This window comes from Streptomyces sp. NPDC000410, assembly GCF_040300305.1.
Taxonomy (GTDB): Bacteria; Actinomycetota; Actinomycetes; order Streptomycetales; family Streptomycetaceae; genus Streptomyces.
In genome coordinates this window covers 133,059-190,184 of the sequence record NZ_JBEPDM010000004.1, presented here as the reverse complement: position 1 = coordinate 190,184, position 57,126 = coordinate 133,059, and the positions used below count along the sequence as shown (strand labels likewise).

Here is a 57,126-nt window from a genome sequence, read left to right as displayed (position 1 = left end):
TCGGTCTTCGGAACGGGCTTCGACCGGGGAGCGGACGCCCTGCTCGTCCTCTGCGCCGCATCGGTGGTCAACATCTCCGTGGGCAACGCTCAGACAGTGCTCCTCATGGCCGGACGAAGCGCGTGGCACCTGGCCGTCACCGGCGCGGCGTTCACGGCCCAGGTGGTCATCGGCCTTCTTCTGGTGCCGCGTTGGGGAGTGATGGGTGCCGCGATCTCCTGGGCCGTCGCGATCGTCCTCGAGAATCTCGTGGCCGCCGCCCTCGTCCGTGACAGGCTCGGATTCAGGACCGTCGACCGCGGATACCGTCTCGCGGTCGTCCTCGGGCTCTGCCTCACGGCGGTCCTGGTCATTCCCGCACGGGTGTTCATGGGTGACACGGTGTCAGGACTCGCCGCCGGAATCAGCCTGCTGATTTGCGTATTTAGTGTAAGTTCATGGCGGTATCGTCGGACGCTGGGCATCAACGACTTCGTCGGTGTACTCCGAAGCCGCGTCACAGTGCGATCCGCATAGGCATCGAAACCGCGGTCATCCTCTGTGACCGCTCATTCGCCCACATCGCGTCAAAGTCGCGTCATACCCGGGGTGTTCCATGCGCCTGAGAAGAAGACCCATCATGAGGATCGCCGGTACGGCTTTCGCCACGGCCTGCCTCACGACCGCCTCCCTCGTCACCGCGTCCGGCTCCGTGGGGGCGGCGGGGGAGACCCTGCTGACCGCCGATGCCATGTCCACGTGGCAGACGAACGGAATCGTCTGGTCGGTGGAGTACGCACGAGGTGTCGTGTACGTCGGAGGGACGTTCACGCACGTCCGTCCGCCGGGCGCGGCTCCCGGCACGAACGAGAAGCCCCGGAAGAACTTCGCCGCCTTCGACGCCGTCACCGGCGCACTCCTGCCCTGCGCGAAGGCGTTCAGCGGAGGGGAGAACACCGTCCGTGCGCTGACGGCCTCGCGCGACGGATCGGTGCTGTACGTGGGCGGTTCGTTCGGCCGGGTCGATTCCACCGGCGTGGCGAACGCCGTCGCGCTGAACACGGCCGACTGCTCGCTGCGGGGGGACTTCAGGCCCCACGTGTCCGCGACCGTGCGGGCCTTCGACACCACGGACAAGGCCGTCTACCTGGGCGGCGACTTCTCCAGCGTCAACGGCCAGGCCAGGAGCCGCCTCGCGGCACTCAGTCCCAAGGGAGCGCTGCTGCCGTTCCGCGCCGACGCCGACCGGTCGGTCCGGGCCCTCGCGGTGTCCGAGAAGCACGGGAAAATCATCGTCGGCGGCGACTTCTACGTCATGAACGGCCGAGGGGCCCATGGACTGGTGGCCGTCAACCCGTCCACGGGAGCCATCGTCCAGACCTTCGACAAGTGGATCCCGAACGACTCCCAGGTCAAGGACGTCGCCAGCGACGGTACGAACTTCTACGTGGCGGGCGAGGGAGACGTGGGCTCCTTCGACGGCCGGCTCGCCGCGCGTCTCGACAACGGCACGATGCTGTGGAAGGACACGTGCCAGGGCGCCACCCAGGCCGTCGTCCCCTACAAGGGGGTGCTCTACAGCGGATCGCACGCTCACAACTGCGACGAGACTCCCGGAGGATTCCCCCAGTCAGGACGTCAGAACTTCCTGGCCAACTCCATCAAGAACGAGACCATCCTGCACTGGTTCCCCGACACCGACGACGGTCTCGGAGAGGGAGTGGGTCCGCGGGCCATGGTCATGGCCAAGGACATCCTCTGGGCCGTCGGCGAGTTCAAGGCCGTCAACGGCAAGCCGCAGCAGGGGCTCACGCGCTTCCCGGCCGCGCCCGACACCGGGGCGCCGGAGCTTCCCAAGCCCACGGCCTCCAGCACCACAGCAGGCCGGATCAAGCTCGACTGGCGTGCCTCGTGGGACCGGGACGACGCCATTCTCACGTACCAGATCTACCGCGACGGCACGCTCGTCAAGTCGCTCAGCAAGGCCTCCCGCCCCTGGGACCGCCCGCAGATGACGTACACGGATTCCGTGGCCCCGGGCTCCGTTCACAAGTACACGATCAAGGTGTCCGACGGCAGCAATGTCTCAGGGCACTCCGTCCCCGCCACCATGACCGCGGCTCGCTGAAGAAGGAACACCGGTCCGCCATGAGAAAGAGACGCGTCGGATTCGCCCCCGGCGTATACGACCTGTTCCACGTGGGACATCTCAACATCCTTCGGCAGGCGCGCGCCCACTGCGACCACCTCATCGCCGGAGTCACCTCCGACGAACTGGTGGTGCGTATGAAGGGGCGTCCGCCCGTCGTCCCGCTGGCCGAGCGGGCGGACATCGTCAGAAGTGTTCGCTACGTCGACGAGGTCGTCATTCAATCGATGCTCGACAAGGTCGACATATGGAAGAGTGTCGGGTTCGATGTCATCTTCAAGGGAGATGACTGGCAAGGGACGGACCTCTGGAGCGAGCTCGAAGCGAAATTCAAGAAGCTCGGCGTGGAGATCGTCTACTTCCCCTACACGCTCCACACTTCGAGTACGCGGCTGCGCACCGCGCTCGACCTCCTAGGCTCCCGGGCTCCCGACCCGGCCGGTCCAGGAGAGCTCCCGGTACTGCTTCACGAGAAAGGCGGCCATGAAGAGAACATTGGCCACGAGCAGTACGACGTACAGGTCGAGAAAGAAGTCGCGGTTCCCCAGGAATAGGAAACTCACACACAACACGCCGTAGTCGACGGGTAGCAGGAGTAGGGAGCGCAGCGCGGAGGGCGGCTGCTGCGGCTTTCTCTCCCACTCCTGCTTCCGCTGGAGCTGTTCGGCCAGGATCCCGGCGAAGAAGACGACGATGGTCACCAGCTGGAAGGCCATCGGGGCGAGCAGGTAGAGAGGATTCGACAGGTCGAAGAATCGGCCGAACGAGATCAGTACGACCATGTGGACGGTCGCGAGCTTGGCGCAGTCGAGAACGTGGTCCAGCCATTCTCCCAAGGTGCTGCCGGACTGGCGGCTCCGCGCCAGTTGTCCGTCCGCCGAGTCCAGGGCAAAGCCCAAGCTCAGGGCCAGGAACACACCGAACGCCATGGTCGGCCCCGGCGGGACCGTCGCGACGGTGATCAAGGCCGAAAAGGTGAACACTGCACTGAGCGCTGTCACCTGATTGGGGGTCACCCCGATGCGGTACGCCGCGGCGGCGAGCAATCGGCCCGCGGGCCGATTGACGTACCGCGCATAGACCGATACTCCCTTCGCGGACTTCTGCGCCGTCGAGAGCAGCCTGAGTACCTTAGCGAATTCGCTCATGTGTCCTTGTTCTTGGAGCTCTTGCGTGAGAGGAACGAATTATGGCAGATACCGGTGGTTCGACACTCGGATCCAGTCGCAGAAATCTTCTGCGAGGCGGGGCGGCCCTGGCCGGCACGGCAGTGGTCGCGACCAGCACGCCGGCCTACTCGGGGTCGGACTCGGACCCTAAAGGCATGAGGCCCAGGAGGGACATCGGCGACCCGTCCCGGCGCCTGCCCCTGTGGTCGCCGTCCGTCGTGAACGTGGTCACGGATTTCGGGGCCATGGGGGACGGCGAAACCGATGACACCAAGGCATTCGAGCTGGCCTACAGGTACGCGGAATCACGGGTGAAGAACGGGGTCGGCCGCACGGTCATCGACATCCCCGCCGGCACGTTCCTCATCAAGCGCCCGAATGCGCTGCTGAACGGCGCGGCGCCGCCCCGCCCGGCGAACGGTCTGCGTTTCCGGGGGGCCGGAAAACGCATGACCGAGATCGTCTTTCAGCCGGCCACGGGTCCGGGCTCGTACCTGTGCCGCAACATGGATGTCTGGGCGAACGTGAAGTTCGAGCAGATTCAGTTCCGGTCGGCCACGCCGGGTGCGTCGTTCTTCTACTCGTACTCGACCGGACAGGCGCAGGACTACCGGTTCTCGGAGTGCGAGTGGATGGGCGAGTGGGAGTACGGACTCGCCCTCGACGGCACCGACACCAACTCCGAGATGCGCTGGGACGCCTGCAGGGTCGGCGGGTCCTACCGCAGGGCCTTCCTCTACTCCGGCCTGTCCCAGCGCGCGTCGAATCCCCAGCAACAGGACCAGTTCCTCAACTACTGGTTCAACGACATGAAGGTGGAGTACGACTGGGGCAACTTCCTGGAGTTTCCCTACGGAGGCTCGATCAACTGCCGCGGCGGGTCGTACATCATCATCGGCAAGCGTCCCGACCAGAGCCCGGAGTACGGCAGGTCCAGCACCTTCTTCCGGTTCCCTCCCGGGCAGCACCACGACTCGGTCCAGCGCTTCCACGCCTCGGACATCCGCTTCGAGGTGCGCGACCCGGACGTCGTGATCATCGACTGCTCGTGGGGCAGCGGAACGGTCCACTTCAGCGACTGCGACGACACCGCCAACGCGTACAAGGACTTCGCCTCCTCGGTCAGCGCACACCGCTACGCGGTCGGTGCGCGCGGACCCCTGATCCGCTACGACTCCTGCCAGTTGGCGGGCCGTCACGAGTACCGCCCGGCCACGCCGACCGACAAGGTCCCGAAGGTCGTGCGCTACGACATGTGCCTGCTCAGAAGCCACAACTCCGCCGACTTCGTGCTGTCCGAGGACGCTCCCTCCACGCCCTTCGTCACGTTCGTCGACTGCATCGACGAGCCGAGCGAGACACCCGCGGGAGAGCCCACGCCGACACCCGGCGCGACCCCCGCCTCGGTCCCCGGCGGCGCGGCGTCGCCGTTCGCGTAGCCCGGCGCGGATGCACTGTGCGGCGGTACGGGCCGGGGCAGCCGCACCGGCTCCGTGCGGGGCCCGGCGGTGGGCGGCGTGGGCGGGTGACGGACTCAGCGGCGTGCGAGCGAGCCCCGGACGAAGGCGGCCTGCCCGGCGTGCTGGAGACCGTCCGCGATGACGCTCACCAGCCGGACGCCCAGGGTGACCGGAGGGGACCACGAGTCGTCCACCACCCGGCTCAGCGCCGTGCTCCTCAAGCCGCTCACGAAGCCGATCGTCCCGTCGTGGACGGCGTCGAAGTATCCGAGCAACAACTCGGCCGAGTCGATGCGGACGGCCGCGACCTGCTTCCTGGAATGGCCGTAGCCGGTGTCCTCCTCGGCGAACGGAAGTGCGAAGCGGGCCGCCCAGTCCTGCGCGAGCCACACCTGCTCCCGGCCCGCCGCGTCGGCGACATGGTCGTCCTGGATCCGCGTGAGGTGCCACACGAGCCAGGCGATGGAGTTGGCCCCGGGGTCGAGACGGGCGCTCAGGTCGTCTGCCGAGAGCCCCTCGACGGCCTCGTGCACCGCCTCCTGAATGCGGGTGAAGGCGTCGGCGAGCACATCTGCGGCGTTCATGGGGAGAGTGAACCCCGCGCATCCCCGGGGCCGGGGGTCCGACACGGGCCGTTCGGCCCGCCGGGTACGTGGGGGAGTACTACCGGCGGGTCAGCAGGAGGGTCAGGATCTGGAACGGGCGCAGCGACAGCCGCACCGCACCCTCCTCCACCGGAAGCGGGGCGTCCGCGAGCGGGCGCTCCAGCAGATCCGTGGCCACCGCCCCCGCCAGGGGGAAACCGCAGCGCAGCGTCGCCGTCGCCCGGCCGCCCAGTGACTCGTAGAGCCGTACGACGACATCGCCCGAGCCGTCGTCGGCGAGCTTCACCGCCTCCACGAGCACCCCGGAGCCGGAGCCGGCCACCGTCGTCACCACGGGCACCACGTCCGCCCCGCCCGGCCCCACCCGCAAGGGCAGATTCAGCGCGTAGCCCTCCGCGATCGCGTCCTCGATCGTCGCGCCCGGCAGCAGGGCGTACGTGAAGCGGTGCAGGCCCTGGTCGGCCCCCGGGTCGGGGATGCGCGGCGCCCGGACCAGACTGAGCCGTACGGTCGTGGTCGTGCCGCTGCCGTCCTTCCGGGTGCCGCGCGACACATCGTGCCCGTACGTCGAATCGTTGATCAGCGCCACGCCGTAGCCCGGCTCCCCGACGTGCACCCACCGATGCCCGTACACCTCGAAACGGGCCGCCTCCCAGCTGGTGTTCGTATGCGTCGGCCGGTGGACATGGCCGAACTGGATCTCCGCCGTCGACCTGTCGGCGTGCACGTCGAAGGGGAACGCGGCCTTGAGGATCTTCTCCGACTCGTGCCAGTCGATCTCGGTCGCGATGTCGATCCGGCGGCTCCCGGCCCGGACGGTCACGGTCTGCGCGATCCGCGAACCCCGGCCGAAACTCCGCTCCACGCGCAGTGCGCCGAGCAGCGGATCGCTCTCCGTGACCGTGATCGTCACGTCCTCCAGCAGATCGGTCCAGCGGCCCAGGTAGTGCTTGTCGATGTCCCAGGCGTCCCAGTGGTTCGGCAGATCGGTGTGCAGCCGCAGCAGATTGCCGCGCCCGCCGGGAGCGAGCACCTCACGGCCGGCGGCCAGGTCCCGCACCGACGCGAAGGTGCCGTCGGCCGCCAGCTCGACCCGTACGAGACCGTTGTCGAGGACCCGCCCGCCGCTGACCGTCACCGGCCGATGTGCCCTCGGCGTGTCGGTGGTGACGGGCGCGCAGCCGGACGCGGGCACCTCCACGAAGAGGGCGGCCGACCCGTCCGAGAGCCGGGGCAGGTCCGGGTCCAGGATGCCGGCCAGCGTGGCGGGGACGCGTACGACCTCGGCCCGGTCGAGCGGTCCGGCGTTGTACGCCCACGCCTTCGCCGGACCGGCCCCGCCCACCGCCTCCAGCGCCTGTGCGGTCAGCGCCGCCAGCTCCGCGGCCACCCGCGCGTACTCCGCCTCCGCCTCCTGGTGCACCCAGGCGATCGACGAGCCCGGCAGGATGTCGTGGAACTGGTGCAGCAGCACCGTCTTCCACAGCCGGTCCAGCTCCTCGTACGGATACATGTACCCGGGAACGTGCAGCGCGGCCGTCGTCGCCCACAACTCGGCTTCTCGAAGGGCGTGTTCACTGCGCCGGTTGCCCTGCTTGGTGCGCGCCTGCGAGGTGAACGTCGCCCGGTGCAGCTCCAGATACAGCTCGCCCGACCACACCGGAGCGTCCGGATACTCCGCCCGCGCCGCCTCGAAGAAGGCATCCGGATGCTCGATCACGACCTTCGCCGAGCCCTCCAGATCGGCCAGCCGCCGTGCCCGCTCCAGCATCTCCCGCGTCGGCCCGCCCCCGCCGTCCCCGTACCCGAACGGCGCGAGCGATCGCGTACCGCGCCCCTTGTCCTGGTAGTTGCGCACCGCGTGCGCCATCTCCCGTCCGCTGAGCGTGGCGTTGTACGTGTCCACGGGCGGGAAGTGCGTGAACACCCGGGACCCGTCGATGCCCTCCCACCAGAAGGTGTGGTGGGGCATCCTGTTCGTCTGGTTCCACGACAGCTTCTGGGTCAGGAACCACGTCATCCCGGCCAGCTTCGCGAGCTGCGGGAACGCCGCCGTGCAGCCGAAGGAGTCCGGCAGCCACACCCCGTGCGTCTCCACCCCGAGCTCGTCGAGGAAGAACCGCTTGCCGTGCACGAGCTGGCGGGCCAGCGCCTCCCCGCCCGGCAGGTTCCCGTCGGCTTCCACCCACATCCCGCCGACCGGCGCCCACTGGCCGCCGCGCACGGCCTCACGGATACGGGCCCACACCTGCGGGTAGCGGTCACGGACCCACGCGTACTGCTGCGCCTGCGAGCAGGCGAAGACGAACTCGGGGTACTCGGCCGCCAGAGCGGTCGCGTTGGAGAAGGTCCGCGCCGCCTTGCGCCGGGTCTCGCGGATCGGCCACAGCCAGGCGGTGTCGATGTGCGCGTGCCCGACCGCCGAGATGGTGTGCGCACCGGCGTGCGCGGGCCGGGCGAGGGCCCCGGCCAGGAGCGCCCGCACCTGCCGCGCGCTCCCCGGTACGTCGTCCAGGTCCAGCGCGTCCAGCGCCCGGTCCAGGGTGTGCAGGAGCTCGTGGCGACGCGGCTCGTGCTCGCCCAGCTCCAGCATCAGTTCACGCAGCACCTGTACGTCCAGCGACAGGTGCCAGACCTCCTCGTCGAGTACGGCGAGGTCGGCGCGGGCGAAGGTGTACAGGGGCGCGCTGCCCGCCGTGCGCTTGTCGCCGAGCGCGGTGGGAGCGCGGAAGCGGCCGGCCAGGACGTCGGGGTTGGACGCGGCCTCGATCAGGAACTCGACGCGCTCGCCGCCCGCGGCCGGGGAGGCGACCGGCACGTACTGGTTCTGCGGATTGACCGCCTTGACCGGAGTGCCGTCCGGCAGATGCACCAGCGCCTCGGCCTGGTTTCCCGGCCAGCCGCCGACGAAACCCGGATCGAACCAGGCCTCGACCCTGAGGCCCGCCCAGTCCTCCGGTACCTCGCCGCGTACGTGGAACCAGGTCGTGCCCCACGGCGGCCCCCACCGCGTCCCCATCGCGAACGGCTCGTACGCCGCGCCCGCGGCCTCGGCGAACGGGACCGGCTCGCCGGGCGCTTGCCAGGCCGACACGGTCAGGGGCACGGTGGCCGAGTGGATCAGCGGCCGGATGCGCTGGTCCAGGACGCGGTCGACGCGCTGCTCGATCCGGTGGCGTTCGTCATGCATCTCTCAGCACCTACTTCCGGTTGAGATAGGCGAGACCGGGGTGCGCGGCGGTGTAGCCGTCGAGGAGACGGCGGGCGACGGTGACGGAGTCGACGAGGGGGTGCAGCGCGAAGGCCCGGACGGCGGCGGCGCGCGAGCCGCTCTCCGCCGCCAGGACTTCGCGCTCGACGGCCTTGACCGCCGTCACCAGGCCGACGGCGTGATACGGCAGCGGGGCGACGGCGCACGGGTGGGCGCCGTTCGCGTCGACCAGGCAGGGCACCTCGATCACGGCGTCCTCGTCCAGCACCGAAAGCGTGGTGCGGTTGCGGACGTTGAGGATCAGGGTGGCCCGCTCGTCGCGGGCGATCGCCCGCATCAGGGCGAGGGCGACCTGCTCGTAGCCGCCGGACTCCGTGTCGGCCGCGTCGCGCCCGCCCGCGCCGGACGCGTCACGGCTCTGCGCCATGTACGTGGCCTCGCGCTCCGCCCGGGTCCGGTCCCAGCTCTTCAGCGACGGGTCGGCGTAGAAGGCCGCCTGCTGGTCGAGCAGGAACGCGCCACGGGTCCGCTCGGCCCGGCGATAGGCCCGTACGGCCTCCCGGTTGAAGTAGTAGTAGTGCAGGTACTCGTTGGGGATCGCGCCGAGCGAGGTCAGCCACTCGGGGCCGAAGAGCCTGCCCTCCTCGAAGGAGCCCAGGGCCTGCGGGTCGGCGAGCAGCCGGGGCAGCACGTCGCGCCCGCCGACGCGCAGGGCGCGCAGCCAGCCGAGGTGGTTGAGGCCGACGTAGTCGATCCACGCCTCGTCCGGGTCCACGCCGAGGAGGCGCGCGACTCGCCGGCCGAGCCCGACCGGCGAGTCGCAGATGCCGATGACCCGGTCGCCGAGGACCCGGGACATGGCCTCGGTGACCAGACCGGCCGGATTGGTGAAGTTGATGACCCAGGCGTCGGGCGCCAGCTCGGCGATCCGGCGGGCGATGCCGACGGCGACGGGCACCGTCCGCAGCCCGTACGCGATCCCGCCCGCGCCGACCGTCTCCTGCCCCAGCACCCCCTCGTCCAGGGCGACCCGCTCATCGGCCACCCGCCCCTCCAGCCCGCCGACGCGGATCGCCGAGAACACGAAGTCGGCGCCGCGGACCGCCGCGTCGAGGTCGGTGGTGACCGTGACCTCGGGGGCGTCCGGGATCCCGGCGGCCTGCTCGGCGAGCACCCCGGCGACGGCATCGAGCCGGGCGGTGTCCAGGTCGTGGAGGGTGACGTGGGTGACCCGGCCCTCGGCGCGGTCGCCGAGGAGGGCGCCGTGGACCAGCGGGACGCGGAAGCCTCCGCCGCCGAGGATGGTCAGCTTCATGGGTGCCTCCGTGGCCGTGGCCGTCGCCGTCGCCGTCGTCGCCGTTCTCCGGTGGCAACGCTGTCACCTTCGGGGCGATCGCGCGAGGACCACGGTTCGGCCGCGGTGCGGACGGGGCGAGGTCGGGTACGCCTATCCGAGGTCGAAGGCGTTCCGCAGCCCCAGCCGGTAGCGCGTGCGGTCGTGCCGCTTCAGGTGCTCCAGTTCCGGAGCGCGGAAGAGGGGCTTGACCGTGCAGCGCGCGGCCGGTGAGGCGATCCGGTCCAGGAGGGCGTTGACGGCGGCGCGAGCCGAGGCGTTGGCGCCCTCCATCGTCGCCAGGTCGATGTCGACGGCGACGTAGTCCCCGGCCAGATACAGGTTGGGGATCCTCGTCGCCGCCGAAGGCCGGTTGTGGAAGGTGCCCACGGGGTGGATGAGCAGCTCGTCCTCGTTCGTGGGACGCGGCGTGCCCAGTCCGTCCACGCCCGGGTCCAGGAACCAGGAATGCAGGGCGGTGTCCTTGAGGACGGTGCGGCCCGTGTCGTTCAGGGCCGCCTTCAGCTGCGCCCACACCTCGCGGGCGACCTGCTCGCGGGTGCACTGCTTGGCCGTCCTGCCGTAGAGGATGCCGGGCTTGTCCCACTCGGAGATGTCCACGGAGAGACAGTCGACCGCGGCCCCGTCGCCGTAGTCGGCTGGGAAGTCGCGCCGCGGCCAGTGCTCGGCCTGCTGGATGGCGGTCAGGGACCAGGGGGAGTCGACGCAGTTGAGATGGCCGTGCACCAGCGGGGCGCGCTCGGTCAGATAGAACTGGATGCCCGTCATCCAGTCCGTCTCCAGCTTGTCGCACCGCGCCAGCTGCGGATCGGCCGCCCGCAGCGCCGGGCCCCAGGTGCGGCGTGCGTGCTCGACCGGGATCGCGGAGACGTAGTGGTCGGCGGTCACGGACCGCCGTACGCCCTGCGGATCCTCGGCGACGACCTCGGTGACCTGCCCGGATCCGTAGACGAACTCCCGTGCGGTCCAGCCGATCCGGAACTCCACGCCCAGCCGGGTCAGATGGTCCACCCATGGGTCGATCCACGCCTCATTGGTGGGAGCGTTGAGCATACGGTCCGGTGGCCCGTCCGCGCCCCGGCCCAGCGCGTTGAAGACGAAGGCCTCGCCGAGCGTGCCGACCGTGCGGGTGCTGGCCTCCTCCGCCTTCGTCGCGACGATGTTGCGGGTGACACCGACCGCGAGGAGGCGCTGGTAGTCCGGCGACATGAGTTCGGCGCGGACGAAGTCCCACCACGGGGTGCGCTCCCACACCTCGTCGCGCCGCTCGTCGCAGCTGGTCAGGAAGACGAGAACGCGGTTCACGAAGTACGCCGTCTCGTGCACGGGCAGGCGTACGGCCGTCTCCAGCAGGGCCGTGAGCGCACGGCGGATCTCGTCGGCGGTCAGCCGGGCCGGCCGGTGACCGGGCCAGGGGATCGAGAAGCGGATGTCCTCGCGGCCGGTGCGGGCCATGCTCATCTCACTCGGCGCCACGAGGTTGTCCCAGACGCCGTTGGCGTTGCCGGGGAAGGGGATGCGCCGCATCGTGTCCGGGAGATTGTGGTAAATGCCCGGGATGAAGCGGAAGCCGTGCTCGGCCGGTAGGGCTCTGCGGCCACCCTTCCCCGTGCCCGGCACGTCCATGCTGCGGGCCTTGCCGCCGAGCGCTCTCCTCTCGTACACCGTCACCCGTAAGCCGCGCTCGGCGAGTTCATGGGCCGCGGTGAGGCCCGCGACCCCGCCGCCGATGACGGCGACGGACGGTGCCCGGTGCGCGGTCGCCGCCGTGGCCGGGGCGGTGGCCGCGGCCGCCGTCCCGCCTGTGCCGAGGGCGACCGCCGATCCCGCTGCCGTGGCTCCCGCGATGAGGACGCGCCGTGTGGTTCCGGTTCCCGTTCCGTTTCCGGTTGCCGACCGATCCATGCCCAGCTCCCTACTCGGCGGTAACTGTCACATCCGGCGCAGGAGCATACGGACGGCCCGCACACCCCGGAAGGCACGTGCGGGCCCATTCACCGAGCGCGACGCGCCCCGGGACACAATGGGGCCATGCCCCGACGCACCACCCGCCCCAAGCCCCCCACCGTCACCGCCGACGCGGCCTGCCCCTGCGGGCTGTCCGCCACCTACGGCACCTGCTGCGGCAGGTTCCACACGGGATCCGCCACCGCCCCCACGTGCGAGCTCCTGATGCGCTCCCGCTACTGCGCCTTCGTCGTCCGCGACGAGGCGTATCTGCTGCGCACCTGGCACCCCACCACCCGGCCGCGTTCCGTCGACTTCGACCCGGACATGTGCTGGAGCGGGCTGGAGGTCGTGGACACCACGGACGGGAGCATGTTCCACACCACCGGGACCGTCACCTTCGTCGCCCGCTACACGCACGGCTCCGAGCCCGGAGCGCTGCGCGAGCGCAGCCGCTTCGAGCGGTACGACGGAGCCTGGGTGTACGTGGACGGCACGTTCGAGGAGTGAGCGGAAAATCCGTTGCCGCCCGATGCCGCGCGCCCTAGCGTCCGGGCCATGCTGCCCAAGGTCGACACGGATGAAGAGTGGGACGCGATCGTCCCCGACGAGACGGTGATGCGCCCCGGCGCGGAGGACCTCTGCGCCCGCCTCGGGCTCGCCGGAGCCCCGCTGACCCGCTTCACCGAAGGCTCACAGCCGGTCTACGCGGTGGGCGACGAGCACGTGCTCAAGCTCTTCCCCGGGGCCGCCGCCGAGGACGGAATCGCCGAAGGGCGGGTCCTGACCCACCTTCAGGGACTCCTGCCGGTGCCCACCCCGCAGGTGCGCTCCTTCGGCCCGTACGAGAACGGCTGGCAGTACGTCCTCATGTCCCGGCTCCGCGGCGAGGGCCTGGCGCCCGCCTGGGAGCGCATACCTCAGGCCGACCGGGAGCGCATCGTCACCGAGGCCGGCGAGACCCTCGCGGCCCTGCACTCCCTCGACCCCGAGCCGCTCGCGGACGTCCTCGGACCCGGTGACTGGGCCGGGTTCACCGAGCGCCGGCGTGCCGGTGCCGTGGAGCAGCAGCGCGAACGCGGACTGCCGGAGGCCTGGTCGGAGCAGATCCCCGGCTTCCTCGACTCGGTCGCGCTCACTCCCGGCCCGCACCGCTCCCTGCTGCACACCGAGTTCATGCGCCAGCACCTCATGGTCGATCCGGAGGGGTGGCGGCTCACCGGGCTCTTCGACTTCGAGCCCGCGATGATCGGCGACCGGGCGTACGACTTCGTGGGTGCCGGGCTCTTCGTCACGCGCGGCGATCCGAAGCTGCTCGACCGTCTCTTCAGGGCGTACGGCCGCGGCTTCGAGCCGGACGAGCTCCTCGCGTACACCCTTCTGCACGTCTACAGCAATCTCCCCTGGTATTTGCGCGAGCTGCCCGCGCCGCCCGAGCCGACGCTCGAATCGCTCGCGCAGACGTGGTTCGGCACGGCCTGACATCAGGGTCTGCTCCCGAGCGCTACCCCCGGTCAGAGCAAGAACTCACCTGACTGGATCAGGTTTCGCCCTGTCAGCGCGCGTGTCGGGGCGTCGGCGGCTGGGATGAGCGTCGTGTGGGCCAGCCGGTCCGCACGGTGATGCCGTCGGAAGCCCGCAGAGGCCATCGGTGCCGGCGGGGAAGGAAGCCACGACATGAACAGTCAGACCTCGACCGCTGGACGGATCCGTGCGCGACGCTCGCGGGTCCTGCTCGCCTCCATAGCCGGCGTCATGGCCATGACCGGCCAACTGCTGGTGGTGGCCCCGCCCTCTCACGCGGCGAACCCGGAACCCGAGCAGCAGCAGCAGATGAAGCTCTCCGAGCCCCGCCCGGACCATGACGAGGACGAGGACGAGGAGCAGGGCAAGGATCAGGGTAAGGACAAGGGGCAGGGCAAGGACCAGGGCAAGGACCAGGACCAGGGCAAGGATCAGGAGCAGGGCAAGGACCAGGGCCAGGACAAGGAGCAGGGCAAGGAGCAGCCGAAGATCCCTCCGGTCCTGCACGGGCTGCTGCAGTTCACCGCTGACGCGATCTTCACGCCTCCCGAGGGCGTCACCTCGGTGTTCGTCCAGGCCTGGGGCGGCGGTGGCGGCGGTGGCGGCGGTGGCGGTGGCGGTCGCGGGGACGGGGCCGTCGAGGGCGGCGACGGTGGCGGTGGCGGTGGCGGCGGCTTCACCTGGTGCCTGATCCCGGTCAAGCCCGGTCAGCACTACCTGGTGGATGTCGGCCTCAGCGGCATCAAGGGAGAGGGCGGGCCCGTCAACGGGGCCGGAACCGAGGGCCGTGACGGAGGGGCGACCAGCGTGACAGGGCCCGAGAACAGGCTGCTGCTCGCCGCCACAGGTGGAGAACGAGGCGGCCCCGGTCTGGCCGGCGGCGGCGACGGCGCACCCGGCCACGGCGGCAACGGCTCGTGCTCCACGGGCGGGCTGAACCGGTCCGGTGACGACGGTGACGGCAGGATCGGCGGCGGTGTCGCCGACGGCATTGCCGGCCTGCCCCCGGTCACCGCTGTCGGCGGTGACGGTGGTCAGGGCGGCCGCCCGGGCCAACCGGGCGATGACGGCCAGCCCGGCGGCGCCGGATTCGCCGTCGTCTACTGGTAGACGCGGACCGGCAGACCCGAACCGCCCCTCGGCCGGCTGTGCCGGGGGGCGGTCCCGCGCCGGACCGGCCGAGACGGTCAGACGCTCGTCGTCGACCCCGGCCGCACGATCATCAGCACGGTGACCGTGGCCCACAGCAGATTGAACACTCCGGTGTACATGGCGAGCCGCTTGGTGTCCGCGATCTCGGCCGGGCCCTCCAGGACCTCGCTCTGCCGGGGCAGCACCAGTACGGCGAGCACCGCGCCGGCCAGCGCGGTGAGCGCGATGGAGACGATCAGCCAGGCGTCGCCCAGCACCTGGAGGCTGATGGCGGTCGCGAGACCGAAGACGGGGACGACTATGCCGATGCCCGAGTACACCCGGCAGACGCGGTGGAGGTTGCGCAGGACCGCGCGCGCCCGGTCGTCGTCCGGCTCGGCGATGACCTGGCGGGCGGTGGCGGGGAACATGCTGGCGGCCACGGTCACGGGGCCCACGGCGACGATCGCGGCCAGGACGTGGACGATGAGGAGGATCTTGGTCACGGGATGACGCTAACGAGGCACGGGACACGGCCGGCAGTGGCGCCGATGCCACGTTCCAACGGATTCTCGCCAGGGCTCCGGGGCACGTGTTCCCTGCCCCGGACCGGCGCACCCCTCGTTGGCGGGATCCGGGCGAGGGCATACGTTATGGCCATGCACACCGTGGCCGTGCTCGCCCTCGACGGCGTCATCCCCTTCGATCTGTCCACCCCCATCGACGTGTTCGGACGCGCCCGGCTGCCCGACGGCCGGCCCGCCTACCAGGTGAGGGTCTGCGCCATCGAGGACGAGATCGACACGGGCTCCTTCACGCTGCGCGCGCCCTGGGGCCTCGACACGCTGGCCGACGCGGACACCGTCGTCCTGCCGGGCTGCGCCAAGCCCTGGGAGCCGGTGCCGGACGAGGTGATCGATGCCGTGCGGCGGGCGGCCGCGGACGGCACCCGGATCGCCTCGATCTGCGTCGGCTCCTTCATCCTCGCCGCGACCGGGCTGCTCGACGGGCTCCGCGCCACGACCCACTGGCTCGGCGCCGACGGCCTCGCCCGTATGTACCCGAGGATCGAGGTGGATCCGGACGTTCTCTACGTCGACAACGGACAGTTCCTCACCTCGGCGGGCTCGGCCGCCGGTCTTGACCTGTGCCTGCACATGATCCGCCGCGACTACGGCTCGGCGGTCGCCGCCGACGCGGCACGGCTCTCGGTGATGCCGCTCGAACGCGAGGGCGGCCAGGCCCAGTTCATCGTCCACCAGCAGCCCCCGACCCCCAGCGGCGCGACCCTGGAACCCCTGCTGCGCTGGATGGAGGAGAACGCCAGGCGCGAACTGACCCTCGCCGACATCGCCGCCAGGGCCGGTATGAGCCCCCGCACGGTCAACCGCCGCTTCCGCGAGCAGACCGGCACCACCCCGCTCCAGTGGCTGCACCGCGCCCGCATCCGCCAGGCCCAGCACCTCCTCGAAACCACCGCCCACCCGGTCGACCGCATCGCCAGCCAGGTCGGCTTCGGCTCGCCGACGGCCTTCCGCGACCGCTTCAAGCGCCAGGTGGGTACGAGCCCGCACGCGTACCGCCGCGCCTTCCGCGGTGCCTAGTACCGCAACCGCGTGCCGGTACCGCGCCCGGTAGAGCCGCACCTGGTACTGGTCGAGCCCGGACTCGCCCTTCGCGATCTGGAAGCACTCCTCCATCGCCCACCTTGCCCGAGGTCGTCACATGGCGACGGTCTTCACCTCGTCGGGAGACTTCTGCCGGACGCCCGGGCGATACAGCAGGAAGGTCACGACGAGGCCGACGGCACAGAGGCCGGCCGCCCACCAGTACGCGGTGGAGTAGCTGTGCAGCGCCGCCTCGGCGAACACCTCAGGAGTGGGCTGCCTGCTGCTGCGGTAGCCGCTCGCGGCGCTCGCCGCGAGCGTGTTGAGGACGGCAATGCCCAGCGAACCGCCGATCTGCTGCATGGTGTTGACCGCCGCGGAGGCCACGCCGGCGTCGTCCTCGTGGACCCGGTAGGTGGCCAGATCGATCGCGGGCGCGTAGACCAGACCGAGACCGAGGCCCAGGACGAGCAGCGGCGGCAGAATGCCTCCGGTGTAGGTGCTGTCCAGCTCCAAGCGGGTGAACCAGACCATCCCCACGCCCAGCAGCGCCATCCCGAGGGGAATCACGACCTTCGGCCCCACCCGGGGCATCAGCACCCCCACGGCCAGACCGGAGGCGACGACCAGAGAGACAGGGATGGGCAGGAAGGCGAGCCCCGCCTCGACCGGGGTGTACGTGAGCGTCTGCTGCATGTAGTAGGCGAGGAAACAGCGCCACCGCGTACATGCCTCCGGTGGCGACCAGAATGGCGATGTGCGAGGCGCCCCGGTCCCTGTCGAGCAGGATGCGCAGGGGCAGCAGTGGACGGGGCGCCTTCGACTGCCAGTACACGAAGAGGGCGAGCAGGACGAGGCCCCCGGCCGGCAGACCCCAGGTGGCGGGCGAACTCCACCCGTGCGACTCGGCGTTGGAGAACCCGTACACCAGGCCGAAGAGTCCCAGGGTGACCAGCACCGCGCCGGGCACGTCGAGCTTGGCGCGGTGGGTCGCCCGGGGCTGACGTCCGATCAGCAGCAGACCACCCAGGAACGCCGCCGCCGCGAACGCCAGGTTGATGTAGAGGGTCCAGCGCCAGTTGAGGTATTCGGTCAGCACGCCGCCGAGCAGATTGCCGAGCGCGCCGCCCGCGCCCGCGATGGCACCGAAGATCGCAAAGGCGCGGCCCCGCTCCTTGACGTCCGTGAAGATGGTCGTCAGCAAGGAGAGGGCGGCCGGGGCCAGCAGGGCACCCGAGACTCCCTGGAGCGCCCTTGCCAGCACCAAGAGTTCAAAGTTGCCGGCGGCTCCGCCGAGCATCGAAGCGGCAGCGAAACCGATCACGCCCGCGAGGAAGGTCTCCTTGCGGCCGAAAAGATCGGCGATGCGCCCGCCGATCAGCAGCAGACTGCCGAAGGTGAGTGCGTAGGCGGTGACGATCCACTGCCGGTCGTTGTCGGAGAAGCCCAGGTCGGCCTGGGCGGACGGCAGCGCGATGTTCACGATGGTGGCGTCCAGCATGATCATCAACTGAGCCAGAGCGATCACGGTCAGCGCCCACCACCGCCGCGAGGACTGCTGGGGCGGGGGGGCCGGATTCGGGCGGGGTGCCGGTGAGTTCGCCGGTGGATAACGACATGGCGGGCTGCTCCGTTCGGAAAAAGATGACTAACTGGATGGTTATGTTTCTGGAGTCGGCCTGGCGAAGATCCGACAGGCCGTCAACAAGGGTTCGAGCAGGGGTGCGGGAGCGGGCGCGGCAGAGGGCCCGGCATGGAGTCACTCCGTAAGTCGAATCCGGATGCCCACCGCGCGATGTCCGCGCCCCTTCAGGCGGCTCCCCAGCAGGCCGACCCGCGCGACAAGGCCGTACTTGCGCTTCATCAGGTCGAGGTAGTGAACGGTGTCCCGGTCGGCGGGCAACTCGGCGGCACCCGGCACGGCCTCCCCCTTCGGGGTCCCCCTCCAGTCGCACGGAGCGACGGTCACCCGGCCGCTGTTGCGGATGCGCTTGACCTTGCCCGCGTCGGCCGCGCTCCATACGGCCAGACAGTCCTCGTCCCGCATCACCCACACCGGAGTGGGCACCGCGCGCCCGTCCCGGCGGAACGTAGTGAGAAGTACGTACCTGGCCGCCGCCAAACGGTCAACTGAGCTACCAGGGACGGATGTTGAGGCAGATCGCGATACAGTCATCGCGATAGCATAACTGGTTAGTTAAGTAACTGCCGCCGCGAACCGACGCGGAGTCAATCCTGTCCACGAGGAGCGATACGTGCTGACCTTCGCCTGGGCCGTGCTCGCCGGGTTCGCCCTGGGTACCCCGGCCATCCCCTTCGGCCTCTCGATCTCCCTCACCCCGCCCGTCGCACTCCTCGCGGTGCTCCTGGGCGCGGCCGGATGCCTGCTGTCCGCCGTCTTCGCGGTCGAGCAGATACGTACGCGATGGCTGGCCCGGCGCTCGAAACGACGGCCTGTCACCCCTGGACCGCCGCCCGGGAAACGCGGGAACCGGCTCGCCGGCCCCACCGGCCGACGGGCGCGGCGCGTGGTGAACCGGTACGGCGTGATCGGCTTCGGCATCATCGGACCGGCGCTCTTCGGTACGTGGGGATCGGCCATGCTGGGCACGGCGCTGGGCCTGCCCCGGTGGCGGCTGATCGGCTGGCTCATGGCAGGTGTCACACTGTGGTGCACCGTCATGCTGCTTGCCTCCGAGGCGCTGATCGACGCCTTCGGGCTGAGGTGACGGTACGCTCCAATCGCCGGCGAAGTTACTGGTGAAGCCGCTGGCGGAGTGCCGTCCACGTGCTTACGAAGTGCTCGCCGGCCAATGAGGTAACCATTTAGTCAGGCGCTGTTAGCATGACCCCCATGTCCCGAGCCGAGGCCACGAAGGCGCGCATTCTCCAGGCCGCGACCGAGGAGTTCGCGGCGCACGGGATCGCGGGAGCCCGCGTGGACCGCATCGCCGCGGCGGCCTCGGCCAACAAGAACCTCATCTACGTCTATTTCTGCAACAAGGACGGGCTCTTCGACGCCGTCTTCGACGCACATGTCGGACGAGGCCTCGACATGGTGCCCTTCACGCCTGACGACCTGCCGGACTACGCCGGGCGGCTGTTCGACTTCTACCAGAAGCACCCCGAGGTGCTCCGCCTGGCGACTTGGCACCGGCTGGAACGCGGCACCGACGTGGAACGGGACCCTGCCGTCGCCGAGCCCACCCGCAACGAGAAGCTCGCCTCGCTGGAAGCGGTCCAGCGGGAGCGGAGCGGTGCACCGGGCTTCGCCCCGGCCACGCTTCTCACCCTCGTCCTGGCCATCGCCTCGGCCTGGAGTCCGACGAACGCCGCGAGCATGCCGGCGTCAGCTGTCCTGGCATCGAGCCCGGCGGAATGCCGGAGCGCGATCGTGGAGGCCGTGCGGCGCATGCTGTGACGGACGGCGTGCGTCCCGTCGCGCCGGTCGCCAAGATCAGCAGGTCTCTTCTCCCTTCCTGTGCCGGGTCGTCAGCCGGCCAGGATGGTGACGCCGGTCATCTGGGCGCCGGTCTCGGTGCGGGGACGGTGGCGGCTGCCGGGAGCGAAGACGACGTAGGTGCCGGGACCGTGCCGCTCCTCGCCTTCGATGACTTCACCGCGCACCACGTAGTACCGCTCCTCGGTCTCGTGGACATCGACCGCCGGGCGGCGTTCGGTACCACTCCAGGTGCCTACCGCAGGGCCTTCGCCCACCCCCGGGCCGGCTGACGCCGACGTCGTCGATGTCCCGGAACGAGGCGCGGGCGTGCGTCGTGCGCTTCAGTGCACGGGGTGGTGGCGCACCACCAGGCCCGGGTTGTAGGCGGCCAGCACCTTGTTCGCCCTGGCCAGCGTGGCGAGGGCGTGCTCACGGTCCGCCCGGTCCTCGGGGCAGAAGGGTGCGCGGAAGCGCCGCGCCTCGCGCGCGGCGCACTCGGCGTCGAATTCCGCCTGCAGGATGCCGATCGGCATGCACGCCCCGATCAGGGCGGCGACGCGATCGGGGATCGGGACGGGTACAAGGTTCGACGCGGTCACGTGAAGTCCTCTGCAGATGCTGTGCCGGGGTCACCGGGCGACGAGTGTGCTCGTCTTCTATACGTACCGGATGGGGGTCCTGGTTCGTCGCCGGGTTCGTCTCTGTACGGCAACCGTTCACGTACGCCCGTTGATTCCGCGGCGATCCCGCGCGCCGCCGCCCTCAGCCGTGCCCCGACAGCACCTGCGACAGGTCGTACCGCACCGGCTCCTCCAGCTGGCCGTACGTGCAGCTCACGGGTGTGCGGTCCGGCCGCCAGCGCCGGAACTGCGCGGTGTGCCGGAAGCGGTCGCCCTCCATGTGGTCGTAGGCGACCTCGGCCACCCGCTCGGGCCGCAGCGCCACCCACGACAGGTCCTTCTTGCCCGACCAGCGGCTCGGCGCGCCGGGCAGCCGGGCGGCCTCGTGCGCGGCATCGTCGGACCAGCGCGCCCACGGGTGGTCCGAGACGTCGGCCATCCGCAGCGGCTCCAGCTCGCCCACCAGCTCCTCGCGCCGCTTCATCGGGAAGGCCGCGCAGACGCCGACGTGCTGGAGGGCGCCCACGGTGTCGTACAGGCCCAGCAGCAGCGAGCCGACGATCGGACCGCTCTTGTGGAAGCGGTAGCCGGCGACGACGACATCGGCCGTCCGCTCGTGCTTGATCTTGTACATGAGCCGGGCGTCGGGCCGGTACGGAAGGTCCAGCGGTTTGGCGATCACCCCGTCGAGGCCCGCGCCCTCGTACCGTTCGAACCACTCCCCGGCGACCTCGGGGTCGGTCGTCGCCGGCGCCAGATGCACCGGTTCGCGGGCCGGGCCCATCGCGTCGGTGAGCAGGGCCCGCCGGGCGGCCAACGGCGTGTCCAGCAGCGCCTCGTCACCGAGCGCGAGCAGGTCGAAGGCGACGAAGCTCGCCGGAGTCCTCTCGGCGAGCATCCGCACCCGTGAGTCGGCCGGATGGATGCGCTCGGTGAGCCGGTCGAAGTCCAGCCGGCCCTCGTACGCGATCACGATCTCGCCGTCGACGACGCACCGCTCGGGGAGGTTGTCCCGCAGGGCGGCGACCAGCTCGGGGAAGTAGCGGGTGAGCGGCTTTCCGGTGCGGCTGCCGATCACCACCTCGTCGCCGTCCCGGTGGACGATGGCCCGGAAGCCGTCCCACTTGGCTTCGTACTGCATCCCGGGCGGGATCTTCGCCACCGACTTGGCGAGCATCGGCTTCACGGGCGGCATCACCGGCAGATCCATGCATCGATTGTCCGGTATGCAGGGAATGTCGGCACGGCCTACGCTGGCGGGCATGGCCGGCGGAGCGGTGGAACTGGAAGTGGGGGAGCGGACCGTACGCGTGTCCAATCCCGACAAGGTGTACTTCCCCGAGCACGGCTACACCAAGCTCGACATGGTCACCTACTACCTCGCCGTCGGCGACGGCATCACCCGCGCCCTGCTCGGCCGCCCCACCACCCTGGAGCGCTACCCCGACGGAGTGACCGGCGAGTCCTTCTTCCAGAAGCGCGCGCCCAAGTACCTCCCGGACTGGATCCCGACCGCCCACATCACCTTCCCCAGCGGCCGGTCCGCCGACGAGATGTGCCCGACGGAACCCGCCGCCGTCCTGTGGGCCGCCAACCTCGGGGCCGTCACCTTCCACCCCTGGCCCGTACGCCGCGACGACACCGACCACCCCGACGAGCTGCGCATCGACCTCGACCCGCAGCCCGGCACGGACTACGCCGACGCCGTCCGCGCCGCCCACGAACTGCGCGCCGTCCTCGACGAGCACGGCCTGCGCGGCTGGCCCAAGACGTCCGGCGGACGCGGACTGCACGTCTTCGTACCGATCGAACCTCGCTGGACCTTCACCCAGGTCAGGCGCGCCGCGATCGCCTGCGGCCGGGAGCTGGAGCGCCGCATGCCGGACCGGGTCACCATCAAGTGGTGGAAGGAGGAGCGCGGCGAGCGGATCTTCGTCGACTACAACCAGACCGCCCGCGACCGCACCATCGCCTCCGCCTACTCCGTACGCCCCCGCCCTCACGCGCCGGTCTCCGCACCGCTGCGCTGGGAGGAAATCGACGACGTCGTCCCGCAGGACTTCGACATCAGGACCATGCCCGCCCGTTACGCCGAGGTCGGCGACGTCCACGCAGACATGGACGACCACCGCTTCAGCCTGGAGAGCCTGCTGGAACTGGCCCGCCGGGACGAGGCCGAGCACGGCCTCGGCGATCTGCCGTACCCGCCGGAGTACCCGAAGATGCCGGGCGAACCGAAACGGGTCCAGCCGAGCCGCGCCAAGAAGGACGTCCCGAAGAAGCGCGCCTCGGAGAAGGGCGCGCCAGGGAAGAGTGCGCAGGACGAGACCGCCTGAGTCCCGGTCAGGGCCGCTCCGGGCCGCGTACGTCCGCGAGGTGGTCGGCGAGGGTGCGGCGCGGAGTCCAGCCCCGCTCCAGCGCACGCGTCACATCGAGGACGACCGTGTGCGCCAGCTGGTCCACCGCGTACCGGCTCAGCACGGGCTCGCCCCGCCCGCGCCGCGCGACGGCCTCGGCGGCCCGTGCCGCGGCCTGCGCGACGCGCAGCGGCAGATGCCGGATCCGCGCCGCGACGCCGTGGGCGGCCAGGACGTCGCGCACGGCGGCGTCACGGGAGTACGGCTCGGGGTCGGCGATGTTGTACGCGCCAGGGGGCCAGCCCGCCGCCGCCATGCAGGCGTCCGCGAGGTTCTCCACGGAGGTCAGGCTGAGCCACACGTCCGGTCCCGGCAGCATGAGCGTGCCGGCCCGCACCCGGGACAGCAGACGGGGCAGCAGCTGCGTGTCACCCGGGCCGTAGACCGCGCGCGGCCGCAGCACCACGGCACCGGCGTCCAGGGCCAGCGTCTCTCCGGCCGCCTTGCTGCGCCCGTACGCGTTGAGGTGCCCGGCGCGCGGATGGTCCTCACGGATCAGATCACGCCCGGGGCGCGGGTCGTAGACACTGGCGCTGCTCATCCAGACCACGGGGCGCGAGCCGGCGGCTTCGAGCAGCCGCGCGGTGCCTTCGACGTTGACCGCGTGCATCAGGGCTTCCGCCGGTGAACCGGGGGACGGATCGCCGACCGCTGCCGCGCAGTGCACGACAAGGTCGGTGCCCGACAGGTCCGGGGCGCTGCGGGCGGCGTCCCAGTAACGGAACTCACCCACCGGGCCCGGCCTCCGGCCCACACACACGACCCGGGCGCCGCTGCTCTCCGCGGCCCGCGCGACATGTCCGCCGCAGAAGCCGGAGGCGCCGGTGACGGCGATGCGCGGTGGTGTGGTCATCGGGCTGTCTCCAGGTGGTCGGGGCCCCGCAGGCTCGGGCGTACGGTCAGCGTCCGCCAGCCGGGCAGGGCCGCCCGGCGGTCCGGCACCGCCCGGACCACCACGGGGCGGTACGGTGCCAGAGCCCGCAGCACGTCGGCCAGCAGGACCCGTGCCAGGCGGGCACCCGGGCAGGTGTGCGGCCCGGCGCCGAACACCAGGTGGGAGAGTTCGGGCGCGGCCGGGCGCCGGGCGTCCGGGGCGTCACGGTGTGCGTCGACGGCGTGGCGGGCCACGATCAGCAGCCGGTCGCCCGGACGCACCGGGCAGCCGCCCACCACGCCGTCCGCCGCCGCGACCCGCGGCAGCAGCGGCGAGGGCGCCGTCACCCGCAGCAACTCGTCGGTCAGCGGCCCGAGCAGCGCGTCGTCCGCGGCCTGACCCCACAGCCCGGCGTCCGCGCACCACGCGACGGCCCGCGGCACCGCCGCGACCGTGGTGTTCACGGCGGCGACCGCCACCATCGCCGACATGGCGTCGTCGGCGCCGAGCAGCTCGCGCAGCCGGGCGGTGGCCCGCGCCACCTCGTCCCGGGCCCCCAGGCGCCGCACTCCCGGCAGTTCGTCGCGGATCGAGGCGGCGGCGGCATCGGCTGCCGCGTCGGCCACGGCGACCGGGGACGCGGCCGATCCGAGCAGCGCGCAGACGACCGCGCCCGACAGCTCCCGGGCGAGTGCGACGAGGTCCACCTCGCCGCCCCTGGCCAGTGGTTCGAGTCGTCGTTCGAGCAACGGCCGCCATTCGGCGCGGAGTTGCTCCACGCCCTCGGCGCCGAGACTCTTCGCCAGGCCCCGCCGCCCTGTCCGGTGCCCGGTGCCGTCCTGGTCGAACAGGACACCGCCTTCCGGCGCACCCGTCGCGGCCAGTGCGGAGCGGGCCGCACCTCCCGTGGTTCCTTCGGCCGTCCGGTCGAGCGGCAGCCGGGTGAGGGCCTCGCGGTACGCGTCGGCGTCATGGACCAGCACGGTGCGCCCGAGTCTCAGCACGGGACGGCGCCGGGCGGCCGCGAGCAGGGCGAACAGGACTGGGTGGCTGCGCACATAGACCTGCCGGTCCCGGCGCCGGGCCCGCGCGAGGCCGCGCACCGCGGCGAGAGGGCCGGTCATGAGAGTGCTCCGAGCCGTGCCGCCGCCAACCGCGCCGTCGCGGCCCGGTCCGGCTTGCGGGAGCGCCCGGACAGCGGGACGTCCGCGAACACCAGCGCGTCGGGCCGCGCCGACCCCATCCGCCGCAGGGGACCGTCGAGCGCGGCACGCATCTGGCCCTCGCCCCGGCCGGGTTCGGTCTGCACCACCGCGACGAGCCGCTCGTCGCCGTCGCCCGCGGGAACACCGACGAGCACGGCGAGCTCCACGCCCGGCACCTGCAACAGGGGTTCGTACAGGCCGGGATAGATGTTCTCGGCACGCCGCAGCACCATGTCCTTGCAGCGGCCCTCCAGGACGATACGGCCCCGCGCGTCCAGATGCGCCCGGTCACCGGTGCGCACCCAGGCGTCGGGATCCTCGCCGAGGTAGCGGTGCCTCGCCGCGGGGCCGGTGAGCAGCAGCTCCCCGTCGCCGTCCGTCTTGGTCCCGACGCCCGGCAGCGGCATGCCGACGAGATCTCCCGCGCCGTCGTAGGCCTCCTTGTCACGCGACTCGACCGCCGCGGCGGGGAAGAGCTCGGTGAGCGCGTACACGCCCCATGCCTCCGCCGCGCCCGCGCGGCGCACGCGGCCCAGCAGTCCGGCGCTCGCGGGCGCGGACCCCGTCCACACCCTGCCCGTGAAGCGGGCGCCCGCCCGCAGTGCGTCCCGCAGCTGGGGCGGCGTCAGATAGGTGTCCTGGGGGCGCAGCCTGCCCAGCTGCCGGGCCAGGGCACGGGGCGAGCGGGCCGGGAGCGCGACCGGGGCGCCCTGTGCCAGTGACGGTACGAGGACGAAGAACGTGCCCCCGACCACGGGTTCGCCGGTGCGTGCGCGGAACAGTGTGGAGACGCTGGCCATACCGGCGGACAGGCTGGAGCGGGTGTGCACCACGGCCTTCGGGCGGGACGTCGTACCGGACGTGAAGACGATCACCGCGTCGCCGTCGCCGTGGTCGGCCGCCGGGATCCTGGTCCGTGCCGCCGCTTCGAGCGCGGGCGCGCAGCCCGGGAGCCTGCGGCCGACCGTCGCGACGGGAGCGATTCCGGCCAGCTCCGGCAGCGCGAGCCGGACCCGCCCGGCCAGCGGCCTCGCCCAGCCCGCGACGGCCTGTGCCGTGGCGTCGGCCAGCACGAGCGAGGGCCGCGCGAGGGCGAGCCGGGCGCGCAGTACGTCGGGGCCCGCGCCCGGATCCAGCACGGCGCCGCGCAGCCCGAGCCGCCACAGGGCGAGCATGACGGCCAGCGCGCGCGGCCCCGGACGTACGGCGACACCGACGGTGTCACCCGCGCGCAGTCCGCGCGCGTACAGCGACGAGGCGTACGCGTCGGCGAGCGCGGCGATGTCGCCCCGGGTCGCCCGGACCCGCGGGCGCCCCGAGAGCGTCGCGCCGAGGACGGCCGGCTTTTCGGGCGCGGAACGCAGCGCGTGGTCGAGAAGGTCGAGCATCGGGGGCCTTTACTCCAGGGGTCGGGGACGGTGTGCCGCGCACGCGGCCTGGGGGTGTGTGGCGGCGCCGGGGGTCGCCCGCCCGCAGCGGCGGCGGACGGGGGCCCGAAGACCCGGCCGACCACCTCGCCCGGGGCCCACACGCCCGCGGGGCGCGGCGCGGGAACAGGGCCCACGCCCGCGGGGCGCGGCGCGGGAAAGGGGCGCGGGAACGGGGGCGGAGCCCGGCGTCAGCGCGGGTCGTCCCCGCGCCCGTCGCTGCCCCGGTCCAGATACCAGCGGGCCGTGCCCCTGATGCCGTAAGCCCGCAGCCGCCGCGTGGAGTTCTCCACGACCATGGCACGCGACCGCACGATCCGGTCCGTGTGACGGCGCACCCGGTTGAGGAACAGCCGGTCCGTCGGCGAGGGGCGGCGCGGCATGCCACCACAGGCCAGGTACAGGTCGGCGGTGATGGCCATGTTGTTCCCGGCGTGCATGCGGTACGGCGCCAGATAGCCGTTCCTGCGGGCGTGGACCGGCCGGAGCCGGCCGAACAGCGCGGCCAGCGACACGAGGACCGTGAAACCGGCCCGGCCGAGCGGACCGTGCTCGTCGCGCCGGGCCACGATGCGACCGCACGCCATACCCGGACCCGGCAGCCCGCCCCGGCCCGTCAGCGCGGCACGCGCGGCCACCGTCCAGCCGGCCCGCGGCAGACAGTCGGCGTCCGTACGCGCCAGCAGCGTCGCACCCCGCTCGATCGCGTACCGGAAACCGGTGTCCACGGCGCAGCCCACGCCCTTCTCGGGCTCGACGAGCACCTCGACGGGGAACGGCGCGCCCGCGGCGAAGTCCCGGGCGATGGCGCCAGTACCGTCCGACGAACCGTTGTCCACCACGAGCAGCGTGAAGTCGCGGTCGCGCTGCGCGGCCAGGGCCCGGAGGGTCCCGGCGAGCCGCGCCTCCTCCTGATGGGCGGGCACGACCACCCACATCGTTCCGTGACCGGTCATGACTTCTCCCAGATCATCGTCATGATGCTGATACCGCCGCCGAGGCCCACGAACAGCACGCGGTCGCCCGGCAGCAGCTCGTCGTACACCCGCTGCAACTGGACGCCGATGCTCGCGCTGGCGACGTTGCCCAGCTCGGGGACCGTGACCACCAGCTTCTCGTCCGGTACGCCGGTCAGTTCGGTGAAGCGCTCCAGATAGGGCACCGTCACCTGGTGCACCAGCACCCTCGCGAAGCCGTCCCAGTCCAGACCCGCACGGTGCAGTGTCCGCTCCACGACCGAGGCGCCCGTCTTCTCGAAGACGCCGCGCAGCTCATGGCCGTCGCCACGGAAGTAGGTGTGCTCGTCGCCGCGGGGATGCCGGGAGCCGCCGCCGGGTATCCCGCCGACCTCCCAGTGCTCGGAACGCGTCTCGGTGTCCACGTCGAGAATCCCGCCGCGCTCCACCTCCTCCAGGACGACCGCCGCGCCCGCGTCGCCGAACGTGTAGCCCGCGAAGCCGTCCTTGAACTCGGCGAAGTCGGCGGGTGCGCGGCGGATCGCGCGGCTCGGGGTCTCGCCGGTGACGACCAGGGCGCGCCGGGCCCGGCCCGCCTGGATCATGGCCCGTGCCAGGTCGATGCCGTTGATGAAGCTGTTGCAGGCGTTGGTCACATCGAGGGCGTGCGCCTTCGTGCCGAGTTCGGCCTGCACCATGTGGGCCGTGGCGGGCTCGACCATGTCGCGCGAGGCGGAGGCGAAGAGCAGCAGGTCGATGTCGTACGGCTCGAGCGACGCGGCGGCCAGCGCCCGGCGCGCGGCGCGCACGGCGAGAGTGGAGGCGTACTCGCCCTCGGCGGCGACGCGGCGCGTGATGATTCCGGTGGCCTGCGTGAGCAGCGTCGGCGGCAGCTCCTTGCCGATCCCGCGCGTCACCTCGCGCTGCAGGCTCCGCGATGTCACCACCGTGTCCGGCAGCGCACTGCCGACGGCGGTGATTCCGACCCGCGTACGCGGATCGCTCATGTGTATGACCATGCGCTGATGATGTCAGGACCGGGATCCACCAGGCCTGAGTACAGGCGCTCATTTCCCCTGGCCACAGGGTGAGTAGGGGCGCGCAGGGCAGCCGAGGACCCGCCGGTGGGGCGGCGAGGCCTCGGCGCGCAGGCCCCGGAGCCTGGGTCGTGTCTTCCTGTAGCTCCTTGATCCGGATGTTGCGGTACGAGATCACATCCGTCGTGCCATGCACCTGGAGGCCGATGTACCCCTGTGCGTAGCGGCGCCCGTCCGTGCTCGGGTCGTCGCCGCGCGGCGGGACGAAGGTCTGGCCGCCGGTGTTGTCGAACTCATTGATCAGGACACCGTTGCGGTGGACCGAGTAGTGCTGGCCGACCACGCGGATCTCGTAGTCGTTCCACGTTCCCTTCGGGGTGACTCCGGCGCCGCCGAGGCCGACGCGGTCGAAGCCGTAGACGGAGCCCGTCTTGTACATGTCGCCGTACTGCCGCTGCGGGAACCACAGCATGCCGAGGCCGCCCCTGGTGGTGCCGATCGTCATCGATCCGTCGGCGTTCAGACCGAACGACCCGCCGCCCACGTGCTGCCATGTACCGAACGACGCCTGCGTACCGTCGAAGAGGTCGCGGTAGCCGGTGGTCTGGCCGGGCCTGCCGATGCCGGACTGCTTGGCGGCGCGGTAGACGGCCTTGTGCTCGCGCTGGTCGATGACGCCGTCCGCGAGCAGCGTGTCGAGCACCTTGTCGACGTGCTTGAGGAAGAGCGCGTGGGAGGACCAGTCCTTCTCGTCCTCGATCAGCTCGTTGATGGTGCAGCGGGAGCGGGTGACCCGGTTAGGGACACCCGTGTCGACCGTGCCGACGACAACGGTCAGCCGCTCGTCGTACTCCGGGCAGTCGGGCGCCGGAACACCACCGCTCTCCGCGACGGTGAAGGACACCTGTTCCGCCCCGGAGGTGTTGCCGGCCTTGTCGGTCGCCCGGTGGTGCACGGTGTGGAAGCCGACCCGGTCGACGATCACGGGGGTGGTGTGCAGAGCCATTCGGACATGGGGATGGCGGGGCTGTTCCTGGTGGCGAAGCCGGACGGGACGATTCCCGGCTACGACCCGCATCATCCGGCCCCGGCGTCGGCTCCGCCCCCCCCGGCTCCGCCCCCCGGCTCCGGCGTCGGCTCCGCCCCCCCCCGGCTCCGCCCCCCGGCTCCGGCTCCGGCTCCGGCCCTGGCCGGTGACCCGCGCCGCCCGCCTGACCGCCTGCATGGCCGCCCGCCGGGCCCGCGACCCGCGGTGGCTCAGGTGAGGGCGAGAAGGCCGACGGCGACGGCGGCGGTGCCCAGGCCGACGAGCAGCAGGCCCACCCCGACGGGCAGCGCGGCGGAGATCAGCGCGGTGTCGGCCTCATGAAGACCGCCCGCCGAACTGCCAGTTGTGCACCTCGATGTCGGCGTACCGTTCCGGGGTCAGGATGGCCCGTGCCGTCTCCGGGTCCGGCGCCCGGACCAGCGCCGCCGTGCCCAGCCAGGTGGCGCCGTCGTCGGACAGCAGCGGCCCGTAGGCGATCAGTTCGTCCCGGTCGGGCGGCACCTCGACGTCGGCGGCCTGCCCCGTGCCGAGGCCGAGCACCAGGTACCGGTTGCCGCCGGTCCCACCGCCGGGGAACTCCCACATGGTGCGCCCCAGCATGTTGCGCCACCGCCGCAGCAGCACGTCCCGGTAGGCGCCGGCCTGGTAGTTCGGCTCGTCGAAGGCGAACGCACGGGCGGCGGCGGAATCGGGCAGGTCGACGATGTGCACGCTCCCGGTGGGTGTGTCGCCGTCGTCGGCGAAGGTCGGGCCCCGGGCGATCAGCTCTTTCGCGTACCGGTCCATGTAGGACCAGTGCTCTTCCAGCAGCTCGTCGCGCAGCGCCAGCGAGTCGGGCCGGTCGCGGTGGTAGCAGAGGAACTCCATGTCCCCAGGATCTCTCCAAGCGGGCGGCCAGGTCGATCGGGTTTCACCGCGATGACTCGGCTCGGTCGGACAGCGTGCCGACTTCTCAAACGGAGGCATCCTCCGTATCATTCATTCCGGCGAACCGGAGGGTGGCTCCGGAATGCTCGATGACTCAACGTCTCTACGGGGAGAGTGTGATGACGGACGACGGACTGCGGGGCGGCCTCGGCAAGGTCGGCATCTGGACCTTCGCCTTCGAGGGCCAACCTGCCGGGCGGGTGAGGGAAGCCGCGGCCGAGATCGAGGAGTTGGGGTACGGGGGACTCTGGTTCGGCGAGGCCTTCGGGCGCGAGTCGTTCGGGCAGGCATGGCTCCTGCTGTCGGCGACGAACCGCCTGGTGGTCGCCTCGGGCATCGCCAACATCGCCTTCCGGGACCCGATCGCCATGGCCACCGCCGAGCGCACACTGAGCGAGGCCTTCCCCGGCCGCTACGTGCTCGGACTCGGCGGCCACCGCGTCGACGACTCCGTCCTCGAGCACGACGGCTACCCGATGCCCGCGCGCGGAAAGGCCCTCGCCACCATGAGCGCCTACCTGGACGCGATGGACAAGGTCCCCGCGCACAGCCCGCTCCCGGACCCCGCCCCTCGCCGGGTGCTCGCGGCGCTCGGCCCGAAGATGCTCGAACTCGCCGCCGCGCGGACGTGGGGAGCGCATCCGTACTTCGTCCCCGTCGAGCACACCGTACGGGCGCGCGAGATCATGGGCCCGGACGCCTTCCTCGCCGTCGAACAGGCCGTGGTGCTGGACGCCGACAGGTCGCGTGCCAGGGATGTGGCCCGCGCGCACGTAGGCATGTACGCGGACGCGGCCTCCCATCAGCAGCTCAACCTGCGCCGGCTCGGCTTCGGTGACGAGGACGTCGTCGGCGGCCCGAGCGACCGCCTGGTGGACGCGATCGTCGCGTACGGCGATGCCGAGGCGATCCGGACCCGCGTCCAGCAGCACCTCGACGCGGGCGCCGACCACGTGTGCCTTCAGGTGCTCGGCTCCGATCCGGGCGCGCTGCCGCTGGCCGAGTGGCGCGAACTGGCCGCGATCGTGCCCGAGTAGCGACCGTCGCTCATGTCCGCCATGTGTCAGGCGTACGCCGGTCGCCTGTTCAGTGTGCGCTGTGCGTGCCGCTGAGCGGCGGTTCCCATCCGCCCTTAGGACGCCCGCCAGACCGTCCAGTCCCCCGTCAAGAAGCTGGACCCGCTCTCCGGCATGGCGGTCATTTTCGTCTCGATGACGAACAGCGCGATGTCTCCGGAGGGGTGCTTGACGCAGATCTCGCTGCCGGCCGCAACGAAGAGCAACGGGAAACTGTGGCTTGGAGCGACGCCGAGGGCGATGCGGCAGTCGTCGAGGGTGGCCCCCGGCTTGCCGGTGTACATGCTGATCAGGCTGGTGTCACTCTCCAGAGAGCAGTCCTGCTTGCAGACGAGGCGGATGTCCCCCTTGCGGTCCTTGCGTTCGACCGGCTCCTTGACGCCCAAGGAGTTCTTCTCGTCCAGCATCTGGAAGGGGTACGCGACGGCTCGAGGCACCTTGGGTGCGGTAGAGGAGGGGCGCCGCGACGCCTCCATTTTCCGGTCGTCGTCCGGTGAAGCGGAGGACGACGCCATCGGACCGAGCGTCGTGGAGTCGGAAACACGGTTGAGGACCCGGTTCGCAGCGACCATGTACGTCCCTATCAGGCCCATCAGGACGAGGGCTCCCGCCGTGATGGCGGTGGCCTTGATGAGCGTGGTGCGTCGCCCCCGGGTCCGCCGCTCGTCCGGCCGGGGCGGCTGCGGCCGCGGGACCAGCTGCCGCGTGTGCACCGGGGTGGGGTCCGGGACCGGAGCCGGAACCGTGATCTCCGGCCCTATGATCTCCCGCCAGACGGCCGGCCCCGCGCCGTCGTCGGCGTCCCGGCCGAGTCGTTGCCGGCACCACTCGACGACCTCCGCCGGGGTGGCCCGCTCCTCCGGGTCGGCGGCCAGGCACCGGGCGATCAGCGGACGGAGCTGGGTGGGAAGACGGGACAGGTCGGGTTCGGAGTGCACGATGCGGTACAGCACGCTGACCGAGGGGCCGTCGCCGTACAGCGGCTCGCCCAGTGCCGCGAAGGCGGCCGTCTGTCCGAGCGCGAAGATGTCTGTCGCCGCCGTGAGTTCGCCCGCGGACGCCTGCTCGGGAGCCATGTACGAGGGCGTGCCGACGGCGGCGCCCGTTGCTGTTTGCCGGGTGACGCCAGAGGCGAGCGAGATGCCGAAGTCGATCACCCGCGGTCCGTCTGCGGCCAGCAGCACGTTCGACGGCTTGAGGTCCCGGTGCACGATTCCCGCACCGTGGATGGCCTGCAGCGCCTCGGCGACGCCCGCCATCAGCCACAGCACCGCCGCCACCGGCAGCGGTCCGCGCCGGGCGACGGCCTCGGCCAGGGACGGCCCGGGCACGTACAGCGTCGCCAGCCAGGGCGGTACACCCTCCGGTTCGGCGTCGATCAGTTCGGCGGTGTACGCGCCCCGGACCCGTTGGGCCGCCTTTATCTCCCGGAGGAACCGGTGCCGGAAGGCCGGGTCGTCAGCCAGCTCCAGCCGTACGACCTTGATCGCCACCGGTCGTCCGCCGGGCGTGTGCGACAGGTAGACCCGGCCCATGCCGCCCGCGCCGAGCCGGGCGGCGAGGCGGTATCCCGCCACCATGGGCGGATCGTCCGCCTGCAGTGGCTGGAACACCCCGATCACGTTGTCGCTCTGCACAGGTCCCCCCTGAATCCCTTGGTCAGCCCATGAGTTGGCCGATGGCAGCAGCGTAAGCGGGAGGGCGTCGGCACCCGCCGTCAGGGTTGGCGATCACGGACGTTCCCCCCTGACCCTGGCCTGCGTGGTCGCCGCGATGTACGCAACGCGGGCGGGATCCCCGTCGACCCCGGCAGCGAGCAGCTCACCGTCCTGGCCAAGGAGGTGTACGGGCCCAGGGTGCCCCGCCGCCGGACCGCCCTCAGGCAGGCGGACGGTCCGGGAGAGCTCCCGGGTCCGTCGCCTCGGTCCGCAGCCGGCGCAGGATGCCCGTCGCCGCCCGGCCGTACGCGGAGGAGTCGTTGTGCAGCACCGAGGCCGCGTTGGCGGCCTCCAGCAGCGCGATGATCTCGAAGGTGAGCTGCGGTACGTCCACATCGGGGACGAGGCCGCGTGCTTCCCTGGCCTCCTCCAGCGTCCGCCGCACAAAGGCCACCCAATCCTGGCGGGCCCGCGCGATCGCGTCATGGACCGGGCCGGTGCGCGCGTCGAACTCCGCCGAGACGCCGTGGAAGAAGCACCCGCCCTCGAACACTCGGTCCGCCGAATAGCGCAGCCAGTTCTCGCACAGCGCCCACACCCGGCCCGGTCCGGGCGCCAGACCGCGCACGGGGGCGACGATGTGCTCGGCGTAGACGGCGATCGCCGCCCTCACCGTGGCGAGCTGGAGCTCCTCCTTGGAGCCGAACAGCGCGAAGACCCCGCTCTTGCTGAGGTTCAGCTCGGTGGCGATCCGTCCGAGGGAGAGCCCTTCGAGTCCCTCCACCGAGGCGATGTTCATCGTGCGGCCGAGCACGAGACGCCGGGTCCGGTTGCCGCGTTCGACGCGTCCGTCGGTCCTTGTGGCGCTGTCCGTCATGGCCGCATCGTACTGAACGCACGGTCGTACGGATATTCGGCGTCAGGCCGCTCGAACCGTGCTCAGCGGCCGTAGTTCTGCCGACACAGGGCGGTGAGCGAGGGATCCGTGACTCCGGCGGAGTCGTCGCACAGGCTGCCCATGTCGTAGTCCGTCCGGGGGCGCGACGGCCGGACACCGACGCGTGGCCGGTCCTTCTTCGGGGGCCGCACCTCGGCCGGGGCCCTGCGCGCCGGAGAGTCGGGCCGTACGGTGCGCCGGGGCGGCTCGTGCGCATCCGGGTCCTTCTCCCTGCCCTTCTCCTTCCGCTTCTCCTTCTCCGTCTCCTTCTCCTCTTTCGGCTTGTCCGGCCCGGTCCGCGCGAGCTCCTGACGCGCCGACGGCTGCCCTGGCCTGACCGGCGAGGGTGACGGGTCCCCCGCGGGCGCGAGACTCGGCGCCGGAGCCGGGGGCTCCGGTGCCCCGGACCCGGACACGGAGACACAGCCGGTCGCGGTGAGCAGGCCGACGAGGGTGAGGGGGATGATCCGCAGGCGCATCCGCCCACCCTGGCGCAGGGTGGGCGGCGCCCGACAGCGTGTCGTGTCGGGACCACCGTCACGAGTGATCACATGGACGAGGGGCGACGGTCATTGGCCGACCGGCGACCGCCGGCCCTGCGTGGGCTGCGTGCGGAGCGGTGGGATCGGTAGCAGACTCGGGAAAGGGGATCCGAAGGCTCCGAGGCACGAAGGGCGACGACGCACCATGCTCACCACCCGTTACGTCACAGGCTCCCCGAACTGGATCGACCTCGGCACCCCCGACTTGGAGGGAGCGCGCGCCTTCTACGGCGGCCTCTTCGGCTGGACGTTCCAGTCTGCGGGCCCGGAGGCCGGCGGATACGGCATGTTCCAGCTGAACGACAAGACCGTGGCGGGTGGAATGGCCGTCCCTCCGGAGCAGGGTGGCTCCGCCTTCACCGTCTACTTCCAGAGCCCGGACGCCGACGCCACCGCGGAGCGCGTGCGGACGGGTGGCGGAACGGTCGAGTTCGATCCCATGGACGTCTTCGACCTCGGCCGCATGGCACTCCTCGCCGACCCGGCGGGCGTCGCCTTCGGCATCTGGCAGCCGGGCACCAACAAGGGCCTCGACGTGGTCGACGAGCCGGGCGCCCTGTGCTGGATGGAGCTCTACACCCCGGACACGGGCTCCGCTCTGGGCTTCTACCGTTCGGTCCTCGGCTGGGAGGAGTACGGCGTCCCCATCCCCGGCGGCGACACCTACACCACGGTCAACCCGGCGGGCACCGGCCCCGACGACATGTTCGGCGGCCTCGTCCCCCTGGAGGCCGACCCGGTCGAGGCGGCGGACGGCCCGTACTGGCTCCCGTACTTCGAAGTCACCGACACGAACGCGACCGTGGCCCGCGCGGAAGAACTCGGCGGCACGGTCCGCCTGGCCCCGATCGACCTGGAGGACGTCGGCCGCATCGCGAAACTCGCCGACCCGTACGGTGCGCGGTTCGCGGTGATCAAGAGCGTGGCGCCGCAGGAGAAGTAGTCGTTGATCGTTCATTGACGCGGTGTTTATCGGCACCGGGAAACGTGTCGCCCATGCCGATCAACACCATGACCGACCATGAACTGTCCTGGCAGGAAACCGCCCTCTGCGCCCAGGCGGGCCCGGAGTTCTTCTTCCCCGCCCCTGGCTCGTCCACGCGCGAGGCGAAGCAGCTCTGCGGGGCTTGCGAGGGGCGGCTGGCGTGTTTGGAGTACGCCCTGGCGAATGATGAGCGGTTCGGGGTGTGGGGAGGACTGTCGGAGAAGGAGCGGGGGAGGCTGAAGCGGGGTCAGAGCCAGCGGGCGAGGTAGCGCCCGTTCTTGGCGAGACCGGCACGGATGGCGACTTCGTCGGGCGGAGAGGGGGGCTCGCCAGCGTGAGGCCGCGTCACGACGACCCGTTGTGGGTAGTGGCCGCCGGCGGGGGAGGCTACGCCGCCGCAGGCGGGATCGCCGGCGAACCAGATGATTTCGGGGTGGGGGTTCTGTTTGCGCTGGAAGTCACAGCTGTACGGAGCGCCGTGTATCGCTACCTCTCGGTCCGGCACGATGGCCAGCACCATGACGAAGTCCCTGCTCAGCGGGACGTACGTGCAGGGATAGGCGCGCCAGGGGTAACACCGGAGGATGCGGCCGATGCGCGGTGCGCCCCATACACCCATGCCCGCGAATGGGACTGTCACCAGCGAGCTGATAACTGCCATGCTCGCCAATGGGATCGCGTCACGGTCGTCCAAGAAGTAGTCGAATGTCGGGACCAATGCCACCGGCGTGCTGATCATCGCGGTGAGCCAGAGAACTCGTCGTCGGATCAGCCTGAGATAGGCCTTGGCAGTCGGTGCGTATTCGTACGCTGTCTCGTGCGTCGGCATGGCTGGGATTTCGAAAGAGCTCACAGCAGGAACTCCAAAAGTCGGCTTGGGCGGGGAGGCGGCTCTGGTGTGGCGTCGGGGTCTACGAAGCTGAGGGACTGCCCGATTCCCAGGAGGATGTCCGTGTATTCGTTCGCCATCGAGACGGCGCACGTCGTCAAGTCGACGACGACCACCCGGGGACCGTGGGGCCGGGCCACTGCCAGTCGAGCCTGGAACACGTCAGGAGCCACCGTCTCTAGGCCGATGGCCACGCGCAGCTGGGCGGGCAGGTAGGGCAGTTTCCGAGCTGCGAACACAGCAGGCCTGCCACAGGCGAGGTCGACGAGGCGCTGGTCCACGAGCGTGCCGAAGCCTCCCGCCGTGAGCTCGATGCCGCACTGTGAGACCGCCAGCGTGGCGTTCGGCGCTCCTGTGCTCAGGTTGGACACCGTGACCAGCGAGATGCACAGCTCGGAATCCACGCCACGGTGGAGCCCGAAGGCGGCATGCATCATGCCCTGCTCGTACAGGTCGTCCAAGAGCCCGAGCATGGCGCGGGTTTGGTGCATTGCCCGCTCTCCTGATGCGACGTCGTCGTGGATGATCGGAAGCTCCTGCTGCAACTGGGTGCCAACATCCCTGAGACGGGTGGGATCGATGTCGTGGTATCCCGGTGGCAGGCGGAACCAGCAGTTGCCGGTGTTTTCCATAACAGGAGTCTCCTAGCGAACCTGGGACCATGCGCGGGCGGCGGCGTACAGATTTGGCACGTCGGAGCCTGCAATGCGTGCGCCGTCCACGGCTGTCGTTGTTGGCTTCACGCCCTCTCTGTCTCCGATCGATGTCAGTCCGATTCCTGATGTCGCGACACCGGTTCCAGTCACGCCTGTTTGGGCCGCTCGTGGCGACACTCGGTCGTTGGACCGACGTACGGCCCAGTCCACGAGGGGTTTGGGGGCATCATCGATGGACTGCATCGCCTCCTTGGTACTTGGCCCGAAGGTCCGCGCACCTTGCCGGAGGCCTGCCGACACACTTCCCTCCGCCGCTCCTGCGGCCCTTGCCGCAGTCATCGCCCCTTGGGCCCCCTTGGCGACGGCGGCCAGTCCCGGGACTGCACCCACGGCATCACCCGCAAGAGTGGTGGTGGCAGCCCAGAACTCACTGTCCAACTTGCCCTTGGTGAGCCCGGCTTTGAGCGCGGATCGGATCTTTGGATCCGAGGCATGAACGGCGAGGGCGGCGAGGCTCAGACCAGCGGCTACGAGCAGGAGGGGTACGGCAGCGGCGCCGGCGAAGATGGCGATCAACCCGGCGGCAGCCGACAGCGTGCTCAGCCCGTCCCCAAGATGCTCATCCACCCACTTCAGAGCCTTGTCCATCACCCCCGGCTCCACCGGAGCCAGCTTGTCCACCGCTTCGTTCAAGCCCTTCGCGATGCGCGACGCCTCCAACCGGTGTGTCTCCTCCAGTTCGAGTGCCAGCTTGCGCACCGACGCCAGCGCCTCGCGTGCCTCCGTCACGGCCTTGGTCGCCGCCGCGAGGTCCGACGCGGGTGTGTTGGGTGCGGTGCGGGTCGTGGACTCGTGGGACTCGGCGCGGGCGAGGGCCGTGGCGTGGAGTGCCGCGCGGGACTCGTAGGCGCGGGCCGTCGACTGGTAGCCGATCAGGTCGTCGTGCCAGGTGCCCAGCTGCGACGCGGCCTTGGTCAGGGAGCGGTGGGCGTTGCGGAGGCAGCGGGGGAGGTCGCCGGTGACGGCGGCGCGGAAGGCGGTCGCGGCCTCGCCCTGCCAGGTGGAGCTTTCGGTCAGGAGGCGGTCGACGAGGCGGTGGGCCGTGCCGAGGGATGCCGCCGATGTGGAGAGCTTCGTCCGCAGGGCGGCGATCTCCGTGGGGTTGCCCGGCGCGGGGTTCCGGCCCAGGTGAGGGAACGCGGTGTCAGCCATCCGCCGCCACCGCCGTGAACGCCGCCGCGATCGCCCGGTCGATCTCGGTGTAGATCAGATGACCGGCTTTCACCCCTTCGTGGATGCCGCTGATCCGCTCGCCCAACTGCCCGGCGCCGTACTTCCAGCGCTCCTGGAAGCCGTCGCACGCCTCGTCCAGCTCGTTCGTGCCGAGCTGATCGGCACGTACGTGCTCCAGCGCGCGTCTCGCCTCGCCGAGAGAGGTGACGGATTCGCCCAGCGCATGGGCGAAACGGCCCAACTGGTCTTTCTGCACTTGAAGATCACGGCTCATGGCGGACCACCTTGGCAGATCATCGCCAAAGCGGAGAAATGCCGTACGCCTTCCGGGTGGTGGAGCGTCAGGACGCTGACGACGTGGCCAGGACGGCGGGAGAGGTCGCCGACTTGAGCAGGAGCCGCGGCCTGCCGACGCCGTCCGCCCGTACCGACCAGAGGTCGGCGCCGAAGTCGCCCGGCAGCGCGTAGACGAGCGTGTGCGCGTCGTACCAGAGGGCCTGGTCGTCGACGCTCGCCCGTTCCGCCAGCGGGGTGTCCGTACCGGTGCGCAGATCCAGGACGTGCAGCCGCCAGGGCGCGTCGGCCGGAAGGCCGGGGACCCGCTTCTTGTACGCGATCCGCGTGCCGTCGGGAGACAGGGACGGGCACTCCGCGTTCTCCCGCAGCGTGCGGACCGTACGGGAACGCAGGTCGCCCTCGACCAGGTAGGTGCGGCCGCCGGTGGCGAGGGTCGCGTAGAAGCGGTTGTCGTCGGCGGCGAAGGTGACGCCCCAGAAGTTGTGGTCGGTGGCCCGGTGGCGGCGGCCGTCCACGAGGACCGTGAGCGCTTCGAGATTGGGTACGAGGGTGCCGGTCGCCGTGTCGTGGATCGCGGTACGGGTGGAGAAGGTGCCGCTCGCGTACGAATCGCCGCTGACGAAGACCGTCCAGGCGACAAGGCGTCCGCTGGGCGAGACCCGCGCCCGGGTCGGCGTACCCGGCACGGGAAACGTCCGCACGGGACGCAGGCGTGCGTCGAGGACCACGGCCTCGTGACCGGGCACCACGCCGCCCTTGCGCCGGAGGCAGATGCCCGTACCGGCGGCGGAGGCGTGGAAGCGCAGACAGTCCTGCCCTGCGGCGGTGCGCGCACCCGCAGGGGCGTCGAGCGGTACCGAGGCGATCCGGTCGCGCTCCGGGCCCCAGGCGAGGTTGCGGAACAGCAGCCGGTCCGGCTGGAGGAGGCTCACCGTGCCGGGACGGGCCTGCGGTTCGCCGGGGCGGGCCCGGGAGCGTTCGTCGGCGCGGTCGGCGGCGCGTACGACCGAGACGACCGCCACCGTGGCCAGCACGGCGGTGGCGAGAAGGAGAATCAGCAGCCGGGTGGTGCCGGTCCTGTCCGCTGTCATGCCCTGCTCCGCATCGTCAGCGCGGCGACCGCCGCGAGGGACACCGTCAGACCCACGGCCGCGCCCGCCACCGCGCCACCCGGGCCCCAGTACGTCCATCCGGCGCCGAAGAGCAGCGCCCCCACGAACCGGGCCACGGCCTGCACCGTCTGGACGAGGGCGAGACCGCTCGCCCTCAGGCCTTCCGGCAGCAGCGGGCCCGCGGCCGCCATCAGCACGCCGTCGGTGGCCGCGTAGAACGCCCCGAGCAGCGCGAGCACCGACAGGGCCGGCAGCCAACCGCCCCCGCCCGGCAGGAGGAGCAGCAGATACGCGGCGAGCAGCGCACCGTGCCCGACGAGGAAGACCCCGAGCCGGCCCATCCGGTCCGCGAGCAGTCCGGCGGGGACCGCGAGCAGCAGGAATCCGGCCGCCGTGCCGACGGGCAGCAGCGGAAAGTACTGCACGGGCAGATCCAGGCGCTGCTGAAGCAGCAGATACACGAATGAATCGCTCACCGTGACCACGCCGAGCAGCGCCGCTGTCAGACATAGCCGGGTCAGACCCCGGTTGCCGACGAGCGCCCGCAGCGCCGCGCGCAGGGCGCCCGGCTCCCGGGGCTTCCTCGCGCCGTCCTGAGGCGACGCCGTGCGGATGTCCCGTACGAACAGACCGAGCAGCAGCACACCGAACGCGGCCACACAGAAGCTGACCATGAACACGGCGTCGTAGCCGTCCCGCGCCGCCCACAGCACCGCGAACGCGGCGACCGGGCCGAGAAGCGCGCCCGCCGTGTCCATCGCCCGGTGCACGCCGAAGGCGCGGCCCTGCTCCTCGGGGGGACTGGAGAGGGAGATCAGCGCGTCGCGCGGGGCGGTGCGCAGCCCCTTGCCCGTGCGGTCGGCGGCCAGGACCGCCCCGATCGCCCAGGGGGTGGTGACGGCGAGCAGTACGAGCTTGCAGCCCGCGGAGAGGGCGTAACCGGTGCCCGCGACGAGTTTGCGGCGGTGGGTACGGTCGGCGACATGGCCTCCGGCCAGCCGGAACAGCGCGGTGGCACCCTGCTGGAGACCGTCGAGGGCGCCGAAGGCGAGCGGGGACATGCCGAGCCCGACGACGAGGTAGAGCGGCAGGACGGCGGTGACCATCTCCGCGGAGACATCCGTGACCAGACTGACCATGCCGAGGGCGACGACGTTCCCGGCGACCGCCCGGCGTACGGTACGGCCCCGGCGTGGCGCCTTCCCCCGTTGGCGGACGCCGGTCGCGGCATCGGCCGCGCGACTGGCCGACAGATACACGGATGTCTCCTTCCGTCAGAGGCCGGAGAGGCCGGACATCAGAACCAGGTTCAGAACCAGTTGAGGGTGAGGGGGAAGGCCGTACTCGCCGAGGCGCCGGCCGAGTCGGTCACGGTGGCGGTGATCTGTACCGTTCCCGCGGCCCATGGCTTTCCGCTGATGCGGCCGGTCGAGGCGTCGATCGTGAGGCCGAAGGGCAGTCCTGACGCGCTGTACTTCAGCGGCGCCTTGCCGCCCGTCGCGGTGAGCTGGATCGTGCAGGACTGGTTGAACTTGCACGTCTGCGCACCGGGGTTGACCAGCTTGAGATCACCTGTGGGCGGCGGGGGCTCCTCGCCGGTCCCGAAGACCTCGGTGATGGGCTGGGCGGTCGCGGCGTTGCCCGCGTGGGTGGTGCCGTACAGGTCCTCGAACGTGCGCAGCAGGTTGTAGTGGTTGTACGCGGTGCTGTACCTGCCCTGCTTGACGCCCGCGCCGTAGAAGACCGTGGCGATCTGGTTGGACCCGAGGAAGTTGTCCTCGTCCCAGGTGAGGACCAGCAGGCTGTTGTGGGTCTTGGCCCACTGGGCGTAGGCGTCGAGGTTGTTCTTCAGCCAGGTGTCACCGGTGCTGACCGAGCACGAGTGCATGTCGTTGCACTGGTTCGGGACGATGAACGACAGATCCGGCAGCGCGGTGAAGTCGTTCTTCGGGAACTGCGCCCAGGTCTTGCCGGTGTTCAGCGGCACGTTCTTGAAGGCGAACCAGGGGTTGTGCTTCTGCGCGTACTGCCCGACCGAGCAGATCGTGGAGCCCTCGCTCGGCAGGTCCTCGTTGTACGTGGCGAACGTCTTGCCCGCCGCGATCAGCTCCTGGCCGAGGTTGGGGGCGCTCATCGACTGCGGGGCGTAGCAGCCGTCGCCGGTGATGCCCTGGGTGGCGCCGGAGAACAGGTTGAAGTAGTTCGGCTGGCTGGGGTGGGTCAGCGCCTTCATCGCGGTGAGGCTGGCACCGCCGTTCGCGAGCTGGTTGACGTACGGGGCGTTGGAGCTGCCGATGATCTCGCCGTACTGCTTGTTCTCGAAGACGACGACGACCACGTGGTCGTAGTTCGGCAGCGCCGCCGCTGCCGTCGAATCGGTGGCGCGGGATTCGACGGCCTGGGAGTTGCCGGTGGTCAGCGCGGTGAGCAGGCAGAGCGTGCCGAGGATTCCGGCGCTTGCCGTCCGCCATGTGCGCCTTGGGTGTGCACGTGCGGCTGCGGGATGCCTGGATCGCATGGGCTTTCTCCTCCGTGTTCTCGGGGTTCTCGTGCGTTCCTGTGGTGTTCCTGTGTGTTCTCCGGGGGCTCTGAGGTCTCGGAGCGCTCGGGCTCACTCCTCGCGCCGGGCCGCTCCGGCCACGGCGATGTTCAGAAAGCGCGGTACGGGCCGGCCCGCGTCGCGGAAGTCGTTCGCCACGGCGGAGCGCACCGCCGTCAGCCGGTCACCGGGCAGCAGCACCAGCAGGCCCCGGCCGCTTCGGTTGCCGGGCGGCCAGACGCTGAGCGCTCCCGCGAGCCGCGCGCACTCCGCGGCACGCAGGAGGTCGCCGTCCCGGTCCGCGGCGCCGCCGCGGGTCGCCAGCAGCACCAGCCGGGCGCCGGATGCGCCGGGGTCGAACGGAATCCGCCGCTCCGCGCGTTCCCGGTGGCCCTCGGTGAGCAGCGCCGTGCCCGGCCGGGCGAACAGCACGGCTCTGCGCAGGGCTTCGTCCCCGTCGGGCGCCGCTTCCCTGGCCAGCTCGGCGAGCCGGCCGCGGGGCGGCAGCGGCCTGCCGGGCCCGCCGTGCACATCGGCGACTGCGAGAGCGACGGCGCAGTCCATGGGCTCGCCGACGGACAGCCCCGCGGCCTCGGTGAGCGTGCCGTGCACATGGAGGTCCGTACCGCCCCGGCCGTGACCCGCGCGGGCCATGGTCCGCAGGAGCGCGTAGGTACGGGCTGCCCATTCCGGGGTTGTCGGGTACGGCCCCGACAGCGGCAGGTCGCAGCTCTGGGCGGGATGGCCCAGGGAACTGAGCCGCACCCGCCCGTCGTCGCGCGGCGCGGCGGCCGCCGCGACCGGCCAGCCGGCGGCGGCGACGAGGGCGGGCGAGCCGAGGTGGAAGGCGTGCGGGGCGCTCCACACCGCGGCGGGCGGACGGTCGTGCGCGGTCTCCAGCGCGTACGCCACCAGGCGGAACAGCGGGTCGGCGGTGGGCCGGTGGGCGATGGCGGTCATGGGGGGCTCACCTCGATTCCATGGGCGTGAAGAGAGGTGTCAGGGCGTGTACAGGAGCGCGTACCGCATCCGAGCCGAGGGTCCGGGGCGCCGTCACAGCAGTTTCTCCAGCCGGTCGGCCGCGGTGGCGGAGCCGCCCGCCGCGCTGAAGGAGGCCTGGATCCGACGGGCCGCACGGCGATGGGCGGAGTCGCCCAGCACGGCCGTGACCGCGCCGAGGAGTTCGTCCGTACGCGCCCTCCCGAAGCGCACCCGGACCCCGGCTCCGGCGGTGACGACCTGCTGGGCGACGATCGGCTGGTCGTCCCGGATCGGGGCGACGACCAGAGGGAGCCCGTGGGCGAGCGCCTCGCACACGGTGTTGTGCCCGCCGTGGCAGACCACCGCGTCGAGGTGCGGCAGCAGCGCGAGCTGCGGAACGGTGTCCTGGAGCAGGACGCGCTCCGGCGGCACCGGGCCGATCAGCTCCGCGGGCGCGGCGAGGATCAGCTGCACGTCCGCGGGCAGCCGTTCCGCCGCGCCCAGGACCGCCGCGTAGAACCGGGCACCGGCCTCGCGGTTGAGCGTGCCCAGCGAGACCAGCACCCGACGCCGGTCCGGGTCGAGCCGGTCCCACGGGAAGTCCGCCGAAGCGGGCCGGGCGCCGAGGGCGGGGCCGACGAACGCGTAATGGCCGGGGAACGTCTCCTCGGCGCCCACGAGAGCGGGGGTGGAGAAGACCAGGACCAGCCGGTCGGAGAAGCGCGGGTCCCAGCCGCCCGGGTCGCCGCAGTCGGCGAGCAGCCCGGCGATCCGCTCCGCCACCCAGTCCCCGACCTTCGGGTAGTCCGCGAACGGCCGAGTGAACTCGGCCGATGTACTCGCCGACGTCACCCAGGGGACGTCGAGCCGCCGCGCGACGACGGCCCCGGCGAGCGCCTGCTGGTCGGCGACCAGAACGTCCGGGCGGAATGCCCGGACCGCCGCCGTCACGCCGGGCAGCATCGCGTGTGCCAGCGGAATCAGGGCCTCCTGCCACAGGAACCGCAGCGCCGCGACCCCTCGCAGATCACGCCAGCGCTCATGGAGCTCGGCGTAGCCCCGTGGGCTGTCACCGGAGGGGAACAGCCGGGAGTGGGTGGGCAGCAGCCGGGTCAGGGCCTCGCCGGGGCCGGTCCAGGCGACCTCATGGCCGCGGGCGGCCAGTTCGGCGGCGACGGCGACGGTCGGATTGACGTGCCCCGCCAGCGGTGGCACGACGAACAGGAATCTCGTACTCCGCATACGGCCAGTCATAGGGCCAGTCATAGGGCCAGGACTCCCGTCTGCGTCGCGGAGCGGGCGGCCGTGGGGGTGGCGGTGGCGGTGGCCGTGGCGAGGTGGTCGAGCACCGCGCCACGCAGCGCGCCACTGCTCTCCTTCAGTACGTCGTGGCCGAGGCCGGGCAGGATCCGCAGATCGCAGCGCGGTGCGTGCTGGGCCAGTTCCCGGGCCCCGGGGACGAGTTCGGAGTGCTCGCCGCAGATGATCAGGACCGGGCAGTGCAGCCCCGCGTAGTCGGCGGTGGTGAACGGCCGGCTCGCCGCGATGTCGTCGATCAGGCTGGTGCGGTTGAGCAGCGCGTCGGCGATGGCGGTCAGTTTCGCGGCCTTGCGCAGCCTGAGCGAGGAGAGCTCCGAGGGAACCGGGCTGTCCTCGAGGCTGAGCGCGGCGACGGAGAGGGTGTCGACCATGTTCTCCACCCAGGGGCCGCTGAGGGGCGGTTCGAGCAGGGCGAGGCTCGCCACGAGGTCGGGCCTCGCCAGCGCGGCGTGCAGGGCGAGGGTGCCGCCGTAGCTGTTGCCGACCAGGTGCACGGGACGCCGCCGGCCGAGGCCGAGACCCCGGAGCAGCGCGACGAGGTCCCGCACGGCGGTGCGGGCGTCGTAGCCGGTGGGCGGGCGTTCGGTGAGGCCGTGCCCGCGCAGGTCGTACAGGACGACCTCGTGTCCCGCGCGGGCGACGGGGACGGCGAGCGGGCAGTAGAAGCTGGACAGGTTGTCGACGACCAGGCCGTGGAGGAAGACCACGGTGGGGCCCGGCTGCGGGGCGGGCAGCCGCTGCACGTGGAAGCGCAGGGAGTTGGCGACGATCTCGGCCATGGCGGGCTCAGGCGGCGGGAGTGGAGGAGGACTGCGCCGCACGGGCGAAGGCGACCCGCGTGATGTGGTCGACGAGGTCGCCGACCGACATGGCCAGGATCGCCTCCATGTCCTTCTCGGCCAGGAAGCCCATCAGGTCGACCTCCGCGCCGTACCGCTCGTGCAGCCGTTCGGCGAGGGCGACGAACTCGATGCTCTCCAGCGCCAGATCCTCGTTGAAGGTCGTCTTCGGGGTGACCTCGTCCGCGAGGAGGAATTCGTCACCGACGATCTCCATGAGCATGCCGGTGATCTCGGCGAGGATGTCAGATGCCATGGCGGGTCTCCGTGGGTTGCGAGGGGTGTGAGGGTCGCGAGGGGTGCGCGGACGTGTCTGCGGGCGTGTCTGCGGGCGTGTAGGTGTAGGCGACGACATGGGCCCGCGGCGGGGTGTTCGGGCGGGGCGGGGCGAGGACGGTGCTGGTCCGTACGAGGTGACCGCGGCCCTCGGGGGAGGTGACCCGCAGCCCACCGCCGGCGGGGTCGTCGGGGTCCGCGGTCACGGTCCACTGCCGGGGGCGCCCGCCGAGGCCGCCGCCCTCGGCCTTCGCCGCGGCCTCCTTGGCGCACCACAGCGTGGTGAGCGCCCGGGCCGGTCCGCCCGTCCCGTCGCGCGCCGCGAGGGACTCGGCGAGGCGCAGCTCGTCCGCCGTGAGCGCGACTCGGACGAGTGCGTCGGGGTCGTTCGTCACGGTCTCCACGTCGATGCCGACGGGAGCGGTGGGGTGTGCGACGGCGACGGCGACGAGGTCCTTGTGGGCGAGGGAGAGATGGAGACCGGAGGCCGGGCCGCCCGGGACCGGACGGCCGTGCTCGTCGTTGCCGACCGGTACCTCGGCGGGGAAGAGCGGACCGGCGCCCCGGTCCCACAGCGCCTGCCGCAGGGCGTCCTTGGCGGCGATCCGGCCTAGCAGCCACGCGGGGCGGGCACGGGCGGTGAGCCGCTCGTACGCGGCCCGCTCGGCGGCGCCCAGATAGCGGCGCATCACCAACTCCTGCGAGGCGGGGTCGCTCCAGCGCCGCCGGGCCACGCACCATCCGCCGGGCTGCGGTTCACCGATCCCGCACACCTCCGGGGTGAACTTCATCGGCCACACCCGCTCGTCGGCGGCGAAGCGCCGGTACGTCCATCCGTCCAGGCGGGCCCATACGGCGCCGTCCGGGGTACGCAGCTCCACATCGCCCCGGACCGAGGCCTCGCGTACGTCGCGGATGCGGGCCGTCGCGGCCAGCAGTGTGCCGTCGCGCGGGGCGGGACCGTACAGCCGGATCCGTTCGAGGGAGGCGGGGAAGACCAGCCGGTCGACGGGCAGCCGCAGTTGCATCCAGTGACCGAGCAACTGCCCGGCGGCGTCCAGCAGGGCGCCCGGTGCCGGGAGCGCGCGCAGCACCCCGCGGATACCGTCCTCGGCGACGGCCGTGACCTCGTGCACCCCGGCGAACCCGGGGCCGTGGAACATCCACCGGTCCCGGTAGAGCGCCTCGGCGCTGACCGGCGCGGGCCCTTCGGCGGTGAGGCCCGAGGTGTCGGGGCCGGGCGCGGAGGGGTGCCGGCGGGCGAGCGCGACGGTGACGGTCGCGCAGTCCCCGATGGTCACCCGGACGCGTCCCTCACCCGCCGGGCGGGCGGTGACCTCGACATCGACGGGCGGGGCGACGGGCAGCCAGCGCAGGGCGCGCATGTCGTCGAACCCGGTGACCACGTGCCCCGGCCACGCCGCGACGGCGGCCTCGGCGGCCAGCTCCAGCATGGTGGTCATGGGGACGACGGGGAAACGGTCGGCGGGCTCGGGCCAGTGCTCGGGCTGGAGATAGACGCAGTGGTCGCTGACGTACGGCATGGTGTCGAGGGACAGCCGCCGTGTCCGTGTGTACGCCACAGGGCCGGGGGTTTCGCTCCAGGCGTCGGTGACGGCCCGGGCGGCCGCCTCGGTCTCGGCCAGCACGGAGTCCAGGGCGGAGAGCAGAGCGGAGCGGGGCCCCGCCGCGCCACCGGGCCCGGCCGCCGCCGACGGGGGCACCTCGTGCCCAGCCGCGCCGAGCCGGTGCGCTGCCGCGCCGAGCCCGTGTGCCGCCGCGCCGAGCCGTACGAGCGGCGACCCCAGATCGAGCGCCATGACCGTGGCCCGGGTGCCGGCGTCGGTGCCCGCCTGGGGCGTGGTCTCGGTCCTGCCTCCGGCGTCGGCGCTGGTTTCGATTCCGGTTCCGGTTCCGGTTCCGGTTCTGGTTCCGGTTCCGGCCTGGGGCGTGGTCTCGGCCTGGTTCGTGGTCCGTGCGTCGGCCCCGGCCCGCATTCCGGACCCGGCCGCAGTCTCGGTTCCGTTGTCTGGCTTGGTCTTGGCCTCATGCCTGGTCCGGAGCTTGACGTCGTCCCTGGCCTCGGCCTCGGTCCCGGTCCCGGTGTCGGCCGCGACCCCGACCCCGACCCCGACCTCGGTTCCGGTTCCTGTTCCGGTTCCTGCCCAGGGCTCGGGGCCGGGGCTCGGGCGGTGACGTCGCTCGTCGGCCACGGCCCCGTCCCGGGCGGGCCCGGTGCTGCCGGCGGGTTCCGGGTGCGCGTGCCCGTTCAGAGCCGTGGCGGGCGCGGCGGGTCCGGGTGCGGCGCGGCCGAGGCGTGGTGCGGGCCGAGCCAACCGGTCCCAGTGCGGCTCCAAGCCCTCGGCCCACAGCGCCGCCGCCGTACGGCGCAGCGCGTCGAGGCCGGTGTGGGTCGGTGTGGCCGCGGCGACCGCCAGGTGGTCGTCGGCCCGCAGGGTGTCCGTCACGAACCCGGTGAGGCTCCCCGGCCCCGCCGAGACGAAGGCGCGTACGCCGTTCTCGTACAGCCGCAGTGTCAGCGTGCGGAAGTCCACCGGCTCCAGCAGATGGCGAAGCACCAGCCGCCGTAGGCCGTCGGTGTCCGTGGGGTACGGGGAGCCCGTCGTCGCGGACCAGACCGGCAGGGTCGGCTCCTGGAGCGGGAGTCTGTCGAACGCGCCGCGTACCTGGTCCAGGTACGGCTCCCACATGGGCGTGTGGAAGCCGGAGCGGAACGGCAGCTCCTGGGCCAGTACGCCCTCGGCCTTCAGACGGCCGAGCGCGGTCGCCACCTGCTCCGGCTCGCCGCACACCACCGACTGGTGGGGGCAGTTGTCATGGCTGACCACCACCCGGTCCAGCCCGTGCAGCGCACCGGCGGCCTGTCGCGCCCCGCAGCCGACCGCCGCGTACACCAGGTCGGGCACGGTGAGCGAGCCGGGGCGCAGCGAGCCGAGGAAGGCGTCGACGGCCTCCTGCGGGTACATTCCGGCCACCACCATGGCCGCCCACTCGCCGAGGCTGTGCCCGGCCAGCAGGTCGGGCCGGATGCCGATGTCCGGCAGGGCGCGGGCGAAGAACCGCCCGATCGCGATCGCGTCCAGCGCGCGCTCGATCAGCTCGTCGCCGCCGCTGAGCGCGGGCCGGTCCAGCCCGAGGTGGTCGGCGACGTCGTCGACGGACGCGGCGAACTCCGGTTCCAGGCCCGGGAAGAGGAGGGCCAGCCGGCCGCCGGGCTCGGCGGCATGGGCCCCCAGCAGCGGGCGCGGCGTGAACCATACGTCCCCACGCCCCCGCCAGGCCCGGCCACGGGCGACGACCTTCGCCGCCAGCGTCAGGCGCTCGGGTGTCGGCCCGACGACGGCCAGCCGGCACGGGCCGTCGACCCGCGTCGTGTCCGAGTCCTGGAGCCGACGGGCCAGCTCCTCAGGGCTGTCGGCGGCGAGCAGCAGTACGTCGCCGGATGCCGGAGCGCGGCCCGGCGCCCCTGGCCCGGGGCGTGCGCCGGCCGTGAAGGCGCCCCGCACCGCGTCGCCCCGTGCGGGCTGCGGCAGCGGCGGCAGCGGTACGAAGCGCCTCACCGGTGGTGCCGCCCTGCGCGCCGCCCGCGTCGCCCCTGGCGCCTCCTCCAGGATCGCGTGGGCGTTGATCCCGCCGAATCCGAACGCGTTCACCCCCGCCCGCCGGGGGCCCCGCTCCCAGGGCTCGGCGGCCGTCACCGGGCGCATACGGGTGCGGGGGAAGTCCGCGTGGGGGTCGTCGAGATGGAGCGTGGGCGGGAGCACTCCGGCGTGCACCGCGAGGGCGGCCTTGATCAGGCCTGCCATGCCGGAGGCCTGCATGGTGTGGCCGAGCATCGACTTCACCGAGCCGAGGGCGATCGGCTCGGACGTGGCCGACGGCGGCCCGAACACCCGGGCCAGCGTGGCGAGTTCGGCCGTGTCGCCGACGGGCGTGCCCGTGCCGTGGGCCTCCAGCAGGCCCAGCGCGTCCGGGGCCGTCGGGTCGAGGCCCGCGTCGCGCCAGGCGCGTTCGAGGGCCTGGACCTGGCCGTCGACGAGCGGGCTCATCAGGCTGGCGGCCCGGCCGTCGCCGCCGACGCCCACCCCCCGAACGACGGCGTACACACGGTCGCCGTCGCGCTCGGCGTCGCAGAGCCGCTTCAGCAGGACGACGCCCGTTCCCTCGGACAGCAGGGTGCCGTCCGCGCGCCGGTCGAAGGGTCGGATGCGCTCGCTCGGGCTGAGCGCGCGCAACTGCGTGAACACGCTCCACAGCGTGGCGATGTGACAGTGATGGACGGCACCCGCGACCACCACGTCGCAGCGGCCGGCCGCCAGCAGCCCGGCCGCCTGGTCGACGGCGAGGAGCGAGGACGCGCAGGCGGCGTCGAGGGTGTAGGCGGGGCCACGGAAGTCCAGCCGGTTGGCGGTCCGCGCGGCGGTGAAGCTCGGCACCAGCCCGATGGACGCCTCGGGCTGTTCGGGGCCCAGGGCGGCCTGGAACGCCTCGCGCACCGCCGTGATCCGGGCCTCGCCGAGCTCGGGGGCGATTTCCCTGAGGGTGGCTGTCAGCTGATGGGCCGTACGGACCCGCTGGTCGAGGCGGGCGGTCGCCACACCCATGAACCCGCCGCGCCCGAGGACCACCCCGATCCGGGAGCGGTCGGACGGCAGCCGGCCCTCGCCGCCCGCGTCCGCGACGGCCTCCGCGGTCGCGTGGAGGGCGAGCAGTTGGTCGGGTTCCGCCCCGGTCACGGCGGTGGGCATGATGCCGAAACGCGTCGGGTCGAAGGACGCGAGGTCGTCGACGAAGCCGCCGCGCCGGCAGTAGAAGCGGTCGCTGCGGGCCGGTCCGTTGGCGCCCCGCGGGTCGTAGTAGACCTCGGGGTCCCACCGGTCGGCCGGCACGTCACCGATGGCGTCCGTGCCCGCGAACAGGTTGCGGCGGTACGCGGACAGATCGGCGGCTCCCGGGAACACCGCGCCCATGCCGACGATCGCGGCGTCGGTCGGCCGGGGGCCCTGGCGTAGCTCAGCCACGGCCGTCCCCTTCCCGGCCACCCTGGTTCTCCGGGTCTCCCAGGCCGCCCCGGATTTCCAGGCCTTCTCGGTCGTCCCGGCCTTCTCGGTCGTCCCGGTCGTCCCGGTCGTCCCGGTCTTCCTGGGCCATGAGGACGACCTGGGTGTCCTGCCCGTGCGCCAGTTCGGCGAGGAAGGCCGCGACTCCGTCCTCGGGCCGGATGAGGGGGATGCCACGGCGGGCGTAGGAGCGTTCCAGCTCCGGAGTGACCATCCCGCCCGCCTCCGCCGCCCACGGGCCCCAGTCGATGGAGAGGACCCGGCAGGGCAAGGTCTCCGCCCAGGCGTGGGCGAGGCTGTCGAGGGCGTCGTTGGCGGCGGCGTAGTCGGCCTGGCCCCGGTTGCCGTAGACACCGGCCACACTTCCGAACAGGACCAGGAACGCCGGGTCCGCCACCGCCCGGCCGTGCTCGGCGATCGCGGCCGCCAGGTGCCGCGCCCCGTCCACCTTGGTGGCGAAGACCTGGGCGAACGCATCGGGGTCCTTGTCGCACAGCAGGGCGTCCCGGAGCGTACCGGCGCCGTGCACGATGCCGTCGAGGCGGCCGTGCCGGGCGCGGATGTCCGCCACCACGGCACGTACCGCAGCCTCGTCCGTGACGTCCGCCGCGTGGTAGCGCACCGAGGCGGCCGTATCGTTCAGCGCGCCGAGGGTGGCCCGCACCTCACGGGCGGCCAGGACGCGGGACGCCGCCGCCTCGATGTCGGCGGGAACGCGCAATCCCTGCGCGATGAGCGCGGCGCGCAGCGCGACCCGGTCATGGGCGTGGGCGAGCGCCGGTTCGTCGGCCGGGTCCGGTGGGGGAGTGCGGCCGATGAGCTCGATGTGGCAGCAGGTGGCGCGGGCCAGCGCGAGAGCGGTACGGGCGGTGATGCCGCGGGCTCCGCCGGTGAGGAGTACGACGGAATCGGGGCCGAGGGGGAGCGCGGACGGTGACACCGTGCCGGGAAGCGGGGACGGGGTCGTGCGCAGGACGTTGCGGGTGCCGTTGGTGTAGCCGACGGCGATCGGCTGGTCGCCCGGCTGCTCGTCCAGTTGCCGGTCCAGTTGCCGGTCCGGTTGCTGGTCCGGTTGCTGGTCCGGTACGCACAGCTCGGCGAGCAGATGGGCGGCGATCCGCTCGGGGCTGTCCTTGGGGTCGATGTCCACCGCGCGTACGAGGGTGCCGGGGTACTCGATCGCGGCGGTACGCAGGAAGCCGCGCAGCCCGGCGCCCGGTGTCGGGTCGTGCGCCGCCGTCCCGTGCCCGAACGCGCCGCCCGAACCGGTCGCGACCAGCAGCAGGCGCGCCCCGCCGACGAGGGCCTGCCGCAGCCCTTCGAACGTCTCCGGCAGCACGGGGCGCGGCGCGGGCCGCAGCGCGCTGAGGTCGACAACCCCGTCCACGACCCCGTCCACGGTCCCGCCCACGCCGGTGGCGTCGGGCAGCTGTTCGGAGGCGACGGTACGCACTTCGGCCCCGTACGTCTCCAGGAGCGTGGCCAGTTCGAGGGCGACACCCGCCCCGTCCTCGACGACGGCGAACCGGCGGCCCTTCAGCGCCGCGACGGCGTCCCGGGTACCGGGCGAACCGGTGGGAGCGACGCCGACCACGAGCCGGGTGAGGGGGCGCGGCGCGGCTTCCTCCCCTCCTGGCACCTTCCCGGCCGTGTCGATGTGCGGCCGCGCCGCGAGGGGTGCCGCGTTCGTGGCCGGGGCCGTACCCGGCGGGGCGACAGCGCCGCCGGCGACGACACCGTCGGTGCCCGCGTCGTCATGCGAGACGATCCAGTCCACGATGCCGCGGAGGGTCTTGATGCGGGCGAGCTCCTCCACGGCCGATTCCGCGGGCCCGTCGAGACCCTGTGGCAGGCCGATCCGGTCGGCCAGCGCTCCGATGATCTCCACCCGCTTGATGGAGTCCACCGAGAGGTCCGCCTCCAGGTCGAGGGCGGGGTCGAGCATGTCCCGGGGGTAGCCGGTGCGGGTGTGGACGATCTCCAGGACGGTGTCCATGAGTTCGTCCGCGGTGCGCGGCCGGCCGGCGCCCGGCTGCGCTTCCGCCACGGGGACGGGGGTGGGGACGGGCGCCGCGACCGGCACGGCGGCCGGGAGCGCCTCCATGGGTGCGACGCGCCCGGCCCCCGACGCCTCCGCCCCCAGGTAGCCGAGCAGGACCTCACGCCCGGCCGCGACCAGTTCCCTGGCTCCGCGCAGATACTCCAGCACCGCCTCATCGCGCCGGTCCACGCCCGTCGCGGTCGTGGTGGCTTCCGGCACCCGCACCTGGCGCGCCGGACGCAGCCCGCCGGAGACCGGTTCGCCCGCCGTGGTGCGGACCAGATGACCGTCCACCAGCCAGCCCGGGCGCTGCGGGGCCCGCTGCGGCAGCGGAGCCGTACGCCCCTTGAACAGGGCCTCGGGGTCGACCGGGAGCCCCGCCGCCGCCAGTTCGGCGAGCGCGGACAGCAGCCGGGGCAGACCGGGCTCCCCGGGGACGTCGCAGGCGACAGCCGTGTGCGGCCGTTCGCCGAGGATCTTGCCGACCAGGCCGGTGAGCACCCGTCCGGGCCCGGCCTCGACGAAGGTCCGTACCCCCGCCGCGTACATGGCCTCGATCTGTGCGACGAAGCGCACGGGCTCGGCGACCTGGTGCGCCAGGAGATCCCGTATCGCCGCCGGGTCCTCGGGATACGGCCGCGCCGTGGTCGTCGACCACACGGGGAAGGCGGGCGCCGAGACCGCCGTCCCTGCCAGCGCTCCCGCCAGGGCGTCGGCGGCGCCCGCGACGACCTCGCTGTGGAAGGCGCAGGCGACCGGGATGCGGTCCGCGCTCAGCCCGGCGGCGCGCAGTGCCGCGACGGCGGCGTCGACGGCGGCCGTCGGCCCGGAGACGACGCACTGCCGGGGCGCGTTGTGGTTGGCGATCACGCAACCGGCGTCGGCGGCGATGTCCCGCACCCGCTCGGGCTCCGCCGTCACGGCGGCCATCGCGCCGGGGTCGCCCCCGGCGGTGGCCGCCGCGTCGAGGATCGCCTCGGCCCGGCGGCCGCTGAGGGCCAGCAGGGCATCCGTGTCGTACGCGCCCGCGGCCCACAGGGCGGTCAGTTCGCCGTACGAGTGTCCGGCGGCGCAGTCGGGGCGTACGCCCAGCGACGTGAGCAGCGAGAACGCCGCCGCGCCGGTGAGTCCCAGGGCGGGCTGCGCCACCCGCGTGTCGGTGACGGCGGCCCGCCGCGCCGACCGTTCGGCATCCGTGAAAGCGGCGGGCGGGAACATGGCGGCCACGACCGGTGCCGGAGCATCGTCCAGCAGCCGCCGGAGCGCGGGGAAGGCGATGAAAAAGTCGCCCAGCATCCCCGGCCGCTGGCTGCCCTGCCCGGGAAACAGGAACCCGACCCGTCCGGGATCCGCGTTCTTCTCGCGCACGTACACGCCGTCACCCGCCGTGAAGGCGCGGGCCCGCGCCAGCTTGGCGCCGAGATCGTCCAGATCCTCGGCGACCACCGCGACCTGTACGGTTCCGGGATCGGCTGCCGTCTCGGCGGCCAGGTCGCGCAGCGGCCACGGACGCCCGGCGGAGTCGTTCTGCTCCAGTCGCGCAGCCAGCCGCGCCATCGCCCGCCCGGCCGCCGCGCGGTCGGTGCCCCGGAAGCAGAACAGCTCGGCGGGCCATGCGTCGAGCCCGTGCGCGGGCTCGGGCGCGCCCCCGTAACCGGCGAGGACCGTGTGGTAGTTGGTGCCGCCGAACCCGAAGGCGCTCACACCGGCGATGCGCCGTTCCACCGGAGCCGCCCAGGGGCGGGCCTCGGTGTCGAAGAAGAACGGGCTGGTGTCCGCGTCCCAGTCGGGGTGGGGTCCACCCACGTTGAGCGTCGGAGGCCGCACGCCGGAGTGGACCGCGCGCGCGGCCTTGATGACACCGGCCAGCCCGGCCGCGCACTTGGTGTGCCCCAGCTGCGACTTCACAGAGCCCAGCGAGCACGAGCCGGCCGGCGACGAGCCGGGCGACGAACCCGCTGGTGAGCCCGGCGACGAGCCCAGCAGCGAACCCGCCGACGAGCCCGCTGGCGAGCCCTGCGACGAAGCCGCTGTTGAGCCCTGCGACGAGCCCGAGCCCGTGAACACGTCGGTCAGCACAGCCAGTTCCGTACCGTCACCGACCACCGTCCCCGTGCCGTGTGCCTCGACGAGTCCCACCTCGCCCGGTGCGACCCCCGCCTTCCGGTACGCACGCTCCAGAGCGCGCCGCTGGCCCTCCGGCCGGGGCGCGGTCAGCCCCAGCGAGCGGCCGTCGCTCGACGCGCCGACGGACTTGACCACGGCGTACACCCGGTCGCCGTCCCGTTCCGCGTCCTCCAGGCGCTTGAGCACCAGGCACGCGACGCCCTCGCCCAGGGCGATACCGTCGGCCCGAGCGTCGAAGGGCCGGCAGCGGCCGGTGGGGGAGAGGGCCCGTACGGAGGCGAACATCAGGTAGTCGTTGATTCCGTTGTGGACGTCCGCACCACCGCACAGCACCATGTCGCTGTCCCCGTCGCGCAGTTGGCGGCACGCGAGATCGAGGGCGGCGAGCGAGGAGGCGCACGCGGCGTCGACCGTGCAGTTGGCGCCGCCGAGGTCGAGGCGGTTGGCGACCCGGCCCGCGATGACGTTGGAGAGGACGCCGGGGAACGAGTCCTCGGTCAGGCGCGGAAGCAGCTCGTCCAGTTCAGGTGGAAGCTCACCGAGATACCCGGAGTGCAGCGCCCTGAAGCCGTACGCGCCCGCGAGTTCGGTCCCGGCCTCGGCGCCGAACACCACCGACGTACGCGAACGGTCGAACGCGCGCGCCCGGTCGTAGCCGGCGTCCGCCAGCGCCCGGGAGGCGATTTCCAGGGCGAGCAGCTGCACCGGTTCGATGGCGGGCAGGGAGGCCGGAGGGATGCCGTGCGCGAGCGCGTCGAACGGGACGGCGGGCAGGAAGCCGCCCCAGCGGGAGGGGGTGCGTTCGCCGGAGCGGGCGAGGTCGGCGTCGTAGTAGACGGCCGGATCCCAGCGGTCGGACGGCACCTCGGTCACGGAGTCGGTCGCGGCGACGATGTTCGCCCAGTAGCCGGCGAGGTCGCCCGCGCCGGGGAACGCGCAGGCCATGCCGACGATGGCGATGTCCAGGGCTTCCTCGACGGGTTCGTCGGCGGCCGGGGCGAACTCCCGCGCCCTGCGGTCGACCAGGTCCGAGGCCCCGTCCGTCACCTGCGCGTGCAGCGCGGCGAGGGTGGTGGTGGCGCCGCGGGCGGTCGCGACCTGCCCCAGCATGTAGAGGCCGTCGCGCTTCTGCTCGCCCGGCTCCACCGGTACGGGTCCGCCGGCAGCGTGGCGCAGCCCCTTGCTGGCGATGCGCAGCCGCCCGAGGTTGAGGCGCTCCAGCTCCTCCCACACCTCGCGCGGGCTCGCGCCGCTCTCCTCCAGACGGCGGCGGGTGGCCTCGAACGTCCCGGCGTAGTGCGTGTCCGCGCAGCGCGTGGCATGGCCCGGCGCGGTGCGCAGCAGGACGGTCGCGTCGCAGTCGAGCGCCGCCCGCTGGAAGCCGGGGAGTACGGCACCGGCGGCGACGGCCTCTTCGGTGAACAGGTACGCGGTGCCCATCAGGACCCCGATCCGGGCGCCCCGGTCCGCGAGCGGGGCCGCGGCCACGGCGGCCATCGCGGCGGAGCGCTCGTCGTGGATGCCGCCCGCGAAGAGCACGTCCAGCGCCGGGACGTCGTCGCAGCCGAGCAGCCGCTCGATCTGCTCCTCCCACAGCGGGAACGAGGCACGCGGACCGATGTGGCCGCCGCACTCCAGCCCCTCGAAGACGAAGCGCCGGGCGCCCTCGGTGAGGAAACGTTCCAGCAGTCCTGGTGACGGCACGTGGAGGTACGTCCGGGTCCCGGCCGCCTCCAGCGGGGCGGCCTGCACCGGCTGCCCGCCCGCGATGATCGCGTACGGCGGTCGTACGTCGGCGACCGCGGCGAGCTGCTCGGTGCGGAGCTCGGGCGGGGCGAAGCCGAGCAGCCCCACCCCCCAGGGCCGGTCCCCCAGCCGCTCCGCGGTCTCCGCGAGCAGCCGTCGTACCTCCCCGCCGCCCATGACCGCGAGCGCGAGATACGGCACCCCGCCCGCCTCGGCGACAGCGTCCGCGAACGCCGCCCGGTCGCTGACCCGGGTCATCGGCCCCTGCGCGACCGGCAGATGCGGCTCCTGCGGACGCGGTCGCAGTGGCCGCGCCCGTACCGCCGCCTCCAGATGCCCGGTGACGGCACCGCGCACGCCCTGCACCACTCGCCCGACGGTCCGGTACTGCTCCCCGAGCCGCGCGGCGAACGCCCCGTCCTGCCCGACGGGCAGCAACTGCTCCCCCAACCCCCGCGCCCCCAACGGCAGCACGCCCCGCCCACCCACGCCCGCCCCGGCGCCCGGGGCCTGGCCGGCGCTGCCCGCCGCTCCGCCTGCCGTACGGGCCTGCCGTGCGTCGTCGGGGTGGCCCGCCGCGTGGTTGTCGGCCGCTCCGGCGGTGACCTGGCCGGCGCTGCCCGCCGCTCCGCCTGCCGTACGGGCCTGCCGTGCGTCGTCGGGGTGGCCCGCCGCGTGGTTGTCGGCCGCTCCGGCGGTGAC

Annotated in this window: 45 protein-coding genes and 4 pseudogenes (1 of these 49 cut by a window edge); 15 read left to right on the top strand and 34 right to left on the bottom strand. The window is 72.2% G+C overall.

Annotated elements, in window-relative coordinates; all coding sequences use genetic code 11:
• From ABT342_RS07785 to ABT342_RS07775, 3 genes and pseudogenes are all read left to right on the top strand, one after another.
• Positions 1–516, top strand: the 3' portion of a protein-coding gene (locus ABT342_RS07785; RefSeq protein ID WP_351568562.1) for an oligosaccharide flippase family protein. The gene continues 978 nt to the left of window position 1, outside the view; only the last 516 of its 1,494 coding nucleotides appear in the window; its start codon lies off the left edge, out of view; its stop codon occupies positions 514–516.
• 103 nt (positions 517–619) lie between these two features.
• Positions 620–2,107, top strand: coding sequence for a PQQ-binding-like beta-propeller repeat protein (locus ABT342_RS07780; RefSeq protein ID WP_351568559.1), 1,488 nt, complete (start codon positions 620–622; stop codon positions 2,105–2,107).
• Positions 2,108–2,127: 20 nt separating this feature from the next.
• Positions 2,128–2,553: pseudogene (locus tag ABT342_RS07775) on the top strand (FAD synthase family protein); the annotation flags it as partial.
• On the opposite strand, the gene ABT342_RS07770 reads toward ABT342_RS07775, so the two are convergent.
• Entirely contained in the window at positions 2,542–3,276 is a 735-nt protein-coding gene (locus ABT342_RS07770) for a CDP-alcohol phosphatidyltransferase family protein (protein ID WP_351568556.1), read from the bottom strand. The pseudogene ABT342_RS07775 and the gene ABT342_RS07770 overlap by 12 nt on opposite strands.
• Before the next feature lie 176 nt (positions 3,277–3,452).
• On the opposite strand from ABT342_RS07770, the gene ABT342_RS07765 reads away from it, so the two are divergent.
• Complete coding sequence (locus ABT342_RS07765; RefSeq protein ID WP_351568553.1) at positions 3,453–4,736, top strand: glycosyl hydrolase family 28-related protein; 1,284 nt, start codon at positions 3,453–3,455, stop codon at positions 4,734–4,736.
• A gap of 95 nt (positions 4,737–4,831) precedes the next feature.
• Here the strand turns inward: ABT342_RS07765 and ABT342_RS07760 are convergent, their stop codons facing one another.
• The 4 genes from ABT342_RS07760 to ABT342_RS07745 form a co-directional block, all read right to left on the bottom strand.
• The gene (locus ABT342_RS07760) at positions 4,832–5,341 is read right to left on the bottom strand and encodes a mycothiol transferase (RefSeq protein WP_351568550.1); all 510 of its coding nucleotides are present in this window, start codon (positions 5,339–5,341) and stop codon (positions 4,832–4,834) included.
• Between the two features lie 79 nt (positions 5,342–5,420).
• The gene (locus ABT342_RS07755; protein ID WP_351568547.1) at positions 5,421–8,552 is read right to left on the bottom strand and encodes an alpha-mannosidase; all 3,132 of its coding nucleotides are present in this window, start codon (positions 8,550–8,552) and stop codon (positions 5,421–5,423) included.
• Between the two features lie 10 nt (positions 8,553–8,562).
• Positions 8,563–9,888, bottom strand: a complete 1,326-nt coding sequence (locus tag ABT342_RS07750) for a 6-phospho-beta-glucosidase (RefSeq protein WP_351568544.1) — start codon at positions 9,886–9,888, stop codon at positions 8,563–8,565.
• A 132-nt stretch (positions 9,889–10,020) separates the two neighbouring features.
• Entirely contained in the window at positions 10,021–11,832 is a 1,812-nt protein-coding gene (locus tag ABT342_RS07745) for a hydroxysqualene dehydroxylase (RefSeq protein WP_351568541.1), read from the bottom strand.
• A gap of 126 nt (positions 11,833–11,958) precedes the next feature.
• Between ABT342_RS07745 and ABT342_RS07740 the strand changes: the two genes are divergently transcribed.
• The 3 genes from ABT342_RS07740 (at position 11,959) to ABT342_RS07730 (ending at position 14,508) form a co-directional block, all read left to right on the top strand.
• Complete coding sequence (locus tag ABT342_RS07740; protein WP_351568538.1) at positions 11,959–12,384, top strand: YchJ family protein; 426 nt, start codon at positions 11,959–11,961, stop codon at positions 12,382–12,384.
• A gap of 48 nt (positions 12,385–12,432) precedes the next feature.
• A complete protein-coding gene (locus ABT342_RS07735) occupies positions 12,433–13,356 on the top strand; it encodes a phosphotransferase family protein (protein ID WP_351568535.1) in 924 nt (307 codons plus the stop codon).
• A gap of 195 nt (positions 13,357–13,551) precedes the next feature.
• Complete coding sequence (locus ABT342_RS07730; protein WP_351568533.1) at positions 13,552–14,508, top strand: hypothetical protein; 957 nt, start codon at positions 13,552–13,554, stop codon at positions 14,506–14,508.
• 77 nt (positions 14,509–14,585) lie between these two features.
• Here the strand turns inward: ABT342_RS07730 and ABT342_RS07725 are convergent, their stop codons facing one another.
• On the bottom strand, positions 14,586–15,035 hold the full coding sequence (locus ABT342_RS07725; RefSeq protein ID WP_351568531.1) for a hypothetical protein: 450 nt from the start codon (positions 15,033–15,035) through the stop codon (positions 14,586–14,588).
• Between the two features lie 153 nt (positions 15,036–15,188).
• Here ABT342_RS07725 and ABT342_RS07720 point away from each other — a divergent pair, with 153 nt between their 5' ends.
• Positions 15,189–16,133 carry a GlxA family transcriptional regulator gene (locus tag ABT342_RS07720; RefSeq protein WP_351568529.1) on the top strand — a complete coding sequence of 315 codons (945 nt, stop codon included), beginning with the start codon at positions 15,189–15,191 and terminating at the stop codon, positions 16,131–16,133.
• 117 nt (positions 16,134–16,250) lie between these two features.
• Here ABT342_RS07720 and ABT342_RS07715 read toward each other — a convergent pair.
• Positions 16,251–17,718, bottom strand: a pseudogene (locus tag ABT342_RS07715) (MFS transporter); the annotation flags it as partial.
• A gap of 177 nt (positions 17,719–17,895) precedes the next feature.
• Entirely contained in the window at positions 17,896–18,312 is a 417-nt protein-coding gene (locus ABT342_RS07710; protein ID WP_351568528.1) for a PPOX class F420-dependent oxidoreductase, read from the bottom strand.
• A 79-nt stretch (positions 18,313–18,391) separates the two neighbouring features.
• Here ABT342_RS07710 and ABT342_RS07705 point away from each other — a divergent pair, with 79 nt between their 5' ends.
• On the top strand, positions 18,392–18,865 hold the full coding sequence (locus ABT342_RS07705) for a hypothetical protein (RefSeq protein ID WP_351568525.1): 474 nt from the start codon (positions 18,392–18,394) through the stop codon (positions 18,863–18,865).
• 125 nt (positions 18,866–18,990) lie between these two features.
• On the top strand, positions 18,991–19,557 hold the full coding sequence (locus ABT342_RS07700; protein WP_351568523.1) for a TetR/AcrR family transcriptional regulator: 567 nt from the start codon (positions 18,991–18,993) through the stop codon (positions 19,555–19,557).
• 71 nt (positions 19,558–19,628) lie between these two features.
• Here the strand turns inward: ABT342_RS07700 and ABT342_RS07695 are convergent, their stop codons facing one another.
• From ABT342_RS07695 to ABT342_RS07685, 3 genes are all read right to left on the bottom strand, one after another.
• Positions 19,629–19,766 (bottom strand): hypothetical protein, encoded by a 138-nt coding sequence (locus ABT342_RS07695; protein ID WP_502965481.1) that lies wholly within the window; start codon positions 19,764–19,766, stop codon positions 19,629–19,631.
• Between the two features lie 153 nt (positions 19,767–19,919).
• Complete coding sequence (locus ABT342_RS07690) at positions 19,920–20,177, bottom strand: hypothetical protein (protein WP_351568520.1); 258 nt, start codon at positions 20,175–20,177, stop codon at positions 19,920–19,922.
• Positions 20,178–20,340: 163 nt separating this feature from the next.
• On the bottom strand, positions 20,341–21,408 hold the full coding sequence (locus tag ABT342_RS07685; RefSeq protein WP_351568518.1) for an ATP-dependent DNA ligase: 1,068 nt from the start codon (positions 21,406–21,408) through the stop codon (positions 20,341–20,343).
• A gap of 52 nt (positions 21,409–21,460) precedes the next feature.
• Between ABT342_RS07685 and ligD the strand changes: the two genes are divergently transcribed.
• On the top strand, positions 21,461–22,534 hold the full coding sequence (gene ligD, locus ABT342_RS07680) for a non-homologous end-joining DNA ligase (protein ID WP_351568516.1): 1,074 nt from the start codon (positions 21,461–21,463) through the stop codon (positions 22,532–22,534).
• A 7-nt stretch (positions 22,535–22,541) separates the two neighbouring features.
• On the opposite strand, the gene ABT342_RS07675 is transcribed toward ligD, so the two are convergent.
• The 6 genes and pseudogenes from ABT342_RS07675 to ABT342_RS07650 all read right to left on the bottom strand — a co-directional run.
• Positions 22,542–23,468 (bottom strand): NAD-dependent epimerase/dehydratase family protein, encoded by a 927-nt coding sequence (locus ABT342_RS07675; protein ID WP_351568513.1) that lies wholly within the window; start codon positions 23,466–23,468, stop codon positions 22,542–22,544.
• Positions 23,465–24,613 carry a cytochrome P450 gene (locus ABT342_RS07670; RefSeq protein WP_351568510.1) on the bottom strand — a complete coding sequence of 383 codons (1,149 nt, stop codon included), beginning with the start codon at positions 24,611–24,613 and terminating at the stop codon, positions 23,465–23,467. Before ABT342_RS07670 ends, ABT342_RS07675 begins: the two co-directional genes overlap by 4 nt.
• A complete protein-coding gene (locus ABT342_RS07665; RefSeq protein ID WP_351568507.1) occupies positions 24,610–26,082 on the bottom strand; it encodes a class I adenylate-forming enzyme family protein in 1,473 nt (490 codons plus the stop codon). Before ABT342_RS07665 ends, ABT342_RS07670 begins: the two co-directional genes overlap by 4 nt.
• Positions 26,083–26,312: 230 nt before the next feature.
• Positions 26,313–27,077, bottom strand: a complete 765-nt coding sequence (locus ABT342_RS07660) for a glycosyltransferase (protein WP_351568504.1) — start codon at positions 27,075–27,077, stop codon at positions 26,313–26,315.
• Entirely contained in the window at positions 27,074–28,084 is a 1,011-nt protein-coding gene (locus tag ABT342_RS07655) for a 3-oxoacyl-ACP synthase III family protein (protein ID WP_351568501.1), read from the bottom strand. The genes ABT342_RS07660 and ABT342_RS07655 overlap by 4 nt, the downstream gene beginning before the upstream one ends.
• Before the next feature lie 238 nt (positions 28,085–28,322).
• Positions 28,323–28,553 (bottom strand): annotated as a pseudogene (locus tag ABT342_RS07650) (3-keto-alpha-glucoside-1,2-lyase-like domain-containing protein); the annotation flags it as partial.
• A 555-nt stretch (positions 28,554–29,108) separates the two neighbouring features.
• On the opposite strand from ABT342_RS07650, the pseudogene ABT342_RS07645 reads away from it, so the two are divergent.
• A pseudogene (locus tag ABT342_RS07645) lies at positions 29,109–29,483 on the top strand (hypothetical protein); the annotation flags it as partial.
• On the opposite strand, the gene ABT342_RS07640 reads toward ABT342_RS07645, so the two are convergent.
• Entirely contained in the window at positions 29,478–30,029 is a 552-nt protein-coding gene (locus tag ABT342_RS07640) for a YciI family protein (RefSeq protein WP_351568498.1), read from the bottom strand. The pseudogene ABT342_RS07645 and the gene ABT342_RS07640 sit on opposite strands and share 6 nt — an antisense overlap.
• 179 nt (positions 30,030–30,208) lie before the next feature.
• Here ABT342_RS07640 and ABT342_RS07635 point away from each other — a divergent pair, with 179 nt between their 5' ends.
• A complete protein-coding gene (locus ABT342_RS07635; protein WP_351568495.1) occupies positions 30,209–31,126 on the top strand; it encodes a TIGR03620 family F420-dependent LLM class oxidoreductase in 918 nt (305 codons plus the stop codon).
• A gap of 95 nt (positions 31,127–31,221) precedes the next feature.
• Here the strand turns inward: ABT342_RS07635 and ABT342_RS07630 are convergent, their stop codons facing one another.
• From ABT342_RS07630 to ABT342_RS07620, 3 genes are all read right to left on the bottom strand, one after another.
• Positions 31,222–32,745 (bottom strand): serine/threonine-protein kinase, encoded by a 1,524-nt coding sequence (locus tag ABT342_RS07630; RefSeq protein WP_351568882.1) that lies wholly within the window; start codon positions 32,743–32,745, stop codon positions 31,222–31,224.
• 298 nt (positions 32,746–33,043) lie between these two features.
• Positions 33,044–33,700 (bottom strand): TetR/AcrR family transcriptional regulator, encoded by a 657-nt coding sequence (locus tag ABT342_RS07625; RefSeq protein WP_351568492.1) that lies wholly within the window; start codon positions 33,698–33,700, stop codon positions 33,044–33,046.
• A gap of 62 nt (positions 33,701–33,762) precedes the next feature.
• Positions 33,763–34,239 (bottom strand): hypothetical protein, encoded by a 477-nt coding sequence (locus ABT342_RS07620; protein WP_351568489.1) that lies wholly within the window; start codon positions 34,237–34,239, stop codon positions 33,763–33,765.
• 208 nt (positions 34,240–34,447) lie between these two features.
• Between ABT342_RS07620 and ABT342_RS07615 the strand changes: the two genes are divergently transcribed.
• Both ABT342_RS07615 and ABT342_RS07610 read left to right on the top strand, forming a co-directional pair.
• Positions 34,448–35,245 carry a VOC family protein gene (locus ABT342_RS07615; protein ID WP_351568486.1) on the top strand — a complete coding sequence of 266 codons (798 nt, stop codon included), beginning with the start codon at positions 34,448–34,450 and terminating at the stop codon, positions 35,243–35,245.
• A gap of 53 nt (positions 35,246–35,298) precedes the next feature.
• A complete protein-coding gene (locus ABT342_RS07610) occupies positions 35,299–35,556 on the top strand; it encodes a WhiB family transcriptional regulator (RefSeq protein WP_351568483.1) in 258 nt (85 codons plus the stop codon).
• Here the strand turns inward: ABT342_RS07610 and ABT342_RS07605 are convergent.
• The 13 genes from ABT342_RS07605 to ABT342_RS07540 form a co-directional block, all read right to left on the bottom strand.
• Positions 35,535–36,116, bottom strand: a complete 582-nt coding sequence (locus ABT342_RS07605) for a hypothetical protein (protein WP_351568480.1) — start codon at positions 36,114–36,116, stop codon at positions 35,535–35,537. The two genes, ABT342_RS07610 and ABT342_RS07605, sit on opposite strands and share 22 nt — an antisense overlap.
• Positions 36,117–36,136: 20 nt before the next feature.
• The gene (locus ABT342_RS07600; protein WP_351568477.1) at positions 36,137–36,808 is read right to left on the bottom strand and encodes a hypothetical protein; all 672 of its coding nucleotides are present in this window, start codon (positions 36,806–36,808) and stop codon (positions 36,137–36,139) included.
• Positions 36,809–36,820: 12 nt separating this feature from the next.
• Complete coding sequence (locus ABT342_RS07595; RefSeq protein WP_351568474.1) at positions 36,821–38,044, bottom strand: hypothetical protein; 1,224 nt, start codon at positions 38,042–38,044, stop codon at positions 36,821–36,823.
• Positions 38,037–38,339: a DUF6317 family protein gene (locus tag ABT342_RS07590; RefSeq protein ID WP_351568471.1), complete on the bottom strand. Its 303-nt coding sequence runs from the start codon at positions 38,337–38,339 to the stop codon at positions 38,037–38,039. Before ABT342_RS07590 ends, ABT342_RS07595 begins: the two co-directional genes overlap by 8 nt.
• Before the next feature lie 67 nt (positions 38,340–38,406).
• Positions 38,407–39,453, bottom strand: coding sequence for a TolB-like translocation protein (locus ABT342_RS07585; RefSeq protein WP_351568468.1), 1,047 nt, complete (start codon positions 39,451–39,453; stop codon positions 38,407–38,409).
• Complete coding sequence (locus tag ABT342_RS07580; RefSeq protein WP_351568465.1) at positions 39,450–40,733, bottom strand: MFS transporter; 1,284 nt, start codon at positions 40,731–40,733, stop codon at positions 39,450–39,452. Before ABT342_RS07580 ends, ABT342_RS07585 begins: the two co-directional genes overlap by 4 nt.
• A gap of 50 nt (positions 40,734–40,783) precedes the next feature.
• Positions 40,784–41,992 carry an alkaline phosphatase family protein gene (locus ABT342_RS07570; protein WP_502965480.1) on the bottom strand — a complete coding sequence of 403 codons (1,209 nt, stop codon included), beginning with the start codon at positions 41,990–41,992 and terminating at the stop codon, positions 40,784–40,786.
• Positions 41,993–42,085: 93 nt separating this feature from the next.
• The gene (locus tag ABT342_RS07565; RefSeq protein ID WP_351568462.1) at positions 42,086–42,973 is read right to left on the bottom strand and encodes a galactokinase; all 888 of its coding nucleotides are present in this window, start codon (positions 42,971–42,973) and stop codon (positions 42,086–42,088) included.
• Between the two features lie 93 nt (positions 42,974–43,066).
• Positions 43,067–44,236 (bottom strand): glycosyltransferase, encoded by a 1,170-nt coding sequence (locus tag ABT342_RS07560; protein ID WP_351568459.1) that lies wholly within the window; start codon positions 44,234–44,236, stop codon positions 43,067–43,069.
• Positions 44,237–44,256: 20 nt separating this feature from the next.
• On the bottom strand, positions 44,257–45,093 hold the full coding sequence (locus tag ABT342_RS07555; RefSeq protein ID WP_351568456.1) for an alpha/beta fold hydrolase: 837 nt from the start codon (positions 45,091–45,093) through the stop codon (positions 44,257–44,259).
• 7 nt (positions 45,094–45,100) lie between these two features.
• Positions 45,101–45,409, bottom strand: a complete 309-nt coding sequence (locus ABT342_RS07550) for an acyl carrier protein (RefSeq protein ID WP_351568453.1) — start codon at positions 45,407–45,409, stop codon at positions 45,101–45,103.
• Entirely contained in the window at positions 45,399–50,471 is a 5,073-nt protein-coding gene (locus tag ABT342_RS07545; protein WP_351568450.1) for a type I polyketide synthase, read from the bottom strand. The genes ABT342_RS07550 and ABT342_RS07545 overlap by 11 nt, the downstream gene beginning before the upstream one ends.
• On the bottom strand, positions 50,464–57,126 hold a 6,663-nt coding region (locus ABT342_RS07540), incomplete at its 5' end, for an SDR family NAD(P)-dependent oxidoreductase (protein WP_351568447.1). The genes ABT342_RS07545 and ABT342_RS07540, both read right to left, overlap by 8 nt.

Excerpts from the sequence above, each read along its gene's own strand:
- ABT342_RS07780 (WP_351568559.1), top strand. The coding sequence starts at position 620 with ATGAGGATCGCCGGTACGGCTTTCGCCACGGCCTGCCTCACGACCGCC.
- ABT342_RS07770 (WP_351568556.1), bottom strand. The coding sequence starts at position 3,276 with ATGAGCGAATTCGCTAAGGTACTCAGGCTGCTCTCGACGGCGCAGAAG.
- ABT342_RS07765 (WP_351568553.1), top strand. The coding sequence starts at position 3,453 with ATGAGGCCCAGGAGGGACATCGGCGACCCGTCCCGGCGCCTGCCCCTG.
- ABT342_RS07760 (WP_351568550.1), bottom strand. The coding sequence starts at position 5,341 with ATGAACGCCGCAGATGTGCTCGCCGACGCCTTCACCCGCATTCAGGAG.
- ABT342_RS07755 (WP_351568547.1), bottom strand. The coding sequence starts at position 8,552 with ATGCATGACGAACGCCACCGGATCGAGCAGCGCGTCGACCGCGTCCTG.
- ABT342_RS07750 (WP_351568544.1), bottom strand. The coding sequence starts at position 9,888 with ATGAAGCTGACCATCCTCGGCGGCGGAGGCTTCCGCGTCCCGCTGGTC.
- ABT342_RS07745 (WP_351568541.1), bottom strand. The coding sequence starts at position 11,832 with ATGGATCGGTCGGCAACCGGAAACGGAACGGGAACCGGAACCACACGG.
- ABT342_RS07740 (WP_351568538.1), top strand. The coding sequence starts at position 11,959 with ATGCCCCGACGCACCACCCGCCCCAAGCCCCCCACCGTCACCGCCGAC.
- ABT342_RS07735 (WP_351568535.1), top strand. The coding sequence starts at position 12,433 with ATGCTGCCCAAGGTCGACACGGATGAAGAGTGGGACGCGATCGTCCCC.
- ABT342_RS07730 (WP_351568533.1), top strand. The coding sequence starts at position 13,552 with ATGAACAGTCAGACCTCGACCGCTGGACGGATCCGTGCGCGACGCTCG.
- ABT342_RS07720 (WP_351568529.1), top strand. The coding sequence starts at position 15,189 with ATGCACACCGTGGCCGTGCTCGCCCTCGACGGCGTCATCCCCTTCGAT.
- ABT342_RS07710 (WP_351568528.1), bottom strand. The coding sequence starts at position 18,312 with ATGACTGTATCGCGATCTGCCTCAACATCCGTCCCTGGTAGCTCAGTT.
- ABT342_RS07700 (WP_351568523.1), top strand. The coding sequence starts at position 18,991 with ATGTCCCGAGCCGAGGCCACGAAGGCGCGCATTCTCCAGGCCGCGACC.
- ABT342_RS07685 (WP_351568518.1), bottom strand. The coding sequence starts at position 21,408 with ATGGATCTGCCGGTGATGCCGCCCGTGAAGCCGATGCTCGCCAAGTCG.
- ligD (WP_351568516.1), top strand. The coding sequence starts at position 21,461 with ATGGCCGGCGGAGCGGTGGAACTGGAAGTGGGGGAGCGGACCGTACGC.
- ABT342_RS07675 (WP_351568513.1), bottom strand. The coding sequence starts at position 23,468 with ATGACCACACCACCGCGCATCGCCGTCACCGGCGCCTCCGGCTTCTGC.
- ABT342_RS07670 (WP_351568510.1), bottom strand. The coding sequence starts at position 24,613 with ATGACCGGCCCTCTCGCCGCGGTGCGCGGCCTCGCGCGGGCCCGGCGC.
- ABT342_RS07665 (WP_351568507.1), bottom strand. The coding sequence starts at position 26,082 with ATGCTCGACCTTCTCGACCACGCGCTGCGTTCCGCGCCCGAAAAGCCG.
- ABT342_RS07660 (WP_351568504.1), bottom strand. The coding sequence starts at position 27,077 with ATGACCGGTCACGGAACGATGTGGGTGGTCGTGCCCGCCCATCAGGAG.
- ABT342_RS07655 (WP_351568501.1), bottom strand. The coding sequence starts at position 28,084 with ATGAGCGATCCGCGTACGCGGGTCGGAATCACCGCCGTCGGCAGTGCG.
- ABT342_RS07640 (WP_351568498.1), bottom strand. The coding sequence starts at position 30,029 with ATGGAGTTCCTCTGCTACCACCGCGACCGGCCCGACTCGCTGGCGCTG.
- ABT342_RS07635 (WP_351568495.1), top strand. The coding sequence starts at position 30,209 with ATGACGGACGACGGACTGCGGGGCGGCCTCGGCAAGGTCGGCATCTGG.
- ABT342_RS07630 (WP_351568882.1), bottom strand. The coding sequence starts at position 32,745 with ATGGTGGCGGGATACCGCCTCGCCGCCCGGCTCGGCGCGGGCGGCATG.
- ABT342_RS07625 (WP_351568492.1), bottom strand. The coding sequence starts at position 33,700 with ATGACGGACAGCGCCACAAGGACCGACGGACGCGTCGAACGCGGCAAC.
- ABT342_RS07620 (WP_351568489.1), bottom strand. The coding sequence starts at position 34,239 with ATGCGCCTGCGGATCATCCCCCTCACCCTCGTCGGCCTGCTCACCGCG.
- ABT342_RS07615 (WP_351568486.1), top strand. The coding sequence starts at position 34,448 with ATGCTCACCACCCGTTACGTCACAGGCTCCCCGAACTGGATCGACCTC.
- ABT342_RS07610 (WP_351568483.1), top strand. The coding sequence starts at position 35,299 with ATGCCGATCAACACCATGACCGACCATGAACTGTCCTGGCAGGAAACC.
- ABT342_RS07605 (WP_351568480.1), bottom strand. The coding sequence starts at position 36,116 with ATGCCGACGCACGAGACAGCGTACGAATACGCACCGACTGCCAAGGCC.
- ABT342_RS07600 (WP_351568477.1), bottom strand. The coding sequence starts at position 36,808 with ATGGAAAACACCGGCAACTGCTGGTTCCGCCTGCCACCGGGATACCAC.
- ABT342_RS07595 (WP_351568474.1), bottom strand. The coding sequence starts at position 38,044 with ATGGCTGACACCGCGTTCCCTCACCTGGGCCGGAACCCCGCGCCGGGC.
- ABT342_RS07590 (WP_351568471.1), bottom strand. The coding sequence starts at position 38,339 with ATGAGCCGTGATCTTCAAGTGCAGAAAGACCAGTTGGGCCGTTTCGCC.
- ABT342_RS07585 (WP_351568468.1), bottom strand. The coding sequence starts at position 39,453 with ATGACAGCGGACAGGACCGGCACCACCCGGCTGCTGATTCTCCTTCTC.
- ABT342_RS07570 (WP_502965480.1), bottom strand. The coding sequence starts at position 41,992 with ATGCGATCCAGGCATCCCGCAGCCGCACGTGCACACCCAAGGCGCACA.
- ABT342_RS07565 (WP_351568462.1), bottom strand. The coding sequence starts at position 42,973 with ATGACCGCCATCGCCCACCGGCCCACCGCCGACCCGCTGTTCCGCCTG.
- ABT342_RS07560 (WP_351568459.1), bottom strand. The coding sequence starts at position 44,236 with ATGCGGAGTACGAGATTCCTGTTCGTCGTGCCACCGCTGGCGGGGCAC.
- ABT342_RS07555 (WP_351568456.1), bottom strand. The coding sequence starts at position 45,093 with ATGGCCGAGATCGTCGCCAACTCCCTGCGCTTCCACGTGCAGCGGCTG.
- ABT342_RS07550 (WP_351568453.1), bottom strand. The coding sequence starts at position 45,409 with ATGGCATCTGACATCCTCGCCGAGATCACCGGCATGCTCATGGAGATC.